Annotated in this window: 52 protein-coding genes (2 of these 52 only partly in view); 40 read left to right on the forward strand and 12 right to left on the reverse strand. The window is 49.9% G+C overall.

Annotated elements, in window-relative coordinates; all coding sequences use genetic code 11:
* The 3 genes from MKY82_RS10800 to MKY82_RS10810 form a co-directional block, all read left to right on the forward strand.
* On the forward strand, positions 1-678 hold the 3' portion of the coding sequence (locus MKY82_RS10800; RefSeq protein ID WP_339296087.1) for a cobyric acid synthase. The gene continues 921 nt to the left of window position 1, outside the view; the window shows 678 of its 1,599 coding nt (coding positions 922-1,599); the start codon falls outside the window, past its left edge; it ends in the stop codon at positions 676-678.
* A gap of 192 nt (positions 679-870) precedes the next feature.
* Entirely contained in the window at positions 871-1,743 is an 873-nt protein-coding gene (locus MKY82_RS10805) for a hypothetical protein (protein WP_339296088.1), read from the forward strand.
* A 23-nt stretch (positions 1,744-1,766) separates the two neighbouring features.
* Positions 1,767-2,009, forward strand: a complete 243-nt coding sequence (locus MKY82_RS10810; protein ID WP_339296089.1) for a glutaredoxin family protein — start codon at positions 1,767-1,769, stop codon at positions 2,007-2,009.
* 159 nt (positions 2,010-2,168) lie between these two features.
* Here MKY82_RS10810 and MKY82_RS10815 read toward each other — a convergent pair whose 3' ends face one another.
* Positions 2,169-3,107, reverse strand: a complete 939-nt coding sequence (locus MKY82_RS10815) for an NAD(P)-binding domain-containing protein (protein ID WP_220685945.1) — start codon at positions 3,105-3,107, stop codon at positions 2,169-2,171.
* Positions 3,108-3,436: 329 nt separating this feature from the next.
* Between MKY82_RS10815 and MKY82_RS10820 the strand changes: the two genes are divergently transcribed.
* Genes MKY82_RS10820 through MKY82_RS10845 form a run of 6 tightly spaced genes read left to right on the forward strand, consistent with a single transcriptional unit; the run spans position 3,437 to position 7,676 of the window.
* A complete protein-coding gene (locus MKY82_RS10820) occupies positions 3,437-3,652 on the forward strand; it encodes a hypothetical protein (RefSeq protein WP_113057067.1) in 216 nt (71 codons plus the stop codon).
* Positions 3,653-3,676: 24 nt separating this feature from the next.
* Positions 3,677-4,357, forward strand: a complete 681-nt coding sequence (locus MKY82_RS10825) for a hypothetical protein (RefSeq protein WP_194541814.1) — start codon at positions 3,677-3,679, stop codon at positions 4,355-4,357.
* On the forward strand, positions 4,354-5,553 hold the full coding sequence (locus MKY82_RS10830; protein WP_194541815.1) for a glutathionylspermidine synthase family protein: 1,200 nt from the start codon (positions 4,354-4,356) through the stop codon (positions 5,551-5,553). The genes MKY82_RS10825 and MKY82_RS10830 overlap by 4 nt, the downstream gene beginning before the upstream one ends.
* The gene (locus MKY82_RS10835; RefSeq protein WP_339222944.1) at positions 5,554-6,228 is read left to right on the forward strand and encodes a signal peptide protein; all 675 of its coding nucleotides are present in this window, start codon (positions 5,554-5,556) and stop codon (positions 6,226-6,228) included.
* On the forward strand, positions 6,225-6,617 hold the full coding sequence (locus tag MKY82_RS10840) for a DUF350 domain-containing protein (protein WP_100536174.1): 393 nt from the start codon (positions 6,225-6,227) through the stop codon (positions 6,615-6,617). The genes MKY82_RS10835 and MKY82_RS10840 overlap by 4 nt, the downstream gene beginning before the upstream one ends.
* 36 nt (positions 6,618-6,653) lie before the next feature.
* Positions 6,654-7,676, forward strand: coding sequence for a potassium channel family protein (locus tag MKY82_RS10845; protein ID WP_194541817.1), 1,023 nt, complete (start codon positions 6,654-6,656; stop codon positions 7,674-7,676).
* A 154-nt stretch (positions 7,677-7,830) separates the two neighbouring features.
* Here MKY82_RS10845 and MKY82_RS10850 read toward each other — a convergent pair whose 3' ends face one another.
* Positions 7,831-8,787, reverse strand: coding sequence for a GntR family transcriptional regulator (locus tag MKY82_RS10850; RefSeq protein WP_194541818.1), 957 nt, complete (start codon positions 8,785-8,787; stop codon positions 7,831-7,833).
* Between the two features lie 150 nt (positions 8,788-8,937).
* Between MKY82_RS10850 and MKY82_RS10855 the strand changes: the two genes are divergently transcribed.
* From MKY82_RS10855 to tnpA, 8 genes are all read left to right on the forward strand, one after another.
* Positions 8,938-9,459: an HPP family protein gene (locus tag MKY82_RS10855; protein ID WP_071223782.1), complete on the forward strand. Its 522-nt coding sequence runs from the start codon at positions 8,938-8,940 to the stop codon at positions 9,457-9,459.
* A 770-nt stretch (positions 9,460-10,229) separates the two neighbouring features.
* The gene (locus MKY82_RS10860; RefSeq protein WP_339296090.1) at positions 10,230-12,488 is read left to right on the forward strand and encodes a hypothetical protein; all 2,259 of its coding nucleotides are present in this window, start codon (positions 10,230-10,232) and stop codon (positions 12,486-12,488) included.
* Between the two features lie 18 nt (positions 12,489-12,506).
* Positions 12,507-13,700, forward strand: coding sequence for a HEAT repeat domain-containing protein (locus tag MKY82_RS10865; protein ID WP_194541820.1), 1,194 nt, complete (start codon positions 12,507-12,509; stop codon positions 13,698-13,700).
* Between the two features lie 43 nt (positions 13,701-13,743).
* Entirely contained in the window at positions 13,744-15,111 is a 1,368-nt protein-coding gene (locus tag MKY82_RS10870) for a glycosyltransferase (protein WP_233355175.1), read from the forward strand.
* A 61-nt stretch (positions 15,112-15,172) separates the two neighbouring features.
* On the forward strand, positions 15,173-15,979 hold the full coding sequence (locus MKY82_RS10875) for a response regulator transcription factor (RefSeq protein ID WP_216535081.1): 807 nt from the start codon (positions 15,173-15,175) through the stop codon (positions 15,977-15,979).
* Between the two features lie 190 nt (positions 15,980-16,169).
* Positions 16,170-17,531, forward strand: coding sequence for a nucleotide sugar dehydrogenase (locus tag MKY82_RS10880; RefSeq protein ID WP_194541823.1), 1,362 nt, complete (start codon positions 16,170-16,172; stop codon positions 17,529-17,531).
* A gap of 17 nt (positions 17,532-17,548) precedes the next feature.
* Positions 17,549-18,457 (forward strand): hypothetical protein, encoded by a 909-nt coding sequence (locus MKY82_RS10885; RefSeq protein ID WP_339296091.1) that lies wholly within the window; start codon positions 17,549-17,551, stop codon positions 18,455-18,457.
* A 247-nt stretch (positions 18,458-18,704) separates the two neighbouring features.
* Positions 18,705-19,193 (forward strand): IS200/IS605 family transposase, encoded by a 489-nt coding sequence (tnpA, locus tag MKY82_RS10890; RefSeq protein WP_071223663.1) that lies wholly within the window; start codon positions 18,705-18,707, stop codon positions 19,191-19,193.
* A gap of 145 nt (positions 19,194-19,338) precedes the next feature.
* Here the strand turns inward: tnpA and MKY82_RS10895 are convergent.
* A protein-coding gene (locus MKY82_RS10895; protein ID WP_194543387.1) for an IS3 family transposase occupies positions 19,339-20,696 on the reverse strand; the annotation gives its coding sequence in 2 pieces (ribosomal slippage) (positions 19,339-20,243 and positions 20,243-20,696; 1,359 coding nt in all).
* Positions 20,697-21,018: 322 nt separating this feature from the next.
* Here MKY82_RS10895 and MKY82_RS10900 point away from each other — a divergent pair.
* Genes MKY82_RS10900 through MKY82_RS10920 form a run of 5 tightly spaced genes read left to right on the forward strand, consistent with a single transcriptional unit; the run spans position 21,019 to position 28,616 of the window.
* Positions 21,019-22,506, forward strand: a complete 1,488-nt coding sequence (locus MKY82_RS10900) for a polysaccharide deacetylase family protein (RefSeq protein WP_259445347.1) — start codon at positions 21,019-21,021, stop codon at positions 22,504-22,506.
* A gap of 1 nt (position 22,507) precedes the next feature.
* On the forward strand, positions 22,508-23,821 hold the full coding sequence (locus MKY82_RS10905) for a nucleotide sugar dehydrogenase (protein ID WP_220685938.1): 1,314 nt from the start codon (positions 22,508-22,510) through the stop codon (positions 23,819-23,821).
* A gap of 15 nt (positions 23,822-23,836) precedes the next feature.
* Complete coding sequence (locus MKY82_RS10910) at positions 23,837-25,708, forward strand: glycosyltransferase (RefSeq protein WP_220685937.1); 1,872 nt, start codon at positions 23,837-23,839, stop codon at positions 25,706-25,708.
* A 32-nt stretch (positions 25,709-25,740) separates the two neighbouring features.
* Positions 25,741-27,498: a polysaccharide deacetylase gene (locus MKY82_RS10915; RefSeq protein WP_339296092.1), complete on the forward strand. Its 1,758-nt coding sequence runs from the start codon at positions 25,741-25,743 to the stop codon at positions 27,496-27,498.
* Positions 27,499-27,527: 29 nt separating this feature from the next.
* Positions 27,528-28,616 (forward strand): glycosyl hydrolase family 18 protein, encoded by a 1,089-nt coding sequence (locus MKY82_RS10920; protein ID WP_339296093.1) that lies wholly within the window; start codon positions 27,528-27,530, stop codon positions 28,614-28,616.
* A gap of 130 nt (positions 28,617-28,746) precedes the next feature.
* On the opposite strand, the gene MKY82_RS10925 is transcribed toward MKY82_RS10920, so the two are convergent.
* Positions 28,747-30,894, reverse strand: coding sequence for a YhgE/Pip domain-containing protein (locus MKY82_RS10925; protein ID WP_339296094.1), 2,148 nt, complete (start codon positions 30,892-30,894; stop codon positions 28,747-28,749).
* A gap of 30 nt (positions 30,895-30,924) precedes the next feature.
* Positions 30,925-31,311, reverse strand: a complete 387-nt coding sequence (locus MKY82_RS10930) for a hypothetical protein (RefSeq protein WP_194541831.1) — start codon at positions 31,309-31,311, stop codon at positions 30,925-30,927.
* Between the two features lie 182 nt (positions 31,312-31,493).
* On the opposite strand from MKY82_RS10930, the gene MKY82_RS10935 reads away from it, so the two are divergent.
* Complete coding sequence (locus MKY82_RS10935; protein WP_194541832.1) at positions 31,494-32,003, forward strand: Crp/Fnr family transcriptional regulator; 510 nt, start codon at positions 31,494-31,496, stop codon at positions 32,001-32,003.
* A 182-nt stretch (positions 32,004-32,185) separates the two neighbouring features.
* On the opposite strand, the gene hmpA is transcribed toward MKY82_RS10935, so the two are convergent.
* Complete coding sequence (gene hmpA / locus MKY82_RS10940; RefSeq protein ID WP_339296095.1) at positions 32,186-33,391, reverse strand: NO-inducible flavohemoprotein; 1,206 nt, start codon at positions 33,389-33,391, stop codon at positions 32,186-32,188.
* A gap of 487 nt (positions 33,392-33,878) precedes the next feature.
* Between hmpA and MKY82_RS10945 the strand changes: the two genes are divergently transcribed.
* Complete coding sequence (locus MKY82_RS10945; RefSeq protein ID WP_194541834.1) at positions 33,879-34,571, forward strand: YitT family protein; 693 nt, start codon at positions 33,879-33,881, stop codon at positions 34,569-34,571.
* 69 nt (positions 34,572-34,640) lie between these two features.
* Here MKY82_RS10945 and MKY82_RS10950 read toward each other — a convergent pair whose 3' ends face one another.
* The 3 genes from MKY82_RS10950 to MKY82_RS10960 form a co-directional block, all read right to left on the reverse strand.
* The gene (locus tag MKY82_RS10950; RefSeq protein WP_071223800.1) at positions 34,641-34,823 is read right to left on the reverse strand and encodes a hypothetical protein; all 183 of its coding nucleotides are present in this window, start codon (positions 34,821-34,823) and stop codon (positions 34,641-34,643) included.
* 131 nt (positions 34,824-34,954) lie between these two features.
* Positions 34,955-35,920 carry a peptide-methionine (S)-S-oxide reductase MsrA gene (msrA, locus tag MKY82_RS10955; RefSeq protein ID WP_071223801.1) on the reverse strand — a complete coding sequence of 322 codons (966 nt, stop codon included), beginning with the start codon at positions 35,918-35,920 and terminating at the stop codon, positions 34,955-34,957.
* A gap of 89 nt (positions 35,921-36,009) precedes the next feature.
* Positions 36,010-36,621 (reverse strand): VTT domain-containing protein, encoded by a 612-nt coding sequence (locus MKY82_RS10960; protein WP_194541836.1) that lies wholly within the window; start codon positions 36,619-36,621, stop codon positions 36,010-36,012.
* 522 nt (positions 36,622-37,143) lie between these two features.
* Here MKY82_RS10960 and MKY82_RS10965 point away from each other — a divergent pair.
* Together MKY82_RS10965 and MKY82_RS10970 are read left to right on the forward strand one after the other, a co-directional pair.
* Entirely contained in the window at positions 37,144-37,845 is a 702-nt protein-coding gene (locus tag MKY82_RS10965; RefSeq protein WP_194541837.1) for a TerC family protein, read from the forward strand.
* Between the two features lie 91 nt (positions 37,846-37,936).
* Positions 37,937-38,245, forward strand: a complete 309-nt coding sequence (locus MKY82_RS10970; RefSeq protein ID WP_194541838.1) for a hypothetical protein — start codon at positions 37,937-37,939, stop codon at positions 38,243-38,245.
* Positions 38,246-38,345: 100 nt separating this feature from the next.
* On the opposite strand, the gene MKY82_RS10975 is transcribed toward MKY82_RS10970, so the two are convergent.
* The gene (locus MKY82_RS10975) at positions 38,346-39,164 is read right to left on the reverse strand and encodes an AraC family transcriptional regulator (protein WP_100536197.1); all 819 of its coding nucleotides are present in this window, start codon (positions 39,162-39,164) and stop codon (positions 38,346-38,348) included.
* 141 nt (positions 39,165-39,305) lie between these two features.
* On the opposite strand from MKY82_RS10975, the gene MKY82_RS10980 reads away from it, so the two are divergent.
* The 10 genes from MKY82_RS10980 to MKY82_RS11025 all read left to right on the forward strand — a co-directional run bounded on the left by MKY82_RS10980 (position 39,306) and on the right by MKY82_RS11025 (position 49,490).
* Positions 39,306-40,406: a Gfo/Idh/MocA family oxidoreductase gene (locus tag MKY82_RS10980; protein ID WP_220685932.1), complete on the forward strand. Its 1,101-nt coding sequence runs from the start codon at positions 39,306-39,308 to the stop codon at positions 40,404-40,406.
* A 172-nt stretch (positions 40,407-40,578) separates the two neighbouring features.
* Positions 40,579-41,664 carry a Gfo/Idh/MocA family oxidoreductase gene (locus MKY82_RS10985; protein WP_194541840.1) on the forward strand — a complete coding sequence of 362 codons (1,086 nt, stop codon included), beginning with the start codon at positions 40,579-40,581 and terminating at the stop codon, positions 41,662-41,664.
* A gap of 45 nt (positions 41,665-41,709) precedes the next feature.
* Positions 41,710-42,678 (forward strand): sugar phosphate isomerase/epimerase, encoded by a 969-nt coding sequence (locus MKY82_RS10990; RefSeq protein ID WP_339296096.1) that lies wholly within the window; start codon positions 41,710-41,712, stop codon positions 42,676-42,678.
* A 45-nt stretch (positions 42,679-42,723) separates the two neighbouring features.
* Positions 42,724-43,446: a ThuA domain-containing protein gene (locus tag MKY82_RS10995; RefSeq protein WP_339296097.1), complete on the forward strand. Its 723-nt coding sequence runs from the start codon at positions 42,724-42,726 to the stop codon at positions 43,444-43,446.
* A gap of 173 nt (positions 43,447-43,619) precedes the next feature.
* A complete protein-coding gene (locus MKY82_RS11000; protein ID WP_194541843.1) occupies positions 43,620-44,288 on the forward strand; it encodes a uracil-DNA glycosylase in 669 nt (222 codons plus the stop codon).
* Positions 44,289-44,435: 147 nt separating this feature from the next.
* Positions 44,436-44,756 (forward strand): helix-turn-helix domain-containing protein, encoded by a 321-nt coding sequence (locus MKY82_RS11005; protein ID WP_071223811.1) that lies wholly within the window; start codon positions 44,436-44,438, stop codon positions 44,754-44,756.
* Positions 44,757-44,939: 183 nt separating this feature from the next.
* Entirely contained in the window at positions 44,940-45,614 is a 675-nt protein-coding gene (locus MKY82_RS11010; protein WP_194541844.1) for a hypothetical protein, read from the forward strand.
* Positions 45,615-45,793: 179 nt separating this feature from the next.
* Positions 45,794-48,232, forward strand: a complete 2,439-nt coding sequence (gene nirB / locus MKY82_RS11015) for a nitrite reductase large subunit NirB (protein WP_339296098.1) — start codon at positions 45,794-45,796, stop codon at positions 48,230-48,232.
* Positions 48,233-48,327: 95 nt separating this feature from the next.
* Positions 48,328-48,645: a nitrite reductase small subunit NirD gene (gene nirD / locus MKY82_RS11020; RefSeq protein ID WP_339222976.1), complete on the forward strand. Its 318-nt coding sequence runs from the start codon at positions 48,328-48,330 to the stop codon at positions 48,643-48,645.
* A 47-nt stretch (positions 48,646-48,692) separates the two neighbouring features.
* On the forward strand, positions 48,693-49,490 hold the full coding sequence (locus MKY82_RS11025) for a formate/nitrite transporter family protein (RefSeq protein WP_071223815.1): 798 nt from the start codon (positions 48,693-48,695) through the stop codon (positions 49,488-49,490).
* A 238-nt stretch (positions 49,491-49,728) separates the two neighbouring features.
* On the opposite strand, the gene MKY82_RS11030 is transcribed toward MKY82_RS11025, so the two are convergent.
* Both MKY82_RS11030 and MKY82_RS11035 read right to left on the reverse strand, forming a co-directional pair.
* Positions 49,729-49,887, reverse strand: a complete 159-nt coding sequence (locus tag MKY82_RS11030; RefSeq protein ID WP_071223816.1) for an asparagine synthase — start codon at positions 49,885-49,887, stop codon at positions 49,729-49,731.
* A gap of 84 nt (positions 49,888-49,971) precedes the next feature.
* Positions 49,972-50,697 carry a Crp/Fnr family transcriptional regulator gene (locus MKY82_RS11035; protein ID WP_113057034.1) on the reverse strand — a complete coding sequence of 242 codons (726 nt, stop codon included), beginning with the start codon at positions 50,695-50,697 and terminating at the stop codon, positions 49,972-49,974.
* 271 nt (positions 50,698-50,968) lie between these two features.
* Between MKY82_RS11035 and adhE the strand changes: the two genes are divergently transcribed.
* From adhE to MKY82_RS11055, 4 genes are all read left to right on the forward strand, one after another.
* Entirely contained in the window at positions 50,969-53,578 is a 2,610-nt protein-coding gene (adhE, locus tag MKY82_RS11040) for a bifunctional acetaldehyde-CoA/alcohol dehydrogenase (protein ID WP_339296099.1), read from the forward strand.
* Positions 53,579-53,897: 319 nt separating this feature from the next.
* Positions 53,898-56,144 (forward strand): formate C-acetyltransferase, encoded by a 2,247-nt coding sequence (pflB, locus tag MKY82_RS11045; protein ID WP_339222980.1) that lies wholly within the window; start codon positions 53,898-53,900, stop codon positions 56,142-56,144.
* 43 nt (positions 56,145-56,187) lie between these two features.
* Positions 56,188-56,925 (forward strand): pyruvate formate-lyase-activating protein, encoded by a 738-nt coding sequence (gene pflA / locus MKY82_RS11050; protein ID WP_339222982.1) that lies wholly within the window; start codon positions 56,188-56,190, stop codon positions 56,923-56,925.
* A gap of 211 nt (positions 56,926-57,136) precedes the next feature.
* Positions 57,137-57,671 carry the 5' end (the start) of an extracellular solute-binding protein gene (locus MKY82_RS11055; RefSeq protein ID WP_071223821.1) on the forward strand. The gene runs 824 nt beyond the window's last position, so only the first 535 of its 1,359 coding nucleotides appear in the window; its start codon is at positions 57,137-57,139; its stop codon lies off the right edge, out of view.

Raw genomic sequence — 57,671 nt, forward strand, 5'->3', positions numbered from 1 at the left:
AAGGATACGATCAGTGACCTCGGGTTCCTCCAGGATCGGGGACTGGCCGATGCGATTTTGAGCCAGACGCGGCAGCGGGATGTGCAGCTGGTTGGCATCTGCGGAGGATATCAAATGCTGGGCGAGCAGCTGTCGGATCCGCATGCGGTCGAAGGGAGCGTTCGGGAAGCGAAGGGGCTCGGCCTGCTGCCGATTCAGACTTCCTTTTCAAAGCATAAAAGGACCGTTCGGGTGAAAGGGAAGTTGTTACAGGAACATTCGCTGAGGTTCGTTGTCTCGGATACAGAGGCGGATTCGTCGATTACGGCCTATGAAATCCATATGGGCGTGAGCGAATGGAGCGCCTTGTCTGGCGGCTCAGAATACCGCCCGCTTTTTTCGATTGAAGCGGATGGCACAGATGCTTTAAAGACGAAAGAAGATATTCAACCGCATATTGAAGGGACAGCTACTTCGGATGGACGCATATGGGGATGTTATCTGCATGGCTTGTTTGACAACGATGTCTTTCGCAGATCCTGGTTGAATGGCATTCGGATGAAGAAAGGGCTAACTCCAATTATGGAAACATTCAAAGCAGAAGAGCGCAAATTCGCGGAATTTGACCGTGTAGCGGACGTCGTTCGTAATCATGTGGATATGAAAAAAATATATGAAATCATCGGTTATACGCATTGAATGATAAGGAATGCATCCGAACATTCAGGTAATAATGATGAAGAGGAAGATAACACCATGCAGGCAGCATGGTGTTATTTGTATGGAGCGAACAGAAAAAAGTTGATTAATTATAGGATAGGGGGGTATACTAAATATATAGACGCATGATCATTCGTCTTGCAGTATATTCGATGATTGGAGTGATAGCCCATGTTGAATAGGAAGGGCACCATACTAACCTTAACGGGCATACTTGCTTTTGGATTGTTGACAGCATGCGATAACGCGAAGCTGGCCCCCGATGCGGGCGGTCATGGCGGGAACCATAAAAAGGAAAATGAAAGTCAGGAAACGAACGGGCATGGCGAACACGCTGGCTTGCATGAAACGGTCTCAGATCATTACAACGCCGCGTTTACATGGAATGAACCGGTAAGAGCAGGCGCCGAATCCGAGCTGACGATTCGAATTACGGATCAAGACGGTGGACCTGTCCAGGATTTTGATGTCAATCATGAGAAGCTCCTGCATCTGATCATCGTGAATCGCGATTTGTCTTTCTTCGAGCATATTCATCCGGATTACAAGGAGAATGGCGTATTTACCGTGAACACGGCATTCCCGGCTGGCGGCGACTATAAATTGTTCGCTGATTTTGTGCCTAAGGGTGCTGGAGGGGCCACGCTAAGCGAATGGGTTCAGATTGAGGGAGAAGCAGGGGAATCTTCGGCGATTCAACCGGATTCCAGCCTAATCAAACAAGTAAACGGCAAGGAAATTGAACTGAGCCTAAGCAATACGTTATCGAATGAAGAGGTTGTGCTCGCCTATCATATTCAGGATGCCAAGACAAAGCAAGGAATCAACAACCTGGAGCCTTATCTGGGCGCAGTGGGGCACGTGGTCATTCTGTCCGAAGACGCTGAGCAGTACATTCATGTACACCCTCTGGACGAACGGAGTACAGGACCTAATGCGGAATTCGCCACTACCTTCCCGCACAGCGGTATCTACAAAATCTGGGGACAATTTCAGCATAAGGGTGAAGTGATGACCGTGCCTTTTGTTGTTGAGATTAAATAATTTTCGCTTAAGGAGTGATCGATATGACAGAATCATTAAAAATCTATACCATACCCACTTGCAGCGACTGCCATCATGCCAAGCGTTACTTCAAGGAGCAGGAGGTACCGTATACGGAGTATGATTGCACACAGAACCCGGAATATCCGGAAGAAGTACGACGTCTGACAGGAAAGCAGATTGTACCTACGATCGTTATTGGTGACAAGGTATTTATCGGATTTGCCGATAACTTTCAGGAGATCAGGGAATTGATTAAATATTAAGGGCGCATGGAAATGGAAAAGAAGCATGGATCGTTCCCGCGGGAGGATCCATGCTTCTTTTGCTGGTGAGGAGCTAAAAAGTATCGCCTTAGACTAGTCAGTAAGCGTAATGCTTCGTTGCATGCTAGCCCCATGCCGCTAATCGCTCATTTATGCCTATCAAGACGATGGGCGCTTGCGGATCAGTTCAATCACGCTGGCGAAGTCGTCCCCTCCATGTCCATCCTCCACCCGGCGTTTCATCAGCTCGAAGATCGGTGTGAATGTCTCGGGGCTGACGCCTTGTACCCTGCTAACCTCCCCGATGGTGTCGTGGGCGGCCTGCATCGCCAGGCTCGCATCCTTGGCGGAGTAATCACCGGAATCGATCTGCTTCGCCATCTCCGGCATGGTGGACATCATGGCTTGCAGAAAAGGCATCAGCAGCGTCGTCGTGAAGTCCAATGCCTTCACGCCTTCGGTGCCCACAAGCGCCACCGCATGGATAAAGCCCCCGAACATACCGTACATTCCGCTTAGCAGTGCCAGGTCATTCAGTGGGGCAAGCGCAGGATCGGAACCTAAATAGTGACTTGTACCTAAGCTGTCCAATACCTGTTTATAATTATCGTAAGCTGTCTTCGAACCGCTGTAGAGGATAACGGCATGGGGCGTGGCGATCAAGGAAGGGACGGCCATGATGCCGCCATCCAGATACTCGGCGCCATGGTTTCTCATCCATGTCCCCATCGTGCGGGCCTCTTCGGGAGTACCGGTTGTCAGATTTACGACAACCTTGCCGGAAAGCTTCTCCTTCATGGGTTCCAGAATATGGCGGGCGGCATCATAATCAAGTACGCATATAATCAAGAGGGGGCTGGCGGCGATGGCATCTGCGATTTCCGTAGCGCCGGAGGCACCTAAGCCTACAAGCTCAGCGGCTTTTTCAGGTGTGCGGTTCCAGACTGTGGTGGCATATCCGCTGTGCAAGAAGGTGCGGGCCAGCTTGGAGCCCATGGAGCCTAATCCGATCACCGTTACTGAAGGAAGGGTGGAGCTGTTTGCCTTCGCATCGTGAAGATGGTTAACGTTTGATGATCTATCAAGATTTGCATTCATCGGTAAAACCCCTTTCTGGACTGGAATGATACCGATTCTAAAGTATGACACTAGTGACAATGTCAAGACAGATCATCATCATGAAATTTGATGCTACACCTAATAAAACGTAAAAAATCAGGTACTGTGCGGCCAGAATGTTCGTTTTCATCAATTTTTTAATGGTAATTCGCAGGTGTAAATAATCAGAAGCAGTGTTATTATATGGGTTGCGTCTTTTGGAAAAGATCGCTGGGCAAGCGTCGATATCCCATCGTAGATTTTTTGAAACGATTCGGAATATAACACGTATCAATACTCACTGCTTAGATGGAAGGGGTAGACACACAGTGGATAATGGGATGAACGTCATTTTGTTTGAAAAGAGGCCGGACGGTGAGCTGGTTCAGATTGAAGAGCGGTCATGGACGATGAACATGGTAGCTGCACTGGAGCATGTGAATTATATCGTTGTTGGCGGCCGGGAATATGAAACGATTGAAGGCAGATTAAGTGTAGACACGGGTAAACTTGAGCTTCTGCTCGTCCCGATGCGGAACGATTAATCCTGTCCGAAAGGAGAAACCATCTTGAGTAATGAAAAAGACAAAAAAGATCAGCCTGCATCCAAATGGCTGACGCCGGAAGGCAAACCGATTCGGGTCTTGTCGAGCTCGCTGGGCATAGCCTTGCTGGCGAACGCATTTCTGGTATCGGGCGCAGCAGCGAAAGACCTCGCTTCGGAAGCGGTTACCTCATCCGAAGAGCCGCAGCTGGTGTCCTGGTCAACAGAAGAAGTAAAGAAGTATTTTGACAAGAATGTTGATTGGAACATTCCGTTTCCTAGCGAGAAGGAATTCCAGGAAGAACCGGTAGAAGGAGCCGCTGCAGGATCAGGTTCGGGCGGCGGAACAACGATCGTCAACAACTATGGCGGGTACAATTCCGGCTTCGGCTGGGATGATTTGCTGCTCTATCACATGCTGTTCAACAATGGTTCGTATTATTCATCCAGCGGATGGTACAACAATCATCGCGGTTATTATGCGAATAACGGCAAGCCATATAAACCCCGCACCTATTCAAGCGGTACGTTCCAGAACAAACCGGTGGTGAACTCCAACGTCCGTCCTAAGACCTCAACGTCATCTTCGGGGACGATTACGCGTCGTTCCACGTCGTCGAAGTCCGGGGGCATTGGCGGCAAATCCAGCGGGTTCAGCTCGTCGGGTTCGAAATCCAGCTCCAGATCCGGCGGTTTTGGAGGATGAGTCACGACAGCGTATTCACCGTATCGGGACTGCCTGACCCCAATCGGGAGGGACGCGTAGCGGAGCTCGCGGAGCTCGGCTTTACCTGGGCGGATTTGGAAGGGGAGGCCTACTGGATAGACCAGCTTGTCACCATACGCCAAGAGACCTATCGTGAGCTGGAAGAAGCGGCTGCGGTATTATGGGCCATGCTGGACAAAACCGTCCGTTATATCCATCGCAATCATCATATATACAGTTTAATCGGCATTCCGCCCGTCCTGTGGCAGATGCTGGACGAATGTCCCCTGCCGGAAGAGGGATTGATCAGCCGGTATGCCAGGTTTGATTTTGCTATTGCCCATGACGGCAGCATCAAGCTGCTGGAGCTGAATGCGGACACGCCGACAGGCTATGTTGAGGCTTCCATTGCAACGCCGTGGATGTGCGCTCAGGCCGGTATCTTCTCTCCCAACGAACGGATGCAAGAGCTGGTCGCACAAGCGTGGGGAGTTGAGCGTCCGGATACGGCCGCCTGCATTGCTTACGGCGAGCATAAAGAGGACTCCGGGACGATCGAAGCATTGGTCCGGCACAGCGGGCTGGATATCCGGCTGGTGGATTGTCTTGATCTGTGGGTGGACGAAGGCATGCTGAAGGACGGGGATGGCCGGGAGATTCACCGGATGTTTGCCCTATATCCGAAGGAATGGATGTCCGTCGATGATGGCGGAGATGCGCTTGCCTATGCCATCGAGACAGGACGACTGCAGTTGTTCAACCCACCGCACAGCATTCTGCTGCAATCCAAAGGACTGCTTGCCGCCATGTGGGGGATGTACGAGCTGGGTCTTTTGTTCGATGAGAAAGAACGTGAAGCCATCGTCAATTATATGCTGCCGACATACAACAAACCGGTATTCTCCGGCAATTTTGTATCAAAGTCGATGTTCGGCCGCGAGGGTGGTTCAGTTAAGCTGTACGACCAGGCCGGACAACTCGAGGTAGAGGATCAGGACGGCTATGATACAAGTGTCATGTTTCCGACGGTCTATCAGCGGAGGGCAGACCTGGCCCGCGTCGAGACGGCGGAAGGCGAATTTCATTTACTGACAGGATTGTTCGTCCTTAACGGAATCCCTTGCGGTTTGCTGGGACGGGCAGGCGGTTTGATTACGGGTAATTCCAGCCATTTTATCGCAATGGGAGTGAAATAAATGCAGTTGAAACAAAAAAGAAGGCAGCATAGCGGTGCTCCTAAGGGAAAGAGGAAACTTCAGGTTGTCCTGGCGGTAATGATCCTATCCCTCATGGTCCTGGCGCTGAGTGCATGCTCCGGCAATGGGTCGACGGTATTCCACACCGGATCGGAGGAAGTATCCTCAACCTCTGCTCGCGTGCCTTGGGACTACCGTATCATTGAAGGGACCGTTGGCGATTTGATTGGCGGCGATATGACCGTCCTGCCGGACAACGAGCTGCTGCCAAACGATAACAATTATGCTACCGGGGATAAAATTTGGACGCTTCAATTCATGGATGCGGAGCTTACCACGGATGCGAATCAGCGCAATGATATCCGATTATCGTCTTGGCAGACGATTAAGTCATTTAAGGACAAAAAAACGGCGGAATCGGATTTAACCAACCTGAAAGTCACGGTCAAAACCGATGTAAAGCTGGTTGGGGTTTATAAAACAACGTATAAAAAGGACACCAGGCATTTTGCTGTCATCGAGCTGCCGACGGGCAATCGGATCAAGCAGCCGATCGATGAGAAGCGTTATGCGGCAATGGAGAAGAAGGACAGGGTTGATGTTGTATTGGAGGAAGTGCATGATTTCGCCGATTACGACTTGGCCTATGCAAAATTTCGGGGGTGGGCGGATTGACGGTCGTCATTAATATTGTTGTAAGTGTAATCTGCATTATCGTGCTTCAATTGCTGGGTATGTTGATTTTCAGCTGGATGACCCGGTTTAACGACATGGAGGAGCTGAAGAAGGGCAATGTTGCGGTTGGCCTTGCTTTTGGCGGCAAGTTTATGGCAACGGCCATTATTCTGGGCATATCCGCATATACGAATTCATCGATCTGGCACATGATGCTGTGGTTTGCCGTCGGGTATGTATGCTTGATTGTCGCCTATTGGGTATTCGAGCTGGCTACGCCGGGCATTCGTATTAGCGAGCATCTGCAAAAGGGGAACGTTGCGATCGGCATTCTGCTTGCGATGGTGTTTATCGGTACGGCCTTTGCAATCAGCAGCCTGATTATTTAGGTCAAATAGCACCATTTTCGGGAGAGGAGCAGGAGCGTGCACTTTTTTCTAAGATTATCTTTGAAAATGATGCGTCTGCGTAAAACAACGATCAGCGTGATTGTAGTACTGTTTGTGGTGCTGTGCTCGACCCTGGCATTTCTGCTGGAGCCGGAAACGTTTCACCATTGGTTTAACGCCTTTTATTGGGTACTTACCACGATGGCAACAGTAGGGTACGGCGATTATTATGCAGTTACCGTGCCAGGCAAGATATTAACGATATTTATCTATATCTTTGGTATCGGGCTGCTCAGTTTGGTGATCGGCAAGGTGATTGAATCGTTTGGAAGCATGCAGCGGCAGAGAGGAGCGGGCAGGTTGAATTTTAAGGGTAGTGGTCATGTCATCATTATCAATTGGAGCAAAAAGGCACAATCCGCTATTGAAGAGATCCTGTTGTTTGCACCGGAATCAGATATTGTTCTCATTGATGAGCTCAACCGTCATCCGGTGGAGCATCTCGAACAGGTGCATTTTGTAAGCGGCGATCCAGCAGCGGATGACGTGCTAATGAGAGCCAATATCATGGAGGCCAAATCGGCCATTGTTTTTGCAGACGCCCGAATTGATGAATCGGCTCTCGTGGACGGCAAGTCGCTGTTGATCGTATCCAGCATTGAACGAATTGCGCCAAATGTACATACCACGGTTGAGATTGTGCAGGAGAAGCATGTTCAGAATTTCCGCTACAATCATGTGAATGAGTTTGTGCTCTCACATGATGCCGTGTCCCGATTGGCCGTACGCGCAGCGCTGCAGGAAGGAAACTCGGATGTGCTGATGCAGCTGCTTAGCCGCCAGCATGGCGATGATATTTACGAAGTGGCATTGGACCCTGCATGGAACACCTACGGCGATGCCTTTTTGGATCTGCTGCGGCAAGGAGCGACGCTTATCTCCGACCGCAACGACCTCAGCATTAATCGCAAGCTCGATGTGTCGATTCCGCGAGATGCCAGATTGTATGTGGTCTCGGACGAGGCGACCTATAAGCGGATTGCCGGCAAGCTTACCTGAAGTTGGGCCTTCAATCCGATGCCCGTGGAACGACACGGGACCTTCGGATTTAGTGATACCGGAATCCAGAAGTTTGAACATTCGGCACAGATAGAAATATCCAGCCCAACAACGCCCCCTGTTTATAACAGCGGGCGTTTTCGTGCGTTAAGATTCAGACCAACTCTCTCAGAACGCTCTCGCTGCTCTTCTCCAGCGTCATGGGAAACAGCTTCACTTTGCCGGGGGATAAGGCTCGAACCTCTTCATATGCGGCGTCAGATGCATAGATCAGATCGGATTCCTCGATCCGCTGCAGTAGGTCCTCCCGATTATCCAGCCCAGCCAAGCTGGCATGGACCCCCTCAATACCAGCTTCTTTCATACGGCTGGCCATCCACTGTGCACCTGCCTTACCCAAGCAAACAAAGCTGATACCACTTCCAGGCGTAAGCCGGGCAATATCGAGCAGGACCGATGTTTCCACGCTGGCACCAATGACCGTTACTTTTTTGTCATATTTGCTGCACAAAGCCTTCACTTCGGTATCGTGGTTTAAAGTCGTGACGATGAGGTTTGAGTACTCCAGTGCGTCGAATATGGCTTGTGTCCCCGTCAACAGGTCCTCGAGAAATACCGTTTTCACTTCGGCACCCGTTATTTGCTCAATCGCTTTCTGATAAAAGGGAAAATCATGTTCCTTGCATTCGATGAACAAAATACGCTGTTTCGTGTTCAGGACAGGCTCCTGCAGCAGGGTAAAGGCGAGGGATGCGGCAAAGAACTCGCTCGCCGGGATGTTAACGGAGCTTAGCTCCTCCGTCGTTCGCTCTACCAGTGCGTGCATGATCTTTCTGCGAGTTCTAAGCTCCTCCACCTGTGCGTTGTTCAATACCTGCGTTCCTTTGCCTTTATGCATCGAGACGATCCCCTCATCCTTCAACTGGTTGTAGACCAGATTTACGGTGTTGCGATTCAGTCCCAGCAGATCCGCCAGCGCACCGGCCGGAGGGAGCATATCGAATGGTTCGATCTGTCCAATACCAATCAGCCACTTTAACTGCTCTTTAACCTGAGTACTGACATTAAGGGTGGCGTGCGGGTCGACACGAAGCATCAGTTTATGCGGCATAACGAAACATCCTTTCCTAGTCAACTAGTAATTTAACTGTACACAAACATTTGCAAATTATCAAGAAAGGTATTGACATGTAAGGTTGTGATTCATTATTTTATATATAACCAAATAACTAGTTAATTATGAATATAGGAGGGATAATCAATGAAGGACCAGGCAGCAGCATATGTACAGAAAATGAAGGGAGGGGCTAGAAGTCCGTTGACCGTTCGTCCCATGAATATCGCCATTGGCTTTATCGGCGGCGCTGTTTCCATCGGATTGTTGGCTCTTCTGACGACACTTGCAGGGAGTGTTTGGATCATGGCACCCTTTGGGGCGAGCTGCGTGCTTGCGTTTGCGGTGTGGGATGCGCCGCTATCACAGCCCAGGAACCTCGTAGGAGGTCATCTGATTTCCACATTCACGGGACTCGTAACGCTTGAGGTTCTGGGTGACGGAATCTGGGCTATGGCCATCGGCGTGGGAGCGGCAATCAGCTTGATGGGGATAACCAAAACGACCCATCCACCGGCTGGTGCAGACCCTTTGGTTGTGATTATGGCTGGCAGCGGATGGTCATTCCTGTTTACCCCTGTGCTTGCCGGGTCCGTCATGATCGTGGTTGTGGCTCTGCTTGTCAATAATGCGGTGAAGGAGCGAAGATATCCGACTTTTTGGTGGTGAAGGCAGTTTTTTCTTTGATGAATAAACGGTAATCATGGTAACTTCTTCAATCTTATATCGCCAATAACAGACTCGGATCTACAATGGACCGGGTCTGATTTATGTTATTCTGCCGCAGGTTTTAAATTTCCCAAACTAATTTATATACCACGATGCGGGGAGATCCAAACCGAAATCATAAAAAATAGGCGATACTTACCACTTGATCCCGAGTGTCAATTCTATAGAATATTACACAATCCCGGTACAGGACTCTATTCTCATTTTGTATAAAAGGTAAACATTGCCAAACCTTTACAGAATGCGGTTCTCAGCCGTTTTTTTATACGACTTTGGTATCAAATTTGTAATAACTATGGATAATGATGTAAAAATGACCGGAACTTTAGCAATTTTTTTGCGTTTAACCTTATGATTCACGAAAATTTTCTGAAAATCTTTGTCATATCGCTGCTTTCCTCAAATGGAATGAAGTCGTGCAGTTCCAGCTTTATTCGGACAGCGATGCTGTTCACTGCACACAACTAACATCAGGCTGTTAAGTTGTCAAATGACAGGGGTGAAGAGGCAGCGGTAAGTTTTATCGGGGGAAAAATGTGGAAGAGGTTTGTTTTACTTCTTTTTGACTACTATCGATATCGGAAAAGTTGGTAAAGAAGGAATATGGTATCGGGAACGCATCGGCTATAGAATGACGAGTATGGCTCAGTCGTCATGTGTCGGTGCAGCAACAAACATGTCATAGAAAGGGCAGGTGAGCAACGAAGACGATGAGCAGGCGAAAATGGTGGGTGATCGCAGCACTTTTCACTATAGTGCTTCTCTGCGGTGCCGCTGTAATTCTAGGATATCTACGGCCGTCATTAAAGACGTATGCGGATGCGGACGGCGTGAAAATGAAATTCAAAACAGAGGGAACCTCCTTTCTCGTATATGAGGATGAGGAAGTTTGGAAAGAGGTTTTTGCCAAAGGCGTGAATCTGGGGGCAACCGTACCCGGACATTATCCCGGTGAGCTTCCGGCAACGGAGGAGGATTACCTTCGCTGGTTTAAACAGATTGATGATATGGGAGCGAACGTAATCAGGGTCTACACCGTGCATAATCCGGTCTTCTATTCTGCACTTGTGAAATATAACCGGGATAAAGGCGATGACCCCTTGTACTTCATGCAGGGCATTTGGTCACCGGAGGAGCAGCTGATCGAGCGCAAGGATGCGTATGACGAAGAAATCGTCCAGACGTTCAAAGCGGAGATATCGAAGGCTGTTGCTGCTGTCTACGGCGATATCAATGTTGAGGCTAAGCATGGACAGTCGAGTGGCAAGTATAAGGTCAATGCAGGCAAGTACCTTATGGCCTGGCACGTGGGAACTGAATGGGACCCAACCATGGTCGATAACACCAACACGGTACATAAGGATGTCCCTCGGTATGAGGGATCCTATTTCTCGGGGACGAAGGACGCAAGTCCTTTTGAGAATTGGCTGGCATCTTTATTGGACCATACGGCTGCCGAGGAGCAGAAGTACGGATGGCAGCATCCGATGACATTTACCAATTGGGTCACAACGGACGTGCTTGAGCATCCGGGGGAACCGCTGTTTGAAGAGGACTTGGTATCTGTCGATGCAAGGCATGTAGAACCGGTGAACTGGGATGCAGGTTATTTTGCCGCATACCATGTATACCCGTACTACCCGGATTTTTTCCGGACGGACAAAACGCTGCAGACCATTCCTGATGGTAATGGGGGTTACAACACGTACAAAGCCTACCTGCGAAAATTGAAGGCAGCTTTCGAAGATATGCCGATTATGGTCACCGAGTACGGCGTACCTTCATCCATCGGTATTTCGCACCATGGTCCCGGCGGTAAGGATCAAGGGGGGCATGATGAAGCTGAGCAAGGCTTAGTCAACGTCTCGCTGACCCAGGATATTTACGACGAAGGTTATTCCGGGGCGATCCTGTTCATGTGGCAGGACGAATGGTTCAAGAAAACATGGAATACAATGCCTTTTGAAATACCGGCAGACCGCCGGGCATTCTGGTTGAATGTACTGACGAATGAGAAGATGTTCGGCGTTCTTGCGATGCAGCCGGGCAAGGTAGAGCAGATCACGATCGACGGGGATCTCAGCGATTGGGATAAAGTTCCCGAAGGGGAAGTCAAGACCTGGTCCGGAACGGCACCGGGCGTCAAGAACATGAAGCTGACTCATGATGAAGCCTACCTGTATATCGGCATGGAACTGGAGGAAGCGTTTGATCCCGAACGTTCCAAGCTTTTCATCGGAGCAGATACGATCCCTGGCGGCGACATCCCTAAGAAAGAATTGGCGGGACGAACGCTTACAGGTGGAGCTTTGGAAACTTTGATTCAGTTAGGTCAAGAGGATGAGTCCCAGGTCACCATTGCGCCATCCTACGATTTCCACAGCCGGTTGTACGGCAAAGAGGGGTATTGGATGCTGCCAGGAGAGGAAGTGAAGGGGACCAAGGACGATCCTGTGGTGTCCGGAGGTTCGTTTCATGCCTGGAAGCTGGCCATCAGCCTGCTGATGAATCCGCCGGATACCCGCTTTTCCCATCCGTTTGTGGATGAAAGAGTAGGGATGCTGAAACGGGGGACCAGTGATCCGCAATCTCCGGATTTTAATTCTCTAACGGCCTGGCAGTATCAAGACAGGTTCGTGGAGATGAGAATTCCATGGATGCTGCTCGGGTTCGGGGATCCGAGTTCGCTGCAGGTGCTGGATTACAGCCCGCTTCAAGACAAGCGTACATTCAGCACGATAACAGCGGAAGGGATCCGGCTGGCTCCGTGGATCGCGCAGCGATCTGAGAATAACGGGCAGTCAGCGTCAGGATCGGCAGAGTCCATCAACCTGGAGGAGATTGAACCTTATACTTGGGAGCTATGGGAAGCAACCAAGTACAGTGAACGATTAAAACAAAGCTATTATGATATGCAGGACATATTCACCCGTCTGTCTGAAACGGAGCGGAAACCAGATGCTAAATAAAAGGAGGAGCCATCGGATATGTTTTCAAATTTAGAAATGGCATACGTCTTTGTCTATGTATGTCTCGGCCTTATTGCAGCCGGCATTATCCTGTTGTTCCAAATGAAGATCAAGCACAATGCTGTACAAAGAGAAACGGAACGCTTAACAGAAAAACATCATGACTATTTTGTGTATGTCCAGAGTCATCTGCATGACGATACGAAGCTGGAACTCCCGCCAGGCAAATTGACTTCGGCTGAGCGCCGGGTCATTCAAGCCAAGTTTATAGAGTGGATCGAGCAATTCAAAGGGGACGCCAGAGACAAGCTGCTGCGCTTATGCCGGGAAGCCGGATTTGTGGAAGAGGAGGTTCGGGCATTATCCAGCCTGCGGAAAGACCGTCGTATTGAGGCGGTCTACCGTCTTGGAGGGATGCGTGCGGAAGAGGCTGTGCCGCAGCTTCAGCAGCTGATGAACCGCACCAAATACGGCCCGATGACCATCATCATTGCGCGGGCGATTGCCAAAAGCGCAGTTCAGTCACAGCAGATTCGAGAGATGTTGTCCAAACTGCTGTCCTACGATAAAGCCATTCATCATATGGCTGCCGATATATTGCTTGAAACCCGGCTCGATTCGGCCAGCCTCATGCGCAAGCTCTTGGATGATCCCGATCCTGGACTGGTCAAGGTATCGCTTGTAGCCATGTGGGGGCAGGCCATTCCGGCTGTCGTGCCGGCACTCGATCGACTGGTCGGTTCTGAGGAGAAGGACGTGCGTGCGGAGGCGGTCAAGCTGTATCTTGGCTCTTATCCGGCACTGAAGGATGATACCATTGCGGAGCTTATGAATGATCATGAGTGGGAAGTACGTGCCGCAGCGGCCAAAGCGCTGGGACGACTGCACGCCGCAGGCAGCATTCCGATTCTGGCTTCCGCCTTGAAGGACGAGAATTGGCATGTGCGCAACAACAGCGCGGAGAGTCTTGCGATGTTGGGAGAACAAGGATTCGAGACCTTGTGCCAAGCTGCCCTGACAGGAGAAGGTCCAGCCAGGGAGACGGCCTTGTACCGGATCGAACGGATCATGTCCAACGAAGGCGAATACGAGCAAGTCGAACAAATGGTGGCATTTAACAAAAGAAAACTGGTGTACGATCGTTATTTCGGTGTTCAAACGAACAAACGGATCAGCACGGTTGCAGGAGTAGGAGGAGATTACACTGCTTAGAGATATCCTGCTCACTTACGGGATGGTGGCGATTTATTACGTCATGATCGTTAGCGCGCTTTATTTTGTAATTCTGATGTTTTCTTTCAGAAATATTAAAGATATTTTCAGACGCGCCACGTATTCCAAGTACAATACGCTCTCGGGTTCGGAACTGGTTCCATCGGTATCTTTGCTGGTTCCGGCCTATAACGAAGAGCTCACTATCGCGGAGAATGTCCGCTGTCTGATGACGCTGAACTATCCAACCTATGAGGTCATTGTCATCAATGACGGATCCTCCGACGAAACGCTGAAGGTGCTGATTGAGGAGTATGGTTTGACGCTGCTTCCTAATCCGGAGATCCGCGGCAACATCAGCACGAACAAGGTTCGCGGCATTTATTATAATCCGCAGTACCCTCAGCTATATCTCATTGACAAAGAGAATGGCGGTAAGGCGGATTCATTGAACGCGGGCATTAACCTGTCCCGTTATCCGCTGATTTCTTCCATCGATGCGGATTCGTTGCTGGAGAAGGATGCACTGATCCGGATGGCCCGCATGTACATGGAGAATCCGGAGGAAACGGTGGCTATCGGCGGAGATGTTCGGATCGCCAATGGCTGCGTGATTGAGAATGGAGAGGTTAAGGACGTATCCTTGCCGCGCCGGGTATGGCCGATGTTCCAATCGATCGAATATTTGAAAGCTTTCCTGGGAGGACGAATCGGGTGGAGCCATTTCAACGGGCTCATCATCGTCTCGGGAGCCTTCGGCTTGTTCCGGAAAGATTATGTCATCGCGGTGGGCGGCTATCGGGGTGGCTACCCCGGCGAAGATATGAACATCATTATCAAGCTGCACCGCTATATGCTGGAAAATAAAATCAAGTACCGCGTTTCCTTTTGCCCGGAAGCGGTGTGCTGGACGCAGGCGCCGGACAGCTACAACATTCTGTCCAACCAGCGCAAGCGCTGGGGACGGGGAAACTTGAAGAACATGATCGAGAACCGCGATATGGTGTTCAATCCGAAATATAAAGTCATGGGCATGTTGACGATGCCCTACAACGTTATTTTTGAAGCGTTAAACCCTTACTTCAGAATTACGGGCCTTCTGGCTCTGCTTGGATATGTATTGCTGGATATGACAAATTGGCATGTGCTGGTCGTGTTTGGACTCGTCAATTTTTTAAGTGGGTACCTGCTCAGCGTGGGAGCTCTCATCCTGGAGGAGATGGCCTTCCGCCGGTATACCAAATTGTCCGATCTGGTGAAGATGCTCCTCTTCTCGGCACTCAAATTTGTGGGATACCACCAGTTAGGCGTGCTGTGGAGAGTACAGGGGCATATTCAATATCTGCAAAACAACAATTCATGGGGGACCATGACCCGGCAGAGCTGGAAAGATAAGAACGAGGCTGCCTGACTTCAAGGCCCGGTTCATATGTAACAGCATCAAAATATAAAGAGAGGTGGGACCTACAGTTATGTCTCAATCCGCAACATTGCAACGCGTGCAGGCCGTAGATTTTTACGGCCGCCTGGAGGAGGAAGTGAGAAACCATAGCCATGGAACAGCATTGCTGTTTCTGTACTGTGCAGGCAATCCGTCCGAGACGGAGGCTGGGCTGGCAGAGGTTCAAAGCTTTGTGGATCAGCTGTCCGGCGTGAACGGTGAGGTACTGCAAGACACCCAAACCGGTGTAATGGCCGTTACCTTGCCTGGATATTCGCTGGATGCCGCCCATTATCAGGCATTGCTCCTGAAGCAGCATCTGCAAGGCCGTTTGGAGCAAGCAGATCCGCGTATTACGCTTGCCGCGCTTACGGAAGTGCCATCAGCGCTGACGTTGAAGCAGATGGCGGAAGCGACCAAGCTCAGCACCTCTTCGGATATTCATATATTTACGCAGGAGGAAGCAGACAGCGGTCAAAACCGCATTCTCATCGTGGATCAAGATGCCACGGTGAGGGAGTTTTTACAGATCCGCTTGGCCATGCAAGGTTATGAAACGCTTGAAGCCGTAGACGGTTTGGAGGCGCTGGATCTCATCCCGAAATGGGAGCCGGATCTTGTGCTGACCGAGCTCAACCTGCATGGCATCGACGGCCTGCCTTTCATCCATCATATCCAGCAGCTGGATATGAAGGAGCCGCCGAAAATTGTGGTATTAACGGAGAAACGAGTGGAGCAAACGATCAGCCAATGCTTCCAAAACGGGGTGGATGATTATGTAACCAAACCGTTCTCGCCGGTGGAGCTGGATGCCCGCATCCGCCGCTGCCTTCATTAAACACATCGTTACTAACGCTTCTAGTTTGATGAGAATTAATGAATGATGAATGATGAATGATACGTGATTAGTTGAGCTGAGAGGTTCTTTAATCGCAAGGAGAGAGTTCAACAAAACGAGGTCTGTCTTTTGGCGAATAGGCAAAAGAAATAGACGAATAGACTAAACATCCGATGGAGGTTGAATACTTGTGAATGAGGAATATGAAACTTTATTGAGTGCCATTGAGAATAAGAAAGCCGTTCTGGGTGTAGTGGGACTGGGCTATGTAGGATTGCCGCTGGCTGTGGAAATGGTAAGACAGGGATTCACGGTCATCGGTATCGATCTGGATTCTGACAAAATTGACCGCATTTACCGCGGCGAGTCCTATATTAGTGACATCTCGTCCGAAGAGCTTGCGGCATGCATGGAGACCGGACGCTTTAAGCCGACAACGGATTACAGCATGATTGCTGTGATCGACGCCGTCAGCATCTGCGTGCCGACGCCGCTCAGCGAGAATCAGGATCCGGATACATCCTACATTACAATGGTAGTCGATCAGCTCAAACGCTTTATGAAGCCTAACCTGTTAATTACACTGGAAAGCACGACTTATCCGGGAACCACGGAGGAGCTGATTCAGCAGCCGATTGAGAAGCTCGGTTATAAGGTCGGCCAAAACTTCTATCTGTGTTTCTCGCCGGAACGGGTCGATCCATCCAACAGCCGGTTCAATACCCGAAATACGCCGAAGGTCATCGGAGGAACGACGGATGCCTGCCTAAAGCTGGGTGAAGCGTTATACAAGCAGTATGTGGAGACGGTGGTACCCGTCAGCAACCCGAAAGTGGCGGAAATGTCCAAACTGCTGGAAAATACGTTCCGCAGCGTGAATATTGCCTTTGTCAACGAGATGGCCATGATGTGTGACCGCATGGGCATTGATGTATGGGAAGTGATCAATGCAGCGGCAACCAAGCCGTTCGGATTCATGCCATTCTATCCGGGACCGGGCATCGGCGGCCATTGCATCCCGCTGGATCCCATGTATCTGTCCTGGAAGGCCAAGGGCTTCCGCTTCTACAGCAAATTTATTGAGCTGGCACAGTCCACCAACGATAATATGCCTTACTATGTGATCAATAAGACGGCTACGATTCTGAACGAATATGCCAAATCGATAAAACGCTCCAATATCCTGCTGTTAGGCATGGCTTACAAACCGGACATCAGCGATTTGCGTGAATCCCCGGGCCTTGAAGTATATGAACAGTTCAAGGAAAATGGCGCCTATGTGGATTATTACGATCCGTATGCCCACAGCTTCGTGGATAAGCAAGGCGGAACGGTACGCAGCGTGGAGTATGATCTGGCGAAATTCAGCCGTTACGACTGCATCGTCCTCATTACAAACCACAGCAATCTGGATTATCATTCGATCGCTTCGACCGGCGTGCCGATCTTAGATACACGAAATGCATTTAAAGCGTTCGCCGAGCCTCATATCTACAAGATCGGCCATTCTGTTCAGCATGTAGCTGAGCCGGGTGAGGCTGTCTTGATCTGATGAAATGGACGAGAAGAATGAGGCCTATACATGCAAAAGCGAAGTGGATCATTCTGGTTGCCGGCATCTGTCTTTTGCTGCTGATCCTTTTTCTTCTCCCGTCAGGCAAGGTGAATCAGAACAAGGCTACATGGCTGTGGGATGCAAGTCTGATCCGGAGTGAAACGGAGGAGATTGTAGCCTTTAGCGGCAGGGAAGGCATCACAACGATCTTTTTGCAGATTCAGCAAGAGGTGGCGGACGAAGAATACCGCCATTTTGTAGCTGCGGCACATCAGCAGGGGATCAGCGTCCATGCCTTGAACGGTCAGCCGGATTGGGCTTACGAGGAAGGCCGGCGAAAAGGGATGGAGCTGCTGGCCTGGCTGGAAGCGTACAATCGGACGGCTGCGCCGGAGGAGAAATTCGAGGGCGTGCAATTCGATGTTGAGCCCTATGTGCTCCGAAGATGGGGCCGTGAACAGGCACAGGTGGTGGAAGAATGGAGCGCGAACATGGAGGTTTGGGTGCAGGAGGCAAAGCGTCAGGGGCTAACGTTCAGCGCCGCCGTTCCTTTCTGGCTTGACTCGATACCTGGACCCCGCAGCGCGGATGCCGATTCGTTCAGCCGCTGGATGATTGAGAATACGGACGCGATTGCCGTTATGGCGTACCGGGACAGCGGGGAGCAGATGTATGAATTGTCCAAGGAAGAGCTGGAGCAGGCGGACGAACTCGGCAAGTCTGTCTGGATCGGCATGGAGCTTGGGGATACGGAGGAAGGCGAGCATCTCACCTTCTTTGCCAAGAGCGAACAGGAGATGGAGGATGAAGCCCTGCGTGCGGCCAAACTTGGCAGCGACCATAACTCCTTTGCGGGACTGGCCGTCCATCACTACCAAGCTTGGGTTCACAAACGAACCGCGATGGCTGGGGAAGAGCCTTGATTTTGCATGAGGTTCAATAGCGATTTTCAGGTTAAATGGAACAACATGAACAACATGAATCATTCACTATTCAACATACCTTCGAAGGTCTTAAGAGACTTTCGGAGGTATTTTTTTTTTGTAAAAAGAAAACCATACGCTATGCGTATGGTTCAGGATAGCTTAAGCGTTGTATAAAAAAAATCCTCCGAAGTGTTAAGATAAATTCGGTTCGCCAACCAAATTTAAAACACGAGGAGGAGATCAGATGGCATCTGATGTGAACAGTTTAGCACATACAAAATGGAATTGTAAGTATCACATAGTGTTTGCACCAAAGTACAGAAGACAAGTGATCTATGGGAAATTGAAAAGAGATATAGGAAAAATACTAAGACAATTGTGTGAAAGAAAAGGTGTAGAAATTATAGAAGCAGAGGCATGTAAAGATCATATACACATGCTGGTAAGTATACCGCCGAAAATAAGTGTGTCATCATTTATAGGGTATCTAAAAGGGAAGAGTAGCTTAATGATATTTGATCGCCATGCAAATTTAAAATATAAGTATGGGAATCGAAAATTCTGGTGTAAAGGGTTTTATGTGGACACGGTAGGAAGGAACAAGAAAGTGATTGAAGAGTATATACGAAATCAGTTACAAGAAGACGTGGTTGCAGAGCAAATGACGCTGGAAGAGTATATAGATCCATTCACAGGAGAAGAAACAGGAAGCAAACGAAAGAAGAAGAACTAGAAGACCCCTTAAGGGGTAGCCGAAAAAGTAGTGCGGTTGGCGAACGATTCAATGCCCTTTAGGGCTGGCCAGTAACAAAGGCTTTCAGCCGCAGAGCAAACCACCCGTTCTGAACTGACCCCATAAAGTTAGACATATTATTTTATTAGGCAATTTGTTGGGCATGAGTTCGGTACTGTACCGGACTCATGCCTTTTAGTTTTGCTTTAATTCGCTTGTGATTGTAATAATCGATATATGTAGAAAGTTCTTGTTTAAACTGCTCAATACTTTCAAATTCATTAATATATAGAAACTCAGATTTTATGATTCCAAAAAAGTTCTCAATGACCGCGTTGTCGTAACAGTTACCTTTACGGGACATACTTTGCTTAACACCGCGTTGTTCGAGGGCATGACGATACTGTTTCATCTGGTAATGCCAGCCTTGGTCAGAATGAATCAGAAGAGTATCTTCATCCGTTAGTCGATCGAATGCTTGATCTAGCATGGTTGAAACAAGGGAATAGACGGGTCTTGAACCGATCGTATACGTAATAATCTCCCCATTAAAAAGATCTAACACGGGGGATAAGTACAGTTTTTCTCCAAATAATTTAATCTCTGTTATATCCGTTACCCACTTCTCATTTGGCTTTTCAGCGGAGAAGTTACGCTCTAGAATGTTTGATGCAATCTTGCCAACCAAACCTTTATATGAACGATATTTCTTCATGCGTACTAGACACTTCAATCCCAACACGTTCATCAAACGCTGCACCTTTTTGTGATTCACATGGTGACCGCGATTCATTAACTCGTCTCGAATACGGCGATAACCATAACGCCCCTGATGCTCCTCATAAATCGCTTGAATAACGTCCTTTAACTCAGAATCTTTGTCCGGCATACCGAATGTATTCACCCAGTAGTAATACGTGCTACGTGGGATATCTGCGAGCTGGAGGAGTGCTTTCACCGAAAATTCGTTCCTTAGTTCATAGACTACTTGCGCTTTGTCTTGTTTGGTGATTTTTCCTTGTTTTGAACTAAGGTATTCAACTTTTTTAAATAAGCATTCTCCATACGCAAAAGTTCTATCTCTTTCTGTAAAGCCTCTACCGACCCCTTTACAGACTTTTGATCATTCAGTTGTTTTGGATCCTTTTTCATGGATGAACGCCCCTTTTTCTTTGGTTGTAGGGCATCTATTCCATGTAACTCTAAGCTTCTTTGCCAGCTTAGAATGGTACTATGACTCGCAATATTAAATACTGCAGCTGCCTCTCTAATAGACGTCCCATGTTCTTTTATATAATGAAGTACGTCTAGTTTATCCTGTACAGAATACGGTGTATAGCGCTTTTTAAAGACTTCTTCACCATGATGCTCATATTGTCTAATCCAATGTAAAAGGACAGTATGATGGAGTCCTAGTGATTTCGCAATCGATTTCATGCTTTCTGATCCATTTTGATAACGCATAACTGCTTGTAATTTTTCGTCCGAACTAAAATTAGCCATAGAAAAAACTGCACCTCCAATGTTAGATGGTGTCTAACAATTGGGGTGCAGTTCATTCACACGGGTGGTTTTGATTGTCTGACAGGGGGCCAAGTCCCGGTTAAATCGGAAATGTTTAGAAATTGTATAGAACTGAATTCTATAATGTGAATCACCGAGCGGCAGGGAGTAAAAGCATGTTTAGAAAAAAACATGGGCAACGGATTACATAAGCTGGACGACCGGGGTTCCTTATTGTAATTCAAAGTTATGAAAATGATGAAAATCCATGAATTTTTCCAAAATGTTATAGCAATTGTTGAAATTTAAAAGGAGTATCCAGATGAAAAGAGATTTTAGTAAAACCCGAATGTTATACATGCTAACAAGAATGACCGGACTGTTGTTAACCCTGGCGTTACTGGGGGGTTGTGGTCTTTTTGGTGGTAAGCAAGCTCCCAGCGATGAAGCGGGCGGTTCGACAGCGACAGTTCAAAAAGTGGAACGGTATACAGGGGAAAAGAGCAGGGAAATCCCGTTTGTTTACACAGCCAGGAAAGAATTGGCGCTCACCTTTAACGGCATGGGCGATAAAGCGACCATGATGGCCCTGATCGATGAGCTGGATGCCTATGGAATCAAGGCGACCTTCTTTCTTCCGGGGATCCGTGTGGCGGAGGAACCAGACATTGCGGATGCCATTTTGTCCAAAGGTCATGAAATTGAGAACAATACGCTCAATCAGCTCGATATGAATCAGCTTGATTACGATCAGATTTATAAGGAAATCAAACTCGCGAATGATGTCATTGAGCGGGAAACGGGCGTCCTGCCCCGCTATGTGCGGACACGCTCGGGCGATTATCCGGATGAAGTGCCGCTGGCAGCTGCACATCTTGGAATGAAGGCCGTTGTAAGTTACAACATTAATCCCAAGGATCGCAATATGCAGAGTGCAGAAGAGATTGGAGAGTATGTGACCAGGTACATCTCCAGAGGCGGCATTATTTCCATGAATACCGATGTCAATCCGGAAGTGATTTCTTCTATTAAATACATAGCCCAGGCCGTGGACGATATCGGATATCAATTGGTTACGCTGGATGAGCTGGTGCGCAATGGCGGCGTGCGAAAACCGCTCGAGTTAATTCCGGGATACGACGCTGCTAGAATGAACCCGGATTATGAACAGGCGAAATATGAACTGGTTTATAAAGTCAATACGAACAAAAAAGAGGTTGCCCTGACCTTTGATGATTTCGGAAGCGACAAAACGGTAACCCGCATCCTTGATATTTTGGAGGAGCATGATGTGAAGGCCACCTTCTTCCTGCGGGCCAAAGGAGTGGAAAGCAACCCGAATTTGGCGCGGGCGATGGTCGAAGGCGGACACGATGTGGCCAATCATTCCTACAGCCATCCCGTCGTTACATCGCTAACGCCGGAAGAGCTGCAGCAGGATGTCGTCAAGGCCCACCAGGTTATTACGGAGGCCATACAGCAGCAGCCTGTCATGCTGTTTCGCCCGCCGACCGGCGTGGTAGATGACGAACGGGCCAAAGCGCTGGCGGCTGCCGGTTACCCCGCCATTGCAATGTATGATGTGACTACGCTGGATTGGGATATTTCCAACAGTGCCGACGATATTGTGAACGGAGTTATGACCAAGACACAAAAGGGAAGCGTCATTTTGCTTCATATGCTGGATGACATTCATACTATTGAGGCCCTGCCCCGAGTACTCGAAGGGCTGAAGAATAAAGGATATACGTTTGTAAAAATGGCGGACATGATGCAGCTGCAGGATAAAGCCGCAATGGAGATGGAATAAGATGGAATTATATGTGAATATGTTGGACCGCGTTGACAAATTAGCGGTTGTCGGTCTTGGATATGTGGGGCTGCCGCTGGCGGTCGCATTCTCAAGAAAGCTGGATGTCATCGGCTTCGATCTGAGCGAGGCCAAGGTGCAGCAGTACCGCAGCGGATTCGATGCTACCGGTGAGATCGGAGATACTTCGCTTGCGAACTGCACGGCGTCCTTCACCTCGGATCCGGACAAGCTGAAGGAAGCGCGCTGCTTTATTGTCGCCGTTCCGACACCCGTAAAAAGCGGAAATGTCCCGGATCTGAAATTCGTGCGCAATGCCAGCCGATTGGTCGGTCGCGCATTGACCCGGGGAGCGGTTGTTGTGTATGAGTCAACGGTTTATCCGGGCGTAACGGAGGAAGTTTGCATTCCGATTCTTGAAGAGGAGTCCGGCCTGCGCCTGGGCGAGGATTTCAAGGTGGGGTATTCCCCGGAACGAATCAATCCCGGAGACCAGGTACACCGACTCGAGACCATCGTGAAAATTGTGTCCGGTAATGACCCGGAGGCACTGGAGACGGTTGCCAGCCTATATGAGCTGATTATTGATGCAGGCGTTCACCGGGCGGAAAGCATCCGGGTGGCGGAAGCAGCCAAGGTCATCGAGAATGCCCAGCGCGATATCAATATCGCTTTCATGAACGAGCTCTCCATGCTGTTCAACGAGATGGATATCGATACGAATGCCGTGCTGCGGGCTGCAGAAACGAAGTGGAATTTCCTCCCGTTCCGGCCGGGGCTTGTTGGCGGACATTGCATCGGAATTGATCCATATTATTTGACGTACAAGGCCGAGGATACGGGATATCATTCCAAAATTATTTTGGCCGGGCGGCATATTAATGACGGAATGGGCAAATACATCGCCCAGCATGTCATTAAACTCGCGGTTCGCCAAGGTATCGATCTGATGAGGGCGAAGGTGGCGGTAATGGGTCTGGCCTTTAAGGAAGACTGCCGGGATATCCGCAACTCCAAAGTCATCGATATTATTACGGAGCTGCAGGACTACGGAATTCAACCGATGGTCGCGGACCCGCATGTGGACCCGCATCAGGCTTATGAGGAATATGGTATCGAGCTGTCGGACATGAGCGAATTGAAAGACATTCAGATTGCGGTTGTCGCCGTCGCTCACCGGGAGTTCAAGCAGCTTGGTATTGCCGAATTCAAGGACATGTTTAGCTCTGAAGGAGAGAAGCTTCTGATCGACGTGAAGGGAGCTTATCCAAAAACCGAATATGAAGCAAATGGCTTTCATTATTGGAGTTTGTAACGATGGGAGAAAGCAATGAGGATTATAAAAAGAAAGCAACCGAAGAGCACTAAAGAAGTTCTTGCGGTTCCGCGCACGGATAGACGTACTCTTTCCTATGTACCTGACCCGGAGCAGATTCGTTTGAACGCGGACCGGAGAGGCAACCGGGCTGAGCAGCCCGGGGATGATTTGTCCAGCTCTGAATATTTAAATAAGCTGCGTATGCTCAGCTTGCGTTATGAAGCGGAATTTGAAGTATGGATCGTCCCCAAGGGGAAAAAGAAAAAAGCCGGGATTAAGGGACAGGCAGCCGATATTTCGGCCACGGGCCTGCTGCTCAAGCTGCCGGACGCTTCTTCAGGTCTCGAAGTGGGCGACAAGGTAAAGGCCCGATTCCGGATCCCGCCAGGCGCGATGCCGGAAGGTTTCGAATCGGCTGTAAGGATGGATGCAAGCATCGTTCGCCGGGCCACGAATTTGGCAGAATCCGGTGAAGAACATATGCTTGCCTTGGAATTTGAGAAACCGCTGACTGAATATTTTCAGCGCAAACGGTGGGGCTATTCCGTATATTCTGCCAGCGCGTTGATGTTCGTGGCGGTGCTCTTCATCATGCTGATGCGGGCCGAGAGCATTATCTATTTTAAATACAACATGGTGCTGTATTTGTACAGCTTAATCGCAGCCCTGTTTTTGCTAACTCGCTACCTGTTTGGGGCATTGTACCGCGATGTGCCGATCAATCCGGATTATACACCGGGGGTTTCGATTATCATCCCCTGCTTCAATGAAGCGGATTGGATTAAACGTACGATTCTCAGCTGTATTAATCAGGATTATCCGGTCGATAAGCTGGAGGTCATCGTCGTGGATGACCGATCGACAGACCAATCGGTGCAGCAGATCAAGGATATGATTGAAGTGATTCACTCCGAGGCGGAGCGATACGCTACCCGCGAACGCTTGTCCTATACGGTGCTGCCGGAGAATGCGGGCAAGCGGGTTGCCCTGGTCAAGGGTGTGGAGATGGCGAAGCATGATTTGGTGGTGTTCGTGGACTCCGACAGCTTTCTGGACCCGACGGCGATTCGCCACCTCGTTCAGCCTTTTCAGGACCCTAAGATGGGCGGCGTGGCCGGCCGGACGGACGTCGAGAACAAATATACCAATAACATGACGAAGCTGCAGACGGTCCGTTATTATATTGCTTTTCGGATCATGAAAGCGGCGGAGTCCTGGTTTGACAGCGTGACCTGCTTGTCGGGCCCGTTATCCTGCTATCGGAAAGAGCTGATCCTGCAGCATGCGGACGCCTGGCTAAACCAGAAGTTTCTAGGCAGACCCGCCACCTTCGGGGATGACCGAAGCATGACGAACTTTATTTTGAAAACACATCGCACCGGTTACCAGGATTCCGCCATATGCTCGACGATTGTCCCTTCGCAGATGAAGGTGTTCCTGAAGCAGCAGATGCGCTGGAAGCGCTCCTGGCTGCGCGAGTCGCTCCGGGCCGGAAGCTTTATTTGGCGCAAAGAGCCGTTTATGGCATTGTTTTTCTACATAGGCCTAATCGTGCCGATTGCCGCGCCTGTCGTGGTTGCCTATAACTTGATGTACGTGCCGATCGTTCACGGCATTTTCCCGGGGACCTTCCTGATGGGCTTGCTGCTGATGGCGCTGCTCATGAGTCTTGCCCACCTGCTGTTTCGCAAGAGCAAGCTCTGGGTGTTCGGCTTCGTGTTCTGTCTGTTCTATGAGTTTGTCCTGTTATGGCAGATGCCGGTGGCCTGGTTTACCTTCTGGAAGTCGACATGGGGGACCCGGGAAACACCGCAGGATATTGAAGCTAGAGAGAAGAAGGAAGCCCGCAAGCGTAAAGGCAAAAAATTCGGATTACCGTTCTGATCGTGTCAAAGCGGTTGAAGTGAGGATGACAAATGGGTAAAAAACAAAATGCAGCCCTCAATGTTCAGCGAAAAAATCGCCGCAAAATCATCAAAGTTACGGCACAGGTCGTTGTATTGGCCGTAGTAGCCGTCCTGCTGGCGAATGCGATTTTCGATTTTCGCACCTATAAGGAGCCGGACAGAGCGGCCTGGCGTCAGCATCAGGGCTTTATTGCGCTATCCTATTTCGGGGTCGGCCGCACCGGGACATCCAAGCTCGTATCCAAGAGCCAGCTGGATGCACAATTGAAGGCCTTATATGAACAGGGCTACACCACGATTTCGCAGCAAGATATTATCGATTATTATCGTAATGGCAAGAAGCTGCCGGATAAAGCGCTGTATCTGTCCTTTGAAGATGGACGGAATGACTCCGCGCTGTTCGCGCAGCCGCTGCTGGAGAAATACAACTATAAGGCCACCTTCCTGTCCTATGCTGACAAAATGGGCAACAGTGAACGTAAATTTCTGCAGCCGAAGGATATGCTGAAGATGACCCGCACCGGTTATTGGGAGCTGGGGACCAACGGCAACCGGCTGACTTATATTAATATTTTTGATAGTGAAGGCCGTTATATCGGCGTTAAGGATGAGGGGGAACTGACCAGCAAATCCAACGTGGAGTATTACAACCACTATTTGATGGATTTCATTCGCGACGAGAACATGATACCGCTCGAGAACCGCGCGGAGATGGAAGAACGGATTCAAGCTGATTATGAGGCGATGAATAAAGTCTACACGGAATCGCTGGGTTACGTTCCAGGGACATATATGATCATGCATGCCAATGCGCTTGGCAGCGGCATGAATCAGCTTGTAGCCGATGCTAATACGGAGCAGATTGAGCAGTTGTTTGGGATGAATTTCAACCGGGAAGGTATGGCTTTCAACTCGCAGGATAGCGATCTTTATAATCTGACTCGGGTCCAACCTGCTCCTTACTGGTCCACCAACCACCTGTTGATGAAGCTGCACAAGGACCAAGGACAATCTATGCAGTTTGTGCGGGGGGACAAGCAGCAGGCTGACAAGTGGGAGCTGCTCGGCGGAGCGGTTGAATTTTCGGATAACCGTTTCGTGGTCACATCGCCTCCGTCTCAGGCAGGGACGGTTTATTTAAAAGGTAGCGAAGAGACTGACGTAACCGTCTCGGCTAAAGCGCTCGGCAATGTGGTAGGACGGCAGTCCATCTATGTCCGTTACGATCGGACCAAGGGCACTTACGTAAGACTCCTTCTGGAGAACAATAGCGTGGTGGTAGAGCAGAAGCGAGCAGGTCAAGCGCCCGAGGAGCTGTTCACTTATTCCCTGCCGAAGGTCGAGTGGGGTGAAGAGGATCTGCAATTCGACAAAGCATCGGTATATACCAAGGAACAGACGCAGGCCGGAGATCGGGATGATGAGAATGAGTATCCGGTCAACATACTTGGCAACCGCTCGTTGGAGATTTCGGTGAAAGGCCATTCCGTGTCGGTGAGTGTCGATCAACAGTTAATTCTGGACCAGCAGCCTGTGGATGTTTCGATTGGCGCAGGGGGCGTGGCGTTTGAATCGCAATATCACGAGCAGAATGAGAAGGATGATATTTACGACGCTATTTTTGAAGATGTCACCATAACATCTGAGTCTGCGGGCGGCGATCGGAAGCTGCTGTTTACGAACAAGCCGTCCGGACTGACCGGAGTCCTGACAGGCGTGCAGAGAAGTTTGAACCGGGCGGTTGACTGGGCTGTGGAGACCTTTTAAAATTCGGATGGCGTAGGACGTGAACAAGAATGAAGAATCGCAGGAGGAAATGGGCAGGAGCAGTGGTGCTGATGGCTTTGTGCGCTGCTGTCTCCTTCTGGTGGCTGCGCACCGAAGAGCAGGAGAAAGCACTGCAGGCTCAGATACCGCAAACGGGAGTAAAGCTGTCTGCCTGGATTGCGGATTGGCAGTGGAGGACGGGCATAACCGATATGGAGCAGCTCGGCAGCGAGCTTGAAGAGATTCATTTTTTTGCAGCCTACTTCAATCATAAAGACGAACTCCATTTTACTTCGGATTTTCGGGAGGGGCTGCCTGAATTTCAGGAGATTTCCCGGAAAGGGGAGCAGCTTCGCCGGGTCTTGACCATCGTAAACGATCGCTTCGATACCGATGGGACGGCGGATCAGAAGGATCCTGAGCTCATCTCCCGGATCGTGGCTACCCCGGAAAGCCGCAGCCAGCATATCGGGCACATTCTGGCTGTAGTATCCCAGCATGGCTTTCGTGGCGTGGAGCTGGATTACGAAAAGGTACGCAAGGAAGATTGGGCGAATTTATGCGCTCTGTACAAGGAGCTGTATGAACGTTTACAAGCGGAGGGTTTCTCTCTTCGAATCGTCCTGGAGCCGGGGATCTCCCAGTCATCCTTGGAGTTGTTGCCGGCAGGCCCGGATTATGTCCTGATGGCATATAACTTGTACGGAGGGCATAGCGGACCGGGGCCGAAGGCGGATCATGCCTTGATCAGAAAGCTGGCGGACAAACTGCGCAGGATTCCGGGAGACCATGCCATCGCACTGTCGGTTGGAGGGTTTGATTGGGCGAAGAACGGCAAGGTTGTCTCTTTAACGGAAAAGCGTGCGGTGGAGCTGGCACATTCCATCTCGGAAGTGCCGAAGCGGGATTCTTCAAGCGGTGCCCTGTATTATGAATATACGGACGAGCAAGGCATCGGCCATACGGTATGGTATGCAGATGGTATGACCATTGCCGGCTGGATGGATACGGCGACAGATACGGGTGTTTCGAAGATTGCGATCTGGCGGCTTGGGGATATGGAAGAGGATACGTTGAAACAGCTGAAGGAATACCATCAGCAATCCCAACATAAGTGAATCTTATATGAAAAAAAGGACATCCCATGGCTCTAGGAAGCCGCTTGGGGTGTCCTTTTGCATAAAGGTTGACTCAAGTTGTAATCAGGCAGTCTTTCTGTGCGGATATACGCTCCGAAAGGGGGCTGGATTAATGGATGAGTTTCGAGGCTCTCGCTTTACGGACAAGACCGCCGCTGGCCCGGTTGATCGGCTTCTTGAGCGCAATCCCGATCATCAGCGCAATTGCAGCAAAGATCAGCATGAACAGGACATCCCGGATGACAATATCCCATAGAATGCCGCCAACGGCTTCCCGCATCATGCTAATGGCGTAGGTGAACGGCAGATACGGATGCAATGCCTGGAAGAAGGGCGGCGTCATCTGGATCGGGAACGTTCCGCCCGCGCCTGCGAGCTGCAGCACGAGAAGTACGATGGCCATCGCTTTTCCGACATTGCCGAATACGGACACCAGCGTATACACAATCAGCATGAAGATGGAGCTGCTCAGCAGCGCAAACAGGATGAACCAGCCCGGATTCACCACATAGGTCCGCAGCAAATAGATATCGCCCAGGGTGACGAATAGCGCTTGGAACAGGGCAATGGTGAGAAAGGTTAAATAGCGTCCGAAGTAAACCTCGATGCTGCGGAAGCTTCTCTCTTCATCATGAACCTCAACGGAGAGCAGGGAAACGAGCAGCAGGGCACCTACCCACAAGGATAAAGTCGTGAAGAAGGGAGACATGGCGGACCCGTAGTTCGGGATCGGATACAGGCGATTCTCTTCCAGCGTTACAGGCTCGGCAAAAAACTGGCTTTCGAGCTCGAAATTATTTTGAAGCAAATCAATAACCTCTTGGATATCTCCCTCAGCTTCCATCTCACGGAGCCGATTCGCCAGCTGCGTAATCCGAAGCTCGGCCTCCGGCAGACGGCTTTGAGCAAGCTGTACTTCTTCTCCGCCTACTTTAAGACCTTTCCGGGCGTCTTTGAGCAAATGCTGAATGTCGGGGACGCTGGCAAGTGCCTGGGTCAGCTCCTGCTGCACGCGCTTAGCCGTGTCTGCGCCCGAGGTGAAGGCTTTGCTTATCGCTGGACCGATCTCCGTATCGTAGCGGCTTAACAGCGTGTTGGTCAGTCCCGTAATATCATCGTTCAGCTTTTTCAACTTATCGATGGAATCTGCTGGCGCTTCTTCTCCCCGTTCCACGGCTTGGGCTATGGTTTGCAGCACGGATTGAGCTGAGGTCCATCGTGCGGCAATATCCTCGAGCTTGGCCGCCCCGGAAGCTGCTGCCGGGGAGATGGAGCCCAGCCGCTTGAACAATTGACCCAGCCGGGCGGCTGCTTTCGCTGCGGTCTCTGCGCGTTCCTGCGCAGCGTTCAGGCGGCTGGCAAGCTCCTTCGGGTCAATGTCGGCTTGCCCTAGAGCGTCCAGCACTTGCGAGAGCGCTCCGGTGGTTGCAGCCAGTACCTCCAAGTCCTGACGCAGAGTTGGCTCCAGCGATTTCGAGGCACCGGCGGCCTGATTCGCGAACTCCGCCAGCGCACCGGCCATGGCTTTGCCGTCCGTGGCAATCCCTTCAAGGCGAGGCAGGGCGGCGTCGGCTTGCTGAACCAATCGGTTGGCCAGCTTAATATCTTGTGCAGCTGTGCCCACCGCTTCATTGAGCTCCGGAAAGCTTTTTTCGAGCCGGAACAGAAGGCTTCGTACTTTATTGATGGCCGGGAGCTGGTTCTCGATCTCAATCCCGAGCGTGTTGAAAATCTCGAAGATGGTGCCGTTGGCGGTTTTGATGAAATTTTTGCTGATTTCCTCCACAACACCGGATGCACCCTGGGCCGTCACTTTGGGAGAAATGGCGTTGATTTTTTCGTTCGTATAATAGAGGATCTGAGCTTTGACAGGCTCATTGGTCAGCACGGTGCCGATCCGGGCAGAGAAGTTCTCCGGAATAATGATAGCGGCGTAATCATCGCCGCGCCGTACACCCTGAATGGCGTTCTCGCTATCCTCTGTAAAACGCCACCCCAGCTTCTCATTGTGATGGAGGGACTCCACGATTTCTTTTCCCAGGTTAATGGGCTGATCGCGGAGGGTGGTGCCTTTATCCAGGTTGGCAACGGCAATGGAGACGCCGGAGGTCTGGCCGTAGGGATCCCAGGAGGCCTCAATGTTAAACCAGGCATACAGAGAAGGAAGAATAGCGAGCCCGACGATGATGACGCCTGCAGCCCAATTACGGATGATTCTATGGATATCGGCAGAATATATGTGGAAGATATTCTTCATGGAGCGCTCCTGTCTTGTACGTAGTTGGTGCTAGTATGCCGCCAAATCCGTGCCAAGATACGAAACGAGCCGATCCTTTATCTCTTCCTTGAAGGAGTGCCATTCGCAGAGCAGAGAGCCATCATATCCGCGGCATAAATACTGGACACGCAGCCCTTCCTCGGCTGTACCGCTCTGACTATGAATCCGGATGCCGCGCCTTCTCATTTGTTGTTGTAGGAACCAGGCATGATCCGAATATCCTTTTTTAATGAGCTGCAGATTTAAGATATAGAGCTCACCCATTTTCAGTTGAAGGGTCTTGAGAATCTGAATATCCCGCTCGAGAACAGACTGAATGAAGTGATGCAGCAGATAATCTCGGATCAGGGCTTCGTCTTCTAGTGAAGGCGGAGGAGGAGTGGAAGGTTTCATCATAAGAGACACATCCTCATACATGAATAAATACAGGAACATATGTTCTATTATACACATGGTATGCCAACAATATACGGTGCGCAACCATTAATTTCTGGTAATTGTTATTTGCCTCCAGTGGATTCATGACGGCATATCGTTTACACTCCTGATAACTGCATTCATCAGGAGGCGATTCATTAATGATTCTTCATAAAGGCGAAATACTGTTCAGGCAAGGAGATAGCGGCGATCATCTATATCACATCCGGAGCGGATTGTTCAAGGTGACCCGTCTCCATCCGAATGGCAATATGGTGCTTTTCAATATTTTATATCCCGGTGAAACGGTGCCGCACCATTCCCTGATCAGCCCGAAGGAGACACATGGAACGGCGATCGCTCTGATCCAGAGCGAAGTGGAGGTCATATCGGCTGAAGCGTGGTACCGCCAGCTTGCGGAGGATCCGCAGAAACCGCTCGAGGTTGCCAGATTGCTGCAGGAAAAGGTGCGGTTCATGCAGATGAGGCTGGATCACTTGACGGTCGGAGGACCTGCGGAGCGGCTTGAGCTGCTGATCCAGTGGCTGGATGAGTATTCACAGGGAATACACTTGACCGAGTATCTGACGCAGGAAGAGATCGGACAGTTGATCGGCGTGAGGAGAGAAACGGTAAACCGGCTGCTGCGGGAACAGGGCAAGCATATCTAGTTCCGAAATATTGAGGACGGTATGAACGCCAAGGTACATAGTTTTATAAATTGCGCATGACCAGAACTGGCATATGGTTATCTTCTTCGCTGGATAATAGTCGACAGCAAGCGTGTTCCATCTAAAAAGGGTGCCTGTCTTTATGCAAGACAGGCACCCTTTGATTGTGTAATACGGTTATTTTAATCTTCCAATGTACCAGCCGGGCCGAAAAATTCATAATGAATTCGGTCCGAAGGTACCTCCATCGATTTCAAATGATTGTTCACGGCTCGCATGAACGGAACGGGGCCGCAGAAGTAGAAGTCGGCCTTGTCATCAACGGTTTTGCGCAGGAAATCAAGATCAATATAGCCTGCTTGGTGACACTGATCCTCCGATTCCGGTTGTTCATAAATGACATAAGAGGTTAGCTGCGGATATTTGGAGGCAAGCGCATCGATGTGAGCTTTCATCGCATGCTGGCTGCCGCACTTGGCCGCATGAATAAAGGTTACGTTCCGGTCAGGCTGTTCCAGCAGCACGGTTTCGAGCATGGCCACCATCGGGGTTAAACCGACGCCGCCGCTGATCAAGACAAGCGGAAGATCGCTGTCCGTATCCAGCGTAAAGGTACCGGCCGGAGCCGTGACCTCAAGAACGGTCCCAACCTCGGCATGACGGTGCAGCCAAGTGGAGACGACGCCTGCGGGCTTTCCTTCCAGTTCATCCTCACGCTTGACCGTAATTCTGTAGTAAGGCTGACCCGGTGCGGATGAGAGACTGTAATGACGATTATGATAATAGGCTTCACCTTCGGGTTTCACCCGGAGCGTGATATATTGACCGGGTTGATAAGCGGAAATCTCGCCGCTGTCTTGCGGGACCAGATAAAAGGAAGTGATAACGGAGCTTTCTTCCACCTTCCGGTCAATGACGAAATTGCGGTATCCGCTCCAGCCGCCGGCCTCGTTCGCGGCTTGTTGGTACATATCCGCTTCAATGCCAATGAAGACATCGGCAATAGCCCCGTAAGCTTCGGCCCAGGCCTCGATAATTTCGGGCGTTGCAGCGTCTCCCAGCACTTCCTTCATGGCGGCGAGCAGCGTTTCGCCAACGATTGGATAGTGCTCGGGCAAAATGTTTAATGCCCGGTGTTTGTGTCCGATCTGCTTAACAACCGGGACAATCGCTTCAAGACGGTCGATATGGGCTGCGGCGGCGTATACGGCATTGGCAAGGGCAAAGGGCTGTTTTCCTTCTCGTTGATTCGCATGGTTGAATATGTTAAGAAGCTCCGGATGATGATGAAACAATTTTTGATAAAATGCAGTCGTAATTGCCGTTCCATGTGTTTCAAGAACAGGAACGGTCGATTTAACGACCTCAATCGTATGCTGGCTTAACATGCAGACTCCCCCTGATTCATAATTCGAATTCGTATTCGATTTAAGTATAGACAAGGGAAGAAGGGGTATTTGTGATTTAAGTCACATCGGATTTAGCGAATATGTGAACAGAACGGCGATATTTTATGGAGGGAGTTCTGAAAGCGAGTTTTTTTACATATTTCATATATATATTCCAGTTCATTCTAGCCAGCTGTTTAGCTTGTATGCCAACTGTGTTATAATAATGTAAGCAGTCTAATTAAAACGAGAAAGGATCAGGATACCATGTGTCCCCGAAGGACGAATCCCCAAAGGACGATTTGGAAACGTTATGATCTCTCATACACATAGCTTCCTTCGTAGAGCGAAGTCGGACGTCAGAAGACAAGGACGGTCTCTTACGAAAGGATGGGAACTATGGTTCGAAGGATGAACTCCTCCAGGTTGCCTCTATGTAGAGATTGGCCTATGTCTGACCAATCTACTACGACAAGAGGGATCCTGTATGAGGAAAAGACAAAACACAATTATCACCATGTCGGCGATGTTGTTCGGAACGTTTTTAATGGCTTTTACGTATTATCACATTAATTTTCACAATCATTTAACCGAAGGCGGCTTTGTGGGCCTTGCGCTGCTTGGCAAATATGCGCTTGATATTCCGCCCGCATTAAGTATGGTCCTCATGGACATACCGGTTCTGCTGGTTGCCTTATTCATCAAAGGTCGGAAGTTCATTATCAATACCGTAGTTGCGGCGAGCATGTTCACCTTGTTCTACGCATTGATCGAGCGGTATTCCACGCTTGTGATCGATCTGAATCATAACTTGCTGGCAGCCGCGCTGCTGTCCGGTTTATTGACGGGCTTTGGTGCAGGCATCGTGCTCCGTTTCGGCGGAGCGACAGGCGGTGACGACGTGATCTCCGTGCTGTTCAGCGAGTGGAGCGGGCTTAAGGTAGGGACGGTGTTTTTCCTGATGGATGCCGTAGTACTGCTATTATCGCTATTCTACATGCCATTGGTTGAAACCTTATATACTATATTAGCCGTATCGATTGCCGGACAAGTGATCACCATCACAGTGACGTACGGTACCGAGAAAACGGAAAAGAAACCGATTCGGAAGGCGGTCCGTGCCCCAAGCACTCCGGTTACTCCGAAGACAGCGCAGCATACCGTTAGCGGCCGTTCATAAGACGGTCCAACTAAGAGAAGCTCACCCGCATGCAGGGTGAGCTTCTTTCGTATGCTTATGCCCGGATTTTCACTTCTCGTCCTTCGGATGATTCTCATCCCACTCCTGTGCCTTGGCGGTGGCGATAGCGATGGCACGACCTTCATCGTAATCTTCCTCCAGCAGGGCATTGGCAATTTCCACGGCTTTATTCCTCACCCGAGGCTCCAGGTTTTTCATGGATGGCGGATAATCATGTTTGCTCCAAGGCATGTGCAATCCCTCCAGTTCATCTCTAATTCGTATGTAATGTATATTACCCCGTGCAGCCAAATTGAATAAGCGGGTTCAATCGTACCAAAAAGTGCATTGCCCTGAAGGGCAATGCACTAGGAAACTTGGATTTATTCAAACAGCTGCAAATACTCGCCGTAGCCTTCCTTTTGCATCTCTTCCTTCGGTACAAATCGGAGTGCCGCAGAATTGATGCAGTAGCGAAGCCCGTTCGGCCCAGGTCCGTCGTCAAATACATGGCCGAGGTGCGAGTCGCCTTTTTTGCTTCTTACCTCGGTGCGGACCATCATATGGGTAAGATCCATTTTTTCCTTAATGTTGTATTCGCGAATCGGACGGGTGAAGCTCGGCCATCCGCAGCCGGCATCATATTTGTCCGTTGAGCTGAAGAGCGGCTCGCCGGATACGATATCCACGTAAATGCCTTCCCCGTGATGGTCCCAGAACTCATTGTGGAACGGAGGCTCGGTTGCGTTATTCTGGGTCACTTCATATTGGATCGGTGTCAGGCGCTGTTTAAGCTCGGCTGGATCTACCGGATCCGACCAGTGCTGCTCAATGAAATCCTCGCGTCCTGAACCTTTGCGATAGCGTTTGTAATGGCTCGGGTTTTTCTTGTGATAATCCTGATGATATTCTTCAGCTTCATAGAAAGTGCTGGCGGGGATGATGGGCGTTACGATCGGTCCATCGAATCGTCCGCTGGCAGCTACGGCTTGCTTGGATTGCTCCGCAAGTTCACGCTGCTCCTCCGTGTGGTAAAAAATAGCAGTCCGGTAAGATGTGCCCCGGTCATGGAATTGTCCGCCCTCATCCGTAGGATCGATTTGCTGCCAGAAGAGCTCGAGCAGCTTTTCGTAAGGGAACACTTCCGGGTTATAGGTGATTTGAACAGCCTCGTAATGACCTGTTGTATCAGAGCATACCTCTTCATAGGTCGGATTTTCCTTATGGCCGCCCGTATAGCCGGAAACAACCTTCAGGATGCCCGGCAGCTCATCAAAAGGAGAGACCATACACCAGAAGCAGCCTCCCGCAAAGGTAGCCAATTCACTTGGGGTTGAACGATTATTCATCTATTATCCCTCCATCGTTATAACATATAAATGTAAGTCTTACTCTATATTATAATCATTTTGGTCAGGGAAACCAAAATGATGCTCCGTTAAGCCGGTCTCCCTTTATACCACCGGACAGCGGCCAGGCACAGAGCGGTAACCAGCATAAGTCCGCCCGCGATACCCGCGAAGAGGAGCGGATGATCGGAAAACCCGCTGCCCAGCCAGGCATACAGGAGAATCGCGGGGATTTTACCGATGGCTGAAGCGGTTGTGTACGTCCAGAATGGAATGGATGCGACGCCGGCATAAATATTGACGGCCATTTGCGGAATAATGGGCAGTAAGCGCGCGAGCAGGATCGACTGAAAGGGGCGCCTTTCTACCAGGGCTGTAAACCTATGGATAGCCTCGTATTTGCCAAGCAGTCGCCTGCCGGGCTCCTGGTACAGGGACCGAACTGCCGCATACAGGATGACGGCCGCTATCGTTGTTCCGAACCACGAAATGGCTGCAGCCCAGAGTGTCCCATATGCATAACCGAGAATAGCGATAATGACTTTATAGGGCGCAATAGGAAATAAGGCAAGCAGGGCTGCCAGCAGGATCATCAGGTAGAGCGGGGGATTTCCTCTCAGCCAGTCTATGATTTCATGTCTGTATGCAAATGCCAGTATCAGGGCTGTTGAATAAATTGCGGGTATGATCCATCTCTTCATGTTCAATCCTCACTTTGCGAAAGTCAAAGTCAACCAGAATAGCACCATGATAGCAAAAAAACAGGACTGCTGCCCATATTCGGACAGCTAAGCATTCGATTTCGGTGGGAAAAATTGAATATACAAGCGATTTTTCATATGTTATAATATGTCCAACCGAATAGTTCCCAAAGGGGAGTAGCTTCATAAGAAAACCTTCTATCGTGGCCTTTCAAGGAAGCAACCGCGATTCAAAGGTTGGTTTTCTTGCGATATAGAATTTCATGGGTTCCGCTGATAACTTATAAATTCTATATCGTAAGTAAAGTCGTCATTACGGGATCAATCATCCCCGGCTTTATTGGCAACGATTATGTTGTTTAGCGAGACCTTTGCCTGATTTATTTATGAATGAGGTGGAGGTCTATTTTTGCGCCCAAAAAACGCTGTAGACCTTGTAATCTAAGGGAACAGCGTTTTTTTTTTGGTGGAGGACATCGGTAGGTGTAAATCTAAAGAAAATGCAGAAAGGATGGGAGAAGCATGGATATCATGTCGATGGATTTTTGGATGGCACTGCTATCGATTGTCCTCATTGACCTTGTGTTGGCAGGCGACAACGCGATTGTTATCGGGCTTGCCGCTCGTAATGTCCAGAAGGAGGACCAGAAGAAGGTCATCCTGTGGGGTACCGTCGGTGCGATCGTGATTCGTATCGTGGCCACACTCCTCGTTGTACAGCTCTTAATGATCCCCGGCTTGCGATTGATCGGTGGCTTTGCCCTGTTGTGGATTGCCTACAAGCTGATGGTGGATGAGAAGCAGCATGAAATTTCCGCTGGCAACCAAATGTGGGCGGCAATCCGTACGATTATTATCGCGGACGCGATGATGGGACTGGATAACGTGCTTGCTGTAGCTGGCGCTGCTGGCGAAAGCTTCATGCTGGTTATTATCGGGCTTGCGATTTCGGTTCCAATTATGGTGTGGGGCAGTACCATTATCCTGAAGTTGACGGATCGCTTTCCTATTATCATCACGATCGGTGCTGCCGTGTTAGCCTGGACCGCATCGAAGATGATTGTGGAAGAGCCGATGATTCACAGCTGGTTCGCCAATGGCGTTCTGAAGTATGGTTTTGAAATTCTTGTTATTGCCATTATCATCAGTCTTGGAACTTGGATGAAGAAGAAAAATGACCAAAAAGCGAAGAGCCATCCGGTGCAGGTCAAGATGGTTGACTAGTTTAGACTTTGTCTGAGCGCAAGTAAACGGTATAATGTCTTCATGAACGAAGAGAGCTCCGAAGCCCTTTTCGCATGAGGAGGGGTAACACATGGAATTTACGGAAAAATCCGTAGAAGAACGGATTGCGGAGTCGTACCGCCAGGACGAGGATATGATGATCCTCGTGTTTGCCCAATGGTGTGTGAATCACGGACTTGACCCAGCGGAACTGTACCGTAAAGCATATCCGAATCAGCCGGACAATGAGCGGCTGGCACGGGTGCTGGAATTAACGGTGCCCAAGGAAGAAGCTGGTGAAATACCGGATCAGACCCTGCTTGGCGTCCTGTCATTATTCGGAAATGAAGACTTGGCTATCGTTGTATCCGAGGCGGCGGCCAACCGTGATAAGAAGTAATTTTGGATCATGGAATATCTTACATTTGATTCAAGAAAGAAGCGGGCCGATCAAGGAAAAACCTTGGTCGACCCGCTTTTTTACTGCACTGCTGGCACGATCAGTTTGACGTTCGGCTGGCCATGCGGAATTGTTTGGGCGAAACGCCGAATCGGGAGCGGAAAACGCGGTGAAAATAAGTATAGTTGGCAAAGCCGGACGTTTCGGCAACATCCTCCAGCGAGAGAGGACTAAACACAATCCGTTCCTTGGCCATGCTCAGGCGAACGTCCATGGTGTATTGCATGATGGTGGTGCCAAACGCTTCTTTGAACAGATGGACTGCCCGAGAGACACTAATGCCGACATGGGCCGCGACGTCCTCCAGCTTGAACATCGAGGAGGCATTCTCTTCAATGTAATTTTTCATGCGGTAGGCTAGATACGTCTTGGGTGTGGTCGATGGCTGCTCCGATAACAGGCGGTCCACTTCGAGGCACAAAATCCGCACCGTGTAATCCGAAATCTCCGGATAAGGATCCGATACACGGCGCTGCTCCAGCAGAATTTGCCGAAACAGACTCAGGTAACGCTCTTCCAGTGGAACCCGGATTTTGGTTGGGCGTTTCTTGGAATTCCACCACGCGTCAGCCCAGGGACCCTTGAAAAAAATATGGTAATCTCCGCTTTCGATGGTTAACTCACCCAAAGCGTTATATTCGTCATCTATTCGGAGTTCATAGGGTTGTCCTGGCGTGAAGATTAACAGATCCCCTGCTTCAACGAGTGACAGCTCGTCATCAATTTTGGCACGGCATTTGCCGTCGGTCTGCCATCGCATCAGGTAGGTGTCGAAACCGTCAGCCAGGGACATCTTGAAAGGTTTACGATGAAATGAGAAATCCGCTGCTACGACTTGGTTGGAAAGATTTGAATCCATTGCTAAAGTCCCCTTTGAAGAATAAGAAAATAATGACCAGATTGTTCATGTTTTAATCATATTCTTCATTTTAAACGAAAGCATAAAAGAATACCATGGTACTAGTCCGAGCACATCTAAAACACTCAAGGAGTGACAGCGATGAAAAAAATGAAAGCAGGTATAATTGGCTGCGGAACCATCAGCGGCGTATACTTCACGAACTTAAAGAACAGCCCTTGGGTTGAAGTCGTGGCATGTGCTGACCTTATTCCGGACAACGCGAAGAAGAAGGCCGAAGAGTTCAACATCCCGAACGTGTATACAGTTGAGGAGATGCTTGCACAGACTGACATTGAGTTTATTATTAATCTGACCATTCCGGCCAGCCACGCCAATGTGGACATTGCTTCGCTGGAAGCAGGGAAGCATGTTTACAGTGAAAAGCCGCTGGCGATTACCCTTGATGAAGCCCGCCGGGTGCTAAATATGGCAGATCAAAAAGGACTTCGCGTCGGCTGCGCGCCCGATACGTTTCTGGGCTCCGGCGTACAGACGGCCAAAGCCGCTATTGAATCCGGGCTTATTGGCAGACCTGTTGCCGCTACGGCGTTTATGATGGGTTCAGGACCGGAAGCTTGGCATCCTAATCCTGAATTTTTTTACGCGTCGGGCGGAGGTCCAATGATGGATATGGGTCCTTACTATGTATCGGCCCTCGTAGAGCTGCTTGGTCCTGCAAGCCGGATCAGCGCATCCACCGGCATCCAGATTCCAGACCGCGCCATCGGCTCCGGCCCGCTCCAAGGAAAACCGATTACGGTTCAGACCCCAACGCATTTAGCAGGGACGCTGGATTTTGAGAACGGTGCCATTGCAACCATGATTACAAGTTTCGATATCTTTGGCGGATCGAACCTGCCCTGGATCGAAATCTATGGCACGCAGGGAAGCCTAAGTCTCGGGGATCCGAACTACTTTAACGGCGAAGTGAAGCTCCGGAAGCACGGCTCCGAGAAATGGGAGCTGCTTGACCCCGCATTTGAATGCGGGAAGAACGAGCGGGGGCTGGGTATCAACGATATGATCCAATCAATTCATGAGCAGAAGGACCATCGCGTGAGTGCACGTCTGGCATACCACGTACTGGAGATTATGCAGTCGTTCCAGCAGTCTTCGCTGGAGGGCCGACATATCGTTCTGCAAAGCACATACCGCTACGGCAAACTTCCGGCGCCGCAGCAGGCAAACATGTCGGAATAGCGAACTGGCAGCCCGCTTCATATTCTTGTACACTGGTTATGAACGACATGCAAACCAGCTTCTGACGGATCTGACAGGGGTGTGAGTTCTTGGAAATGGTCCGCATGAAAGCGTTGCACTAATATTTGGAGAGCATCCAAAATGATCAAATGCCTATGGGGAGGAAATGGACATGTCGAAAACGTTGAAGATCGGAATTATCGGTTGCGGGGGAATCGCCAACGGCAAGCATATGCCGAGCTTGAAGAAGCAGGCGCAGGCGGAACTGGTCGCTTTTTGCGACATCGTAGAAGAGCGTGCGCAGAAGGCGGCTGCTGAGTACGGGGTTGAAGGCGCAAAAGTGTACACGGATTTCAGAGAATTGCTGCAAGACGGCAGCATCGATGTTATCCATGTATGTACGCCGAACGATTCCCACTCCGAGATTACGGTAGCATCCCTTGAAGCCGGCAAACACGTGATGTGCGAAAAGCCTATGGCGAAGACCGTTTCCGAAGCCAAAGCGATGCTGGACGCCGCGAAGCGTACAGGGAAAAAACTTACCATCGGTTACAACAACCGTTTCCGCGACGATAGCATGTATCTGAAAGGCGTCTGTGAGGAAGGCGAGCTGGGCGAGATCTACTACGGTAAAGCGCTGGCTGTTCGCCGCCGCGCCGTTCCGACCTGGGGCGTATTCCTTGACGAAGAGAAGCAAGGCGGAGGTCCGTTGATCGATATCGGTACCCATGCGCTGGATTTGACCTTGTGGCTGATGGACAACTACAAGCCGAAGAGCGTGCTGGGATCCACGTTCCATAAACTTGGTCAACGGGAGAATGCGGCGAATGCGTTCGGTCCTTGGGATCCGAAGGAGTTCAAGGTAGAGGATTCGGCATTCGGGTTCATTACGATGGAGAACGGCGCAACGATTATTCTGGAATCCAGCTGGGCCCTTAACGTCGTTGAGACCGGCGAAGCCAAAGCCGTGTTGGCGGGTACAGAAGGCGGGGCTGACATGAAGGACGGTCTGCGTATTAACGGCGAGAAAATGAGCAGATTGTACGAAACCAAAGTCGATTTGAATGCCGGCGGCGTAGCGTTCTATTCCGGCTCCAAGGAAAATGATTCGGACCGTGAAGCCAGAATGTGGCTGGAGGCCATTATTGAGGATAAGGACCCTGTGGTTAAGCCGGAGCAAGCGTTTGTTGTAACGCAAATTCTGGAAGCGATCTATGAATCGGCGAAGACAGGAAAAGCGGTTTATTTCGATAACTAAATCTTGCAATCCCTACTAATATTAAGGTAAACCAGGAGGTATACAATGAAATTAGGCGTATTTATGGTATTGTTGAGCGGACGTAAATTGGAGGATGCATTGGACTATGTGGCATCCAAGGGTCTTAAAGCGGTTGAGATCGGAACAGGCGGTTATCCTGGGAATGCACATTGCAACCCGGTCGAGCTGCTGGAGAATGAAACTGCGCTGAAAAACTTCAAAAATGCGGTGGAATCCCGTGGGTTGATCATTAGCGCACTGAGCTGCCATGGCAACCCGCTTCATCCGCAAAAAGCGATCGCAAAAGAGTTCCATGACACATACGTAAAAACGGTAGAGCTTGCCGAGAAGCTTGAAGTACCTGTTGTTAACACATTCTCCGGCTGCCCAGGCGACCATGAGGATGCCAAATACCCGAACTGGCCGGTTGCGCCTTGGCCTAACGACTACCAAGAGATTCTGACCTGGCAGTGGGATAACAAGGTCATTCCTTACTGGACCGAATGGGGTAAATTTGCTGCAGACCGCAATGTGAAGATTGGTTTGGAATTGCACGGCGGCTTCTCCGTTCATACGCCTGGCACGCTGCTCCGTTTACGTCAAGCCGCAGGCGAAGTGATCGGTGCCAACCTGGATCCGAGTCATATGTGGTGGCAAGGGATCGACCCTGTTCAAGCGATTCAAATTTTGGGCCGCGAAGGGGCAATCCACCACTTCCACGCGAAGGATACAAGCATTGACCCGATCAACGTGAACAAGCACGGTCTGACCGATATGCAGTCTTATGCCAACATGCTGGATCGCGCTTGGCAGTTCCGCAGCGTAGGCTATGGGCATGACGTGAAGGAATGGGCGGATATGATGAGTGCCCTTCGTCTGGTTGGATATGATTATGTCGTAAGCATTGAACATGAAGATGGATTGATGTCGATTGAAGAAGGCTTCTCCAAAGCGGTGCAAAATCTTCAGCAAGTGCTGATCGAAGAGCCGCTCGGAGAAATGTGGTGGGTCTAACAGCTTAGAGTAACAACCGAATAAGCAATTAGGGGGAACAGCAAGATGCTTAACGTAACCATTTGGAATGAATTCGTACACGAGAAAATCCATGATGAGGTTCGGAACGTTTATCCAGCCGGGATTCACACAGCTTTGGCGGAGGGTCTGCAAAATCCGGATTTCGTTATCAGAACGGCAACGCTCGATCAGCCGGAGCATGGATTGACGGACGATGTACTGGATTCAACCGATGTGCTGTTGTGGTGGGGGCATATGGCTCATGACCAGGTAAGTGATGAAATCGTAAGCAAGGTCGTAAAACGCGTGCAGGATGGCATGGGTCTGATCGTTCTTCATTCCGGACATTTTTCCAAGCCGTTCAAAGTTTTGATGGGCACGAGCTGTGATTTGAAGTGGCGCGAAGCAGGAGAACAGGAAATTATTTGGAGTGTAAATCCGACACATCCGATTGCGGCAGGAATTACAGGCCCGATCATCATCGAGCACGAGGAAATGTACGGCGAGTTCTTCGATATTCCAGCCCCAGACGAGCTGGTATTTGTCAGCAATTTCGAAGGCGGCGAAGTATTCCGCAGCGGTTGCACGTTCAAGCGTGGTCATGGGAACATTTTCTATTTCCGTCCGGGGCATGAGACCTATCCAACCTACTACAACCCCGAAGTGCTGAAAGTGATCACCAATGCGATTTACTGGGCTTATTCCACGGCAGGCAAGCAAACCTTTGGCAACAGTCAGCCGGTTCGCGCGCTTCCCGTTTTAGTCTAAGTTTACGAGCGTTTATTAAGAAGTCATGCGTTAACGAGTCGTTCAGGGGGAGCCCTTGAGCGGCTCGTTTTATCGTTGGCGGTGAATGTTTACCGAAATGTTTTTGCCGGCTAGGGATAGAATATACCTAAGTATGGGGTATTGTATGATATACAAGAAGGGGGGCTGTACTCATGAATGAAGTACAAAGCGCACCTGTAGATCCCGCAATCATCGCCATATGCCAGGCCAAGCTTGTCCATCAACCCGTAGAGGGTTTCCTGCTGGGCAGAGGAGTCCGCTTCGCCAAGATTATGTTTATTGGGGAAGCACCCGGCGCCCATGAAGTTCTGGAAGGTTTACCTTTTGTAGGGCAGGCCGGACAAGAGATGAATGCCTACCTGGAACGTCTGTCCCTGACCCGGGAGCAAGTGTATATTACCAGTGCCATGAGAAGCAGGCCCTATAAGGAAAAGCTAATCGTGAGATCCACGGGCGAGAGCGTCATCAGCCGTTCTAATCGCACGCCGACGAAGGCGGAAATATGGGCCCATGCACCTTTGCTTGATGAAGAGATCCGATGGGTTCGCCCGCACATTATCGCACCCATGGGAAATACGGCACTGCACCGGTTAATCGGAAGCCATGAAACGGTGACATCGCTGCACGGCAAACTGATGGAGGGCCCGGTCCAGCAAGCAGCAGATCCGGAGAATCCAAGTGCAGGCTATATGTTTTCGGAGGAAACCTATAAGATATTCCCTCTGTTCCATCCAGCGGCCGTACTGTATAATAGGAAATTGTCCACATTGATCCAGAATGATTTGGATATTTTGGCTCGTATTTTATGGGATAAAAGCTGATTTTATGGGAAAAAGGGGCTAGGTGGTTTTCAGTTTCTCGGAAATGTGCTAAAATGAAACATACTTACAATTCGTAAGTTTTCTAGTTTTTTGATTAAGCTTATGAGTTTCTATAAACAAGGTGACTTCGTAAAGAGGTGAAGGGATATGGAAGTTACAAATGTTACGATGTGTCCCCGTTTTGAATCTGCATTTTCTTTTCTGGGCAAACGGTGGAACGGTTTGATTATTCAAACGTTGATGAGCGGGCCTAAGCGCTTTAAGGATATTTCGAATTTGATTCCGTCCATGAGCGATAAAATGCTCTCCGAGCGGATGAAGGATTTGGAATGTGAAGGGATACTGATTCGTCATGTCTATCCGGAAACACCGGTACGTATTGAATATGAACTGACTGAAAAAGGCAAAGCACTTCGTCCGGTGATGGAGCAAATTGCATCCTGGGCAGAACAATGGGTCGAAAGATGAGTCATCTTAAGACTCCCCTTGATGATTAAACCCTGGCATGAGATATCCTCATTTCAGGGTTTTTTTTCTAAACGGAAGTATGGTTCCTGTTTATTTACGGCAAGAATATGTGGACATGCACCAAGCGGACGCAGCCGCTATATGATGTAAATAACGAGAGCGGCATATCAAGGAGGCGAGCCCATGACCAAGCGAACGTATATCTCCCGTTTCCACTATGGACAAGAGGACATCTCAGAACTTGAAAACGCTTCATTAAAAGTGCTTCATATTTTTGAGAAAACCAAGCGGATGCTGAGCCAGTATGTGCCGGACTCCCTGTGGTTAGCTGCTTCTGGAACAAGCCCGGAACCTGCAGAAAACGTTAACCAAAACGGTACCAGTGCTTCAGTCATGTTTCAGAAATGGGTCAAAGCCCCCGGCGGATGGAAGTTCATTGGTTATGAAACCGATCGATTTCATGCTACCGGGCAGAATAGGGGACGAACGGGAAGATTTCTGCAGATGATCATCTGGTCACTCTATGAGAAAATCGTGATGATGCATCCCTTCCTTGGCAGCGAGCCGTTTTTTGACGGGGAAGAGCTGGATGTGATTGCGAATTACTTTGTGCCTACGTATATCAGCGCCGTACCGTTGGTGGAGCAGGGAAAAGCCTTTAAGACCATACAGGCCGGCATCGTTCTGTATCAGGAGCATATTCAGGCGCCTGCCGTCACTATGCAATCGGATGGCGGCTTATTAGAGGGGAACTGGATGACCGGGGTAAATCTGGATGCGAAGGGGTTTGCGGGTATTCGCCCTTATTTAAAAGTGCCAAGCGGCGAACGAGCCTATATGGAAGCCGATATTATATAGAGGGTGTTCTCATCATAACCTTGTTCCGACGCGGACAGGGTTATTTGGTATTTTTGTTTAAAATTTTAACGATTTATGTGAAATATATCACAATAAATAATGCCGTCAGACGATATAATTTATGTGAAAGGAACGGAATACCACGATCTAGATAAACGTGTTGGGGAGGAATCAAACTTATGTCCAATATAAAGAGAGAAAAGTTAGTTGTCATTGGCAACGGTATTGCCGGGATTAGCACGGTCGAGCAAATCATTAAATTGGGTGGGAATTTTGACATCACCGTCATTGGACAGGAGCCTCATCCGAATTATAACCGCATTATGCTGTCGTATGTGTTGGAAGGCAGCAAAACCTTGGATGACATTGTATTGAATGATTGGAAATGGTACGAGGATAACCATATCACTTTGCATACGGGTGTCACCGTAACAGCCATTGATGGAGAGCGCAAGGTCGTGACAGCCGACAACGGATTGACGGTGCCTTATGACAAAGTAATGATAGCAACGGGCTCGAAGCCTTTTATTTTACCCGTACCGGGTAGTGACAAAGAAGGCGTTATCGGTTTCCGTAACATAGCCGATTGCACCCAGATGCTGGAGGCCGCTAAGGCCTACAAGAAAGCGGCAGTCATCGGCGGGGGGCTTCTGGGTCTGGAAGCTGCCAAGGGATTGGTCAGCCTCGGCATGGAGGTGACGGTGGTTCATCTCATGCAGGATTTGATGGAGAGCCAATTGGATTCGATGGCATCCGGCATGCTGAAAAGGGAGCTTGAACAGCAGGGTATCAACTTCTTACTGGGTAAACAAACAACCGAAATATTGGGAGATGCCAGAGTCACGGGACTCCGGTTCAAGGAAGGGGATGAGCTTGAAGCCGACCTGGTGGTCATGGCAGTGGGCATCAGAGCGAACACGGGAATCGCCCAAGCGAGCGGAATCGAAGTAAACCGGGGAATCGTAGTTAATGATTATCTTCAAACTTCCTGGCCGGATGTGTACGCGGTTGGCGAATGCTGCGAGCATCGGGGCGCATGCTACGGCCTGGTTGCGCCGTTGTTCGAACAGGGACAGGTGCTGGCGAAGCATCTGTGCGGCGTGGAAGGCCAGCCTTACGAGGGAAGCATTGTATCGACGAAGCTGAAAATCAGCGGTGTTGATGTATTCTCTGCCGGAGAGTTCATGGAGCAAGCCGAACACGCGGTGATCACCGCGAAAGATGATTGGCGCAAGACTTATAAGAAAATATTAATCCGCGACAATATCATTGTCGGGGCGATATTGTTCGGAGATGTGAGCGATTCGGCAAGCCTTCAATCCATGATTCGGAAAAAGACAGCCATGACGGATGAGATTTACGATTCGATCATGGGCACGGATCGTGCAGGGACAGAAGGCGGCAAGGCATTTTCGCTCGAAAAGATGCCCGACGATGAGATCGTATGCGGATGCAACGGCGTAACCAAAAAAGCCATCGTGGATGCCATTACTCTCCAAGGTCATACGACAGTGGATGAGATCAAAGCTTGCACAGGTGCTACCCGCTCGTGCGGCGGCTGTAAACCTGTCGTGGAGCAAATACTCCAGAGCGTATTGGGCGATGGCTTTAAGGCCGCAGGCAAACAAGGCATATGCCCATGCACGACACTCGATCGGGATGAAATCGTCGCCGAAATCCGTGCGAAGGGGCTTACCACGACGAAGGAAGTCATGCATGTTCTGAACTTCAGCAACCCGGAAGGCTGCTCGAAATGCCGCCCGGCCATTCATTATTATCTGGCCATGCTGAACCCGGTAACCCATCAGGAGGAGAGGGAATCCCGTTTTGTCAACGAACGGATGAACGCCAACATTCAGAAAGACGGCACGTATACGGTAGTCCCAAGAATGTACGGCGGCGTTACCACGCCGGAGGATTTGAAGAAAATCGCGGATGTATCGCTTAAATATAATGTGAAGGTTGTCAAGGTTACCGGCGGACAGCGTCTGGACCTCATCGGTGTTAAGAAGGAAGACTTACCGAGCGTCTGGGAAGAGCTCGATATGCCGTCGGGTTATGCATATGCCAAATCGCTGCGGACCGTGAAGACCTGTGTAGGATCCCAGTTCTGCCGTTTCGGTACGCAGGATTCGATGGGCATGGGGGCATTCCTCGAGGAGAAATTCGAAAGACTGGATTTCCCGGCGAAATTTAAAATGGCGGTCAACGGATGTCCGCGAAACTGTGCCGAGTCGTGCACGAAAGATATCGGAATCGTCGGCAATGACGGTGGATGGGAAATATTCGTTGGAGGCAACGGCGGCACGAAGGCACGTCTGGCGGATTCGTTCTGCAAAGTGAAAACGGATGAAGAGCTGGTCGAAATCTGCGGAGCCCTGATGCAGTATTACCGTGAAACCGGTAAGTACCTGGAGAGAACCTCGGAGTGGGTAGAGCGTTTGGGACTGGAACAAATCCGAGCCGTTATCCTGGACGATCCGAAGCAGCGTAAGGAACTGGTGGAGAGAATCGAGCTTGCCCTGCAGCAAGTTGAGGATCCTTGGAAGAAAGTGCTGAACGACGAGAAGCTGCGTTATACGCTATTCGAGGATGCAAGACCAGTGATCAGCAAATAGAAGAGGGAGGAACCTGCTTTCCTCTTGCCGCCTGAGCATATAGAGTTTATTGCAGTATGGATCGGAATAGACAAGAGAAGTGGAGGCTGCATGTTATGGAAACCGAAAGATTTATTACGGTAGGAAATGAAAATGATTTTCTGTCACAGCTTGGAAGGGTGGTCCATCTCGGAGACCGGGAGATTGCCGTCTTCCGGACTTCGGATCATCAATGGTTTGCGCTGGACAATCAAAGCCCGCATCCCAAAGGAGGGCCACTCTCGGAAGCCATCGTATCCGGGCACTACATCTACGATCCGTTATACGATTGGAAGATCGAGCTTTCAACCGGGCTCGTACAGGCTCCGGATCAAGGCCAGGTTCGTGTATACCCGATTCGCACCGTGGACGGGAAGGTTGAGGTGGCTGTTTAAGGCCAGATCTCGCATATTAAACAGACGAAATCAAGGGGTGGTATCCCATGTTTAAAACGGATGTGGAAGCCGTTGTTAATGCCGCCGTCGGGAAAAAGGAGCAGATGAATCATAATCTGCTGCGCTATATGGTATCGGCTATGCTGGCCGGCGCGTATGTCGGCATTGGAATTGTATTGATCTTTAAGTTGGGGGCGCCGCTCGCGGCTGCCGGTTCGCCCTTCCAATCCCTCGTCATGGGAGCGGCATTCGGGATCGCGCTCACGTTGGTGGTGTTCGCAGGATCAGAGCTGTTTACCGGGAATCATATGTTTTTTACGATAAGCACATTATCCGGTCGAACGACAATGGGGGATACGCTGAAGAACTGGGTGCTCGTGTTTATCGGCAATCTGGCCGGAGCGATTCTGCTCAGCTATCTGGTGTATGCTTCCGGCCTGTTCAAAGGCCTGCCGCCGGACCATCTCATCTTCACGGCTGCCGCCAAGAAAATGAATGATCCGTTTATGGAGCTGTTCTTCCGAGGCATCTTGTGTAACTGGCTTGTCTGTCTGGCCTTGTGGATGGGGATTCGGGCCAAAGGAGAAACGACCAAGCTGATCTTAATATGGTGGTGTCTGTTTGCCTTCATTGCGACAGGGTACGAGCATAGCGTAGCCAATATGACACTTCTGACGCTCGCGACGATTTTGCCGGGGCATCCCGAGACCATTTCCATCGGCGGATGGATCAGCAACATGGTGCCGGTCACGCTGGGGAACATTCTTGGCGGCGGATTGTTTGTGGGGATGGCGTATTGGTTTATCTCGTCGGGAAAAGGGAGCAAGCAAAAGAAGGTTGCATAGTAGGCATCATAGAAAAGGGGCTGCTCATAAAGTGGGTTTACTCACTTGATATACAGCCGAAAAGAAGCGGTCGACCAAACGGTTGACCGCTTCTTTCATTTGTCTAATTAAAGTGAGGGATCTGCACGGAACGTCTCCTAACAAAAAAAGAGGGATCCCGTCGGGCACATACATAAAAAGCCGTCCCTTCAGTTCAATGACTGAACAGGACAGCTATATGAATCTTGTCTTCCAATCCTTACCGATGTTCCACCAGGTCAATCGCACCAAGCACAATATGAGCCAGTCCGAAGCCGAGAATACCGGTTGCGGCAAGTTTATACTTGCTGCCAAGCAGAGCGGCACCCGAAGCAGAAACCACAGTTCCAAGAACAGCAGGAATCAAACCTTCACGCATGCTGAGCACTCCCTTTATTTTGGTTTGGAAAGACAAGGTTATTGTAAGCAGATGACTGTATATTATGCACTGAAGGGAGGCCGATTAAATCCGGCAGATTTCGTTCGGACACAACTCGCAATGGCAGATTTCCTGCAGCATCGGAAGATCTTTAATGACAATCATCCCGCCGGCATATTCGATAGCATCTTTTTTGCGCAGGTCACTCAGCATCCGGTTCACGCTTTCGCGGGTTGCGCCAATCATGTTCGATAGATCGGTGTGGGTAATCTTCTTGTTGATGAGAATAGTATCATCCGCTTGATGCTGCCCGTAGGTGTTGCTCAGCCGGATGAGTGTCGATGTTAAAGCGCCGGGCTTGCCGTACATCATGAGATCCCGAAATTTGGTCTGGGTGATGCGGTGGTGAATGCCCATCCACTTCATAAAATCAATGGCGAAGTCGCAGTGCTGACAGATCAGCAGCTCCAGATCCTTGTGCTCGATGACACCGACAACACTATCCTCAAGCACCTCTGCCGAGAAACTGTGATTGTTGCTGAAGAATGGATCGGCTTGCCCGACCATGTCTCCCGGATGGTACATATATAGAATCAGTTCTTTGCCTTCATCGGTCGATTTGGTTAATTTGATTCTTCCTTGTTTAACGTAGTACAGCTTGTCGGCGAAATCGCCTTCCCAGAACAAATGGGATCCTTCAGGGAGTACCCTTTCCTTCATGCTGACCAGCAGACGGTTGCGGTTTTGCTCCGAGAAGCACTGCGTGTTCCCTAAGTTTTCGATTTCCATTACATGGTCTACAGTATTCATGTTGGTATCCCCTAACATCCTAAAATTTGATCTGTTTAATCTTTAAATACATTATAACGTGAAAACATTCACTTTTGGGGGAGAATAAGAGGGAAATCGTGGCGAATTTTCAAACTTTGTGATCTCTTTCACTTGAAAGGAGGGGGAGACAGGTGTAAATCACACAGAAAAGATAAATACTTATATTGTGAAATAATTCACATGAAATTAAAAACAGCTGTGTTACGATCAAAGCGTAGAAAGAAACATGAATCATGGGAGGATGAGAGATATGGCTGTGAGCAAAGGAACGGTGGAAGTAAAAGGACAAACAGCGTCGGAGTACATTCAGGGGCTGATTGACAAGGCGAATCGGGCCAAAGAAAAGTTTATGGAATTGAATCAGGAGCAAGTCGACGGGATTGTACAGGCCATGGCCATGGCAGGTCTTGAGAAGCACATGCAGCTGGCGAAAATGGCGGTTGAGGAAACCGGACGCGGCGTGTACGAAGACAAGATCATCAAAAACCTGTTTGCCACGGAGTATATCCACAACAGCATTAAATACGACAAAACCGTGGGTATCATTGAAGACAACGCCTATGACAGCTTTCAAAAAATAGCAGAACCGATCGGGATTATCATGGGGATAACACCGGTAACCAATCCGACCTCCACGACGATATTCAAGGCACTGATCTCCATTAAAACAAGAAACCCGATCATCTTCGGATTCCATCCATCCGCGCAGGCCTGCAGCCGGGAAGCCGCACGGATACTGCGGGATGCTGCTGTGAAGCAAGGTGCTCCTGCCGATTGCATCCAGTGGATCGAAGCTCCTTCCATGGATAAAACCAATGCGCTGATGATTCATCCTGACATTGCCTGCATTCTGGCTACAGGAGGGTCGGCGATGGTCAAAGCGGCATACAGCTGCGGCAAGCCTGCCCTGGGCGTTGGACCAGGAAACGTGCCTTGCTTTATTGAGAAGAGCGCGGATTTGGATCAGGCAGTGAACGATTTGATTTTGTCCAAAACCTTTGATAACGGCATGATCTGCGCTTCCGAGCAGGCTGTCATTATCGAGGAGCCTATATATCATACAGTGAAGAAAAAAATGATTGCCAGCGGCTGTTATTTTGTCAACAAGGAAGAGCTGGCGAAACTGACTGCGCATGCGATGGTATCGGATAAATGTGCGGTAAATCCTACTATCGTCGGACAGCCGGCAGCTAAGATAGCCGAGGCTTGCGGATTCGAGGTACCGGAAAGCACCAAGATCCTGGTCGCCGAGCTGGAGGGAGTCGGACCTGCCTACCCGTTGTCTGCCGAGAAGCTTAGCCCGGTGCTGGCCTGCTATAAAGTGAAAGATGCGGAAGAGGGCATCACGCGCGCTGAAGAGATGGTTGCTTTTGGCGGCATGGGCCACTCGTCGGTAATCCATTCGCACAATGAGGACATCATCATGAAATTCTCGGATCGGATGAAAACCTGCCGTATCCTGGTGAATCAGCCATCTTCGCAAGGCGGTATCGGCGATATCTACAACACGAATCTGCCATCGCTGACGCTGGGCTGCGGTTCGTATGGACGTAATTCCACTTCGTCGAACGTGACGGCTGTCAATTTAATCAACGTGAAAAGGGTGAACCGCAGAACCGTGAATATGCAGTGGTTTAAAGTGCCGGACAAAATTTACTTTGAAAAAGGTTCGACGCAGTATCTTGCGAAAATGCCGGAAATCACCCGTGTCGCTATCGTTACCGACCCCATGATGGTGAAGCTGGGTTATGTGGAGCGGGTAGAGCACTATCTGCGTCAGCGCAGAGTGCCGGTAGCCATCGAAGTCTTCTCGGAGGTTGAGCCGGATCCTTCGACAACGACCGTAGAACGCGGAACGGAAATGCTTGCAAGATTCCAGCCGGACTGCATCATCGCCCTCGGCGGCGGATCGCCAATGGATGCAGCGAAAGCCATGTGGCTGTTCTATGAATATCCGGATACGGATTTTAACAATCTGAAGCAAAAATTCATGGATATCCGCAAGCGGGTCTTTAAATATCCGAAGCTTGGACGGAAAGCGAAGTTCGTTGCCATTCCAACAACGTCGGGAACGGGCTCGGAAGTAACTTCGTTTGCCGTCATCACGGACAAAGGGCTGGGGAATACCAAGTACCCGCTGGCTGATTATGAGCTGACACCGGATGTGGCGATTATCGATCCGGAATTCGTTTACACGCTGCCTAAAACGGCGGTAGCCGATACCGGCATGGACGTTCTGACACATGCAATTGAAGCCTACGTATCGGTGATGGCCAGCGATTATACGGATGGGCTTGCCATCAAGGCCATACAGCTGGTGTTCCAGTATCTTGAGCAGTCGGCGCTTACCGGCGACAAACTTGCCCGCGAAAAAATGCATAATGCTTCGACGCTTGCCGGCATGGCTTTTGCGAATGCGTTCCTTGGCATCAACCACAGTCTTGCGCATAAGTGGGGCGGACAGTATCATACGGCACACGGACGCACCAATGCGATCCTGATGCCTCACGTCATCCGTTACAACGCGAAGAAGCCAACGAAATTCGCTGCATGGCCTAAATACACCCACTTTGTGGCTGATGAGAGATATGTTGAAATCGCGCGGATTCTCGGACTGCCGGCAAGAACGACGGAAGAGGGAGTGAACAGTCTGATTGGCGCAATCCGGGAGCTGAACAGCAAGCTCGGGATCGAGGAATCGTTCCAGCAGCTTGGCATCGACCCTAAAGATTTCGAGAAAAATGTTGAGCATTTGGCGGACCGGGCTTTTGAAGACCAGTGTACAACGAGCAATCCGAAGCTGCCGCTGGTGACGGAGCTCGCAGAAGTTTACCGCAACGCATTTTACGGCCGGTTCTAGACAGGATAGACTCAAAACGCTGATCGTGAAGATCCATGAAGATTTTGAGGTAAGGCATGCAAAACTAGACTCAGAGTGATAAAAGTCACGGGAAAAGATAAGTTTGTGATTATTATCACAGATGCAGGAGATCAACAGGACTACAATAAAGATGTAGAAGGAAGCTGAATCTCAGATCTTTGATATAGAAGCTTGAAGGCACAAGGCGGGGGTAGTGGCACCATTGATCGTGAAAATAATCACATTAAAGATCTGAGATAGATCAAGGTGTGGCCCCGCCTGTCCTTGCAAGCCCCAGCAAATCTAGGAGGGATTCAATATGTCGGTGATTGAAAAAGAAGCAGGCTGGAAAGGTTTTAAATCAGGTAAATGGACCAAGCGGATTGACGTTAATGATTTTATTGCAGAGAACATTACTCCCTATTATGGCTCTGATGAATTTTTGGCGGGACCCACGGATAACACCAAAGCGCTGTGGGATATCGTATCGGATTTAACCAAGAAGGAAAGGGAGAATGGCGGGGTTCTGGATGTGGATGTCCATACACCATCAACCATCACCTCCCATCAACCCGGCTATTTGGATAAGGATAAGGAACAGATTGTCGGCGTTCAGACCGACGAGCCGTTCAAACGCTCCATCCAACCTTTCGGCGGAATCCGGATGATGATTGATGCGTGCAACGCATACGGCTTTGAAATGCCGCAGGCGGTTGTGGACATCTTTAACGGCATACGCAAAACGCATAACCAAGGTGTGTTTGATGCCTATACTCCTGAGATGAGAGCAGCGCGCAAGGCCGGGATTATTACGGGTCTTCCCGATGCGTACGGCCGTGGACGTATCATCGGTGACTATCGCAGAGTATCGTTATACGGCGTGGATGCGCTGATCCAGGACAAATTGAGAGAACTCGCCGAGCTTGAAGTGGATGCGATGGATGAGCCGGTCATCCGATTGCGGGAAGAATTGTCTGAACAAATGCGGGCGCTCAAGGAACTGAAGGAAATGGCGGCTATGCATGGTTATGACATTTCCAAACCTGCGAATACGGCGAAGGAAGCATTCCAGTGGCTGTATTTCGGTTACTTGGCCGCTATCAAGGAGCAGAATGGCGCTGCGATGTCGCTTGGCCGGGTATCCTCTTTCCTTGATATTTATATTCAACGGGATCTGGCTGAAGGCAAGCTGACGGAAGAAACAGCCCAGGAACTGGTCGACCATTTCGTAATGAAACTTCGGATCGTGAAATTCCTGCGTACACCGGATTATAACGAGCTGTTCAGCGGGGATCCGACGTGGGTGACGGAATCCATTGGGGGCATGTCGGTAAACGGTGAGACGAGAGTGACCAAGAACAGCTTCCGTTTCCTGCACACCCTGTACAATTTGGGACCTGCTCCGGAACCGAACTTAACGGTGCTATGGTCGGAGAAGCTGCCGGAAGCCTTCAAAAAATATTGTTCGAAAGTTTCGATCGAAACCAGCTCGATTCAATACGAGAACGATGATCTTATGCGCCCGATCTACGGAGACGATTACGGCATCGCCTGCTGCGTATCCGCAATGCGCATCGGAAAGCAGATGCAGTTCTTCGGAGCCAGAGCAAACCTCGCCAAAGCGCTGCTCTATGCGATTAACGGCGGTAGAGATGAGAAATCCGGCGCCCAGGTTGGACCGGAATATCCGGCCATCACCGCGGAAGTTCTGAGTTATGATGAAGTCATGAAGCGGTTCAAGCCGATGATGGAATGGCTTGCGAAGCTCTACATGAATACGCTCAATGTGATCCATTACATGCATGACAAATACAGCTATGAACGGATCGAGATGGCGCTTCACGACCGGGATATCCTGCGCACGATGGCATGCGGCATTGCAGGCCTGTCCGTAGCAGCGGATTCACTGAGCGCGATTAAATATGCGAAGGTGAAGCCGGTACGCAACGAGCAAGGGATTGCGGTGGATTTTGAAATCGAGGGCGAGTTCCCTTGCTATGGCAATAATGATGATCGCGTGGATAGCATCGCTGTTGAGCTGGTCGAGGCCTTCATGAGCATGATTCGCAAGCACAAGGCATACCGTGATGCCATGCCAACGCAATCGGTGCTCACGATTACGTCGAACGTTGTATACGGCAAGAAGACAGGAACCACGCCGGATGGACGTAAGGCAGGCGAGCCGTTTGCGCCGGGCGCGAATCCAATGCACGGACGCGATAAGAAGGGAGCTCTCGCTTCGCTGACCTCCGTGGCCAAGCTGCCATACGAGGACAGTCTCGACGGCATCTCGAATACGTTCTCGATCGTACCGAAAGCTCTTGGCAAGGAAAGTGATATCCGTGTGAACAACCTGGTTGCGATGCTGGACGGTTACTTTGGCAGCAAAGCGCACCATCTGAACGTCAACGTATTTGACCGGGAGCAGCTGATGGATGCGATGGAGCATCCGGAGAATTATCCGCAGTTGACGATCCGGGTATCCGGTTATGCGGTCAACTTCGTCAAACTGACGCGCGAACAGCAGCTTGACGTTATCAACCGTACGTTCCACGGATCGATGTAAGGATGGAAGACTACCATAGCGGATACGGAAAGGATGACGCACCATGCTAAAAGGTCATGTACACTCCATAGAAACGTTCGGAACGGTGGACGGTCCGGGTATCCGCTTTGTGCTCTTCATGCAGGGCTGCCTCTTGAAGTGTCAATACTGCCATAATCCGGATACCTGGGGACTGCATGAAGGACGCGAGATGACGGTAGATGACGTATTGGCAGAGATTGAGCCTTATCTGAGCTACTACCGTTCATCGGGGGGCGGGTTAACGGTCTCCGGCGGTGAGCCGACATTGCAGTATCCTTTTGTCACGGAGCTGTTCAAGGAAGTGAAGCGACGCTGGAATTTGCATACGACGCTGGACAGCAACGGCTATAATGAACCGGAGAAAATATCGGAATTGCTGGAGCATACCGACTTGGTGCTGCTGGATCTGAAGCATATCAACGACGAGAAGCATATCAAGCTCACCGGGAAGTCCAATGAACGGACGTTGAAGACCGCCCGCTGGCTGTCCGAACATGGTCGGAACATGTGGGTCCGGCACGTATATGTGCCGGGCATCCATGACAGCGAAGAAGACTTGATTGAGTTAGGTCAATTTATTCGGACGCTGCACGGCGTCGAGAAATTCGAAATTTTGCCATATCATCAGATGGGCGTGTATAAATGGAAGGAACTCGGCATGGCTTATCCATTAGAGGGCGTTCCTTCACCATCCGAAGAGGAAGTGGCACGCGCTTACCGGTTGATTGGCGAAATACCCGAGAATATAGAGACTGTCTAGTAATGATTTCAGCTGCATAATACTAAACATAATATGTTATGATTAATGACAATAACCTTTCCTATTAATGGAAGGGTTATTGTTTTTTGTAGAGGATTTTATCCCTTGGATAGAAAAATGTCGACCTATCGAAATATGCAATCGCTTTCTATAATGAAGATGTAAGGAAAGTGCCTATCAAATATACAAACACTTCGGGAGGGTCAAGACAATGAAGAAAAAGGGTCTGGCATTATTAATGTCGCTTCTGTTCGTCTCATCCACGCTTTTGTCTGCGTGCGGCGGCGGTGACAAGGCAGCAGAAAAGCCGTCAGGTGGTTCGGAAGGAACGGTAAGCAATGAGCCGTTTGAAATCACCATCCGCCATACGCAAGTAGGTGAATCCAAGAAGTTCCGTCTCGCATTGCTGAACGATGTGGTCAGTAAGACCGAAGAGGCGGTGCCCGGACTGAAAATCAAGCTGGACGCTGTAGACTCTGAAGTGAACCGTAAAGAGAAGCTGAGAGGCGAGATGGCAGCCGGTAAGCCGCCGGAAGTGTTCGATGTGTTCGGCAGCCCCGATGCAGGCGTATATTCCAAAGAAGGCTTGATGCTCGATTTGACTCCGATTTTGGATGAGCTGGGCATTAAAGACAAATTTACGACGCTAGACCCGTTCACACATGATGGCAAGATCTACGGATTGCCGATTGGCGGTTCCATCGAAGGTATTTTCTATAACAAGGACTACTTCACGCAAAAAGGGC

Source organism: Paenibacillus sp. FSL W7-1279 (genome assembly GCF_037969845.1).
Lineage (GTDB): Bacteria > Bacillota > Bacilli > Paenibacillales > Paenibacillaceae > Paenibacillus_AQ.

Bases quoted from the DNA above. Each gene is read 5' to 3' on its own strand.
- MKY82_RS10805 (WP_339296088.1), top strand. From the start codon at position 871: ATGTTGAATAGGAAGGGCACCATACTAACCTTAACGGGCATACTTGCT.
- MKY82_RS10815 (WP_220685945.1), bottom strand. From the start codon at position 3,107: ATGAATGCAAATCTTGATAGATCATCAAACGTTAACCATCTTCACGAT.
- MKY82_RS10915 (WP_339296092.1), top strand. From the start codon at position 25,741: ATGGGTAAAAAACAAAATGCAGCCCTCAATGTTCAGCGAAAAAATCGC.
- MKY82_RS10870 (WP_233355175.1), top strand. From the start codon at position 13,744: ATGATCGTTAGCGCGCTTTATTTTGTAATTCTGATGTTTTCTTTCAGA.
- MKY82_RS11005 (WP_071223811.1), top strand. From the start codon at position 44,436: ATGGAAGTTACAAATGTTACGATGTGTCCCCGTTTTGAATCTGCATTT.
- MKY82_RS10855 (WP_071223782.1), top strand. From the start codon at position 8,938: ATGAAGGACCAGGCAGCAGCATATGTACAGAAAATGAAGGGAGGGGCT.
- MKY82_RS10860 (WP_339296090.1), top strand. From the start codon at position 10,230: ATGAGCAGGCGAAAATGGTGGGTGATCGCAGCACTTTTCACTATAGTG.
- MKY82_RS11010 (WP_194541844.1), top strand. From the start codon at position 44,940: ATGACCAAGCGAACGTATATCTCCCGTTTCCACTATGGACAAGAGGAC.
- pflA (WP_339222982.1), top strand. From the start codon at position 56,188: ATGCTAAAAGGTCATGTACACTCCATAGAAACGTTCGGAACGGTGGAC.
- MKY82_RS10945 (WP_194541834.1), top strand. From the start codon at position 33,879: ATGAGGAAAAGACAAAACACAATTATCACCATGTCGGCGATGTTGTTC.
- MKY82_RS10965 (WP_194541837.1), top strand. From the start codon at position 37,144: ATGGATATCATGTCGATGGATTTTTGGATGGCACTGCTATCGATTGTC.
- MKY82_RS10900 (WP_259445347.1), top strand. From the start codon at position 21,019: ATGAAAAGAGATTTTAGTAAAACCCGAATGTTATACATGCTAACAAGA.
- MKY82_RS10830 (WP_194541815.1), top strand. From the start codon at position 4,354: ATGAGTCACGACAGCGTATTCACCGTATCGGGACTGCCTGACCCCAAT.
- MKY82_RS10835 (WP_339222944.1), top strand. From the start codon at position 5,554: ATGCAGTTGAAACAAAAAAGAAGGCAGCATAGCGGTGCTCCTAAGGGA.
- MKY82_RS10905 (WP_220685938.1), top strand. From the start codon at position 22,508: ATGGAATTATATGTGAATATGTTGGACCGCGTTGACAAATTAGCGGTT.
- MKY82_RS10970 (WP_194541838.1), top strand. From the start codon at position 37,937: ATGGAATTTACGGAAAAATCCGTAGAAGAACGGATTGCGGAGTCGTAC.
- MKY82_RS10850 (WP_194541818.1), bottom strand. From the start codon at position 8,787: ATGCCGCATAAACTGATGCTTCGTGTCGACCCGCACGCCACCCTTAAT.
- MKY82_RS10930 (WP_194541831.1), bottom strand. From the start codon at position 31,311: ATGATGAAACCTTCCACTCCTCCTCCGCCTTCACTAGAAGACGAAGCC.
- MKY82_RS10810 (WP_339296089.1), top strand. From the start codon at position 1,767: ATGACAGAATCATTAAAAATCTATACCATACCCACTTGCAGCGACTGC.
- nirB (WP_339296098.1), top strand. From the start codon at position 45,794: ATGTCCAATATAAAGAGAGAAAAGTTAGTTGTCATTGGCAACGGTATT.
- MKY82_RS10935 (WP_194541832.1), top strand. From the start codon at position 31,494: ATGATTCTTCATAAAGGCGAAATACTGTTCAGGCAAGGAGATAGCGGC.
- MKY82_RS11025 (WP_071223815.1), top strand. From the start codon at position 48,693: ATGTTTAAAACGGATGTGGAAGCCGTTGTTAATGCCGCCGTCGGGAAA.
- MKY82_RS11035 (WP_113057034.1), bottom strand. From the start codon at position 50,697: ATGAATACTGTAGACCATGTAATGGAAATCGAAAACTTAGGGAACACG.
- MKY82_RS10885 (WP_339296091.1), top strand. From the start codon at position 17,549: ATGAGGCCTATACATGCAAAAGCGAAGTGGATCATTCTGGTTGCCGGC.
- MKY82_RS10960 (WP_194541836.1), bottom strand. From the start codon at position 36,621: ATGAAGAGATGGATCATACCCGCAATTTATTCAACAGCCCTGATACTG.
- msrA (WP_071223801.1), bottom strand. From the start codon at position 35,920: ATGAATAATCGTTCAACCCCAAGTGAATTGGCTACCTTTGCGGGAGGC.
- MKY82_RS10875 (WP_216535081.1), top strand. From the start codon at position 15,173: ATGTCTCAATCCGCAACATTGCAACGCGTGCAGGCCGTAGATTTTTAC.
- MKY82_RS10920 (WP_339296093.1), top strand. From the start codon at position 27,528: ATGAAGAATCGCAGGAGGAAATGGGCAGGAGCAGTGGTGCTGATGGCT.
- MKY82_RS10925 (WP_339296094.1), bottom strand. From the start codon at position 30,894: ATGAAGAATATCTTCCACATATATTCTGCCGATATCCATAGAATCATC.
- MKY82_RS11000 (WP_194541843.1), top strand. From the start codon at position 43,620: ATGAATGAAGTACAAAGCGCACCTGTAGATCCCGCAATCATCGCCATA.
- MKY82_RS10990 (WP_339296096.1), top strand. From the start codon at position 41,710: ATGAAATTAGGCGTATTTATGGTATTGTTGAGCGGACGTAAATTGGAG.
- hmpA (WP_339296095.1), bottom strand. From the start codon at position 33,391: ATGTTAAGCCAGCATACGATTGAGGTCGTTAAATCGACCGTTCCTGTT.
- MKY82_RS10865 (WP_194541820.1), top strand. From the start codon at position 12,507: ATGTTTTCAAATTTAGAAATGGCATACGTCTTTGTCTATGTATGTCTC.
- tnpA (WP_071223663.1), top strand. From the start codon at position 18,705: ATGGCATCTGATGTGAACAGTTTAGCACATACAAAATGGAATTGTAAG.
- nirD (WP_339222976.1), top strand. From the start codon at position 48,328: ATGGAAACCGAAAGATTTATTACGGTAGGAAATGAAAATGATTTTCTG.
- MKY82_RS10975 (WP_100536197.1), bottom strand. From the start codon at position 39,164: ATGGATTCAAATCTTTCCAACCAAGTCGTAGCAGCGGATTTCTCATTT.
- MKY82_RS10995 (WP_339296097.1), top strand. From the start codon at position 42,724: ATGCTTAACGTAACCATTTGGAATGAATTCGTACACGAGAAAATCCAT.
- MKY82_RS10950 (WP_071223800.1), bottom strand. From the start codon at position 34,823: ATGCCTTGGAGCAAACATGATTATCCGCCATCCATGAAAAACCTGGAG.
- MKY82_RS10910 (WP_220685937.1), top strand. From the start codon at position 23,837: ATGAGGATTATAAAAAGAAAGCAACCGAAGAGCACTAAAGAAGTTCTT.
- pflB (WP_339222980.1), top strand. From the start codon at position 53,898: ATGTCGGTGATTGAAAAAGAAGCAGGCTGGAAAGGTTTTAAATCAGGT.
- adhE (WP_339296099.1), top strand. From the start codon at position 50,969: ATGGCTGTGAGCAAAGGAACGGTGGAAGTAAAAGGACAAACAGCGTCG.
- MKY82_RS10985 (WP_194541840.1), top strand. From the start codon at position 40,579: ATGTCGAAAACGTTGAAGATCGGAATTATCGGTTGCGGGGGAATCGCC.
- MKY82_RS11030 (WP_071223816.1), bottom strand. From the start codon at position 49,887: ATGCGTGAAGGTTTGATTCCTGCTGTTCTTGGAACTGTGGTTTCTGCT.
- MKY82_RS10980 (WP_220685932.1), top strand. From the start codon at position 39,306: ATGAAAAAAATGAAAGCAGGTATAATTGGCTGCGGAACCATCAGCGGC.